The sequence below is a fragment of the Pseudomonas sp. NUPR-002 genome (assembly GCF_056322725.1).
Genome location: NZ_CM150476.1, coordinates 907501 through 963247 on the forward strand (window position 1 = coordinate 907501; position 55747 = coordinate 963247).

The window sequence follows — 55747 nt, forward strand, 5'->3', positions numbered from 1 at the left end:
GGGAACCCACTCAGCATAAGCTGAGTATCTTGTACTGAATACATAGGTGCAAGAGGCGAACCAGGGGAACTGAAACATCTAAGTACCCTGAGGAAAAGAAATCAACCGAGATTCCCTTAGTAGTGGCGAGCGAACGGGGACTAGCCCTTAAGTGGCTTTGAGATTAGCGGAACGCTCTGGAAAGTGCGGCCATAGTGGGTGATAGCCCTGTACGCGAAAATCTCTTAGTCATGAAATCGAGTAGGACGGAGCACGAGAAACTTTGTCTGAATATGGGGGGACCATCCTCCAAGGCTAAATACTACTGACTGACCGATAGTGAACCAGTACCGTGAGGGAAAGGCGAAAAGAACCCCGGAGAGGGGAGTGAAATAGAACCTGAAACCGTATGCGTACAAGCAGTGGGAGCCTACTTTGTTAGGTGACTGCGTACCTTTTGTATAATGGGTCAGCGACTTATATTCAGTGGCGAGCTTAACCGAATAGGGGAGGCGTAGCGAAAGCGAGTCTTAATAGGGCGTTTAGTCGCTGGGTATAGACCCGAAACCGGGCGATCTATCCATGGGCAGGTTGAAGGTTAGGTAACACTGACTGGAGGACCGAACCGACTACCGTTGAAAAGTTAGCGGATGACCTGTGGATCGGAGTGAAAGGCTAATCAAGCTCGGAGATAGCTGGTTCTCCTCGAAAGCTATTTAGGTAGCGCCTCATGTATCACTGTAGGGGGTAGAGCACTGTTTCGGCTAGGGGGTCATCCCGACTTACCAAACCGATGCAAACTCCGAATACCTACAAGTGCCGAGCATGGGAGACACACGGCGGGTGCTAACGTCCGTCGTGAAAAGGGAAACAACCCAGACCGTCAGCTAAGGTCCCAAAGTCATGGTTAAGTGGGAAACGATGTGGGAAGGCTTAGACAGCTAGGAGGTTGGCTTAGAAGCAGCCACCCTTTAAAGAAAGCGTAATAGCTCACTAGTCGAGTCGGCCTGCGCGGAAGATGTAACGGGGCTCAAACCATGCACCGAAGCTACGGGTGTCACTTAGGTGACGCGGTAGAGGAGCGTTCTGTAAGCCTGTGAAGGTGAGTTGAGAAGCTTGCTGGAGGTATCAGAAGTGCGAATGCTGACATGAGTAACGACAATGGGAGTGAAAAACTCCCACGCCGAAAGACCAAGGTTTCCTGCGCAACGTTAATCGACGCAGGGTTAGTCGGTCCCTAAGGCGAGGCTGAAAAGCGTAGTCGATGGAAAACAGGTTAATATTCCTGTACTTCTAGTTATTGCGATGGAGGGACGGAGAAGGCTAGGCCAGCTTGGCGTTGGTTGTCCAAGTTTAAGGTGGTAGGCTGAGATCTTAGGTAAATCCGGGATCTTAAGGCCGAGAGCTGATGACGAGTTGCCTTTAGGCGACGAAGTGGTTGATGCCATGCTTCCAAGAAAAGCTTCTAAGCTTCAGATAACTAGGAACCGTACCCCAAACCGACACAGGTGGTTGGGTAGAGAATACCAAGGCGCTTGAGAGAACTCGGGTGAAGGAACTAGGCAAAATGGCACCGTAACTTCGGGAGAAGGTGCGCCGGTGAGGGTGAAGGACTTGCTCCGTAAGCCCATGCCGGTCGAAGATACCAGGCCGCTGCGACTGTTTATTAAAAACACAGCACTCTGCAAACACGAAAGTGGACGTATAGGGTGTGACGCCTGCCCGGTGCCGGAAGGTTAATTGATGGGGTTAGCTAACGCGAAGCTCTTGATCGAAGCCCCGGTAAACGGCGGCCGTAACTATAACGGTCCTAAGGTAGCGAAATTCCTTGTCGGGTAAGTTCCGACCTGCACGAATGGCGTAACGATGGCGGCGCTGTCTCCACCCGAGACTCAGTGAAATTGAAATCGCTGTGAAGATGCAGTGTATCCGCGGCTAGACGGAAAGACCCCGTGAACCTTTACTATAGCTTTGCACTGGACTTTGAATTTGCTTGTGTAGGATAGGTGGGAGGCTTTGAAGCGTGGACGCCAGTTCGCGTGGAGCCATCCTTGAAATACCACCCTGGCAACTTTGAGGTTCTAACTCAGGTCCGTTATCCGGATCGAGGACAGTGTATGGTGGGTAGTTTGACTGGGGCGGTCTCCTCCTAAAGAGTAACGGAGGAGTACGAAGGTGCGCTCAGACCGGTCGGAAATCGGTCGTAGAGTATAAAGGCAAAAGCGCGCTTGACTGCGAGACAGACACGTCGAGCAGGTACGAAAGTAGGTCTTAGTGATCCGGTGGTTCTGTATGGAAGGGCCATCGCTCAACGGATAAAAGGTACTCCGGGGATAACAGGCTGATACCGCCCAAGAGTTCATATCGACGGCGGTGTTTGGCACCTCGATGTCGGCTCATCACATCCTGGGGCTGAAGCCGGTCCCAAGGGTATGGCTGTTCGCCATTTAAAGTGGTACGCGAGCTGGGTTTAGAACGTCGTGAGACAGTTCGGTCCCTATCTGCCGTGGACGTTTGAGATTTGAGAGGGGCTGCTCCTAGTACGAGAGGACCGGAGTGGACGAACCTCTGGTGTTCCGGTTGTCACGCCAGTGGCATTGCCGGGTAGCTATGTTCGGGAGAGATAACCGCTGAAAGCATCTAAGCGGGAAACTTGCCTCAAGATGAGATCTCACTGGAACCTTGAGTTCCCTGAAGGGCCGTCGAAGACTACGACGTTGATAGGTTGGGTGTGTAAGCGCTGTGAGGCGTTGAGCTAACCAATACTAATTGCCCGTGAGGCTTGACCATATAACACCCAAGCAATCTGCAACGCAGATTGTGGTGGTGAAGACGAAAGTCACCGAAAGTTTGCAAAACCACAAAGTCACATACCCAATTCGCTGGAGTGTCTAACAAGACCTTCTGGCAACAGAATTTCTTGACGACCATAGAGCATTGGAACCACCTGATCCCATCCCGAACTCAGCAGTGAAACGATGCATCGCCGATGGTAGTGTGGGGTTTCCCCATGTGAGAGTAGGTCATCGTCAAGATTAAATTCCGAAACCCCTATCTGCGTACGCAGGTAGGGGTTTTGTCTTTCCCGCGCTAGTAACGCTCTTGCTATGTTTCAGTCATGAAACACAGAGAAATAATCAATCAGTTAGAATAGCGCTCTTATGTAAACTCAGAAGTTCGCTATGTCCGACCCTGTCGATTCACATCAGCTTGCCGACTTACCCCTGGATCAGCTGGTGGGGTGTCACGAATGTGACCTGCTGATGCGCAAGCCAGTGCTCAAGCTGGATGAAAAAGCACACTGCCCACGCTGCGGCTATGAGCTCTATGCCCATCGGCATAACGTCGTCCAGCGCAGCCTGGCATTGGTGATAGCCGCCTTGCTGCTCTACGTCCCGGCAAACTTCCTTCCCATCATGCAACTGCATCTGCTTGGTCAAAGTTCAGACGACACTGTATGGACCGGCGTGGTTGGCTTGTACAACACCGGTATGACCGAAGTGGCGGTGGTGGTATTTCTCTGCAGTATGGCCATTCCTCTGCTCAAGCTGTTGTGTCAGTTGGCGGTACTACTGAGCATTCGCCTGAATATCGGGCGCAGTTACGGTTTGTTGCTTTATCGGATTTATCACCACTTGCGTGATTGGGGCATGCTCGAGGTTTATTTCATGGGCGTGCTGGTTGCCATGGTCAAGCTGGTTGACCTGGCGGAGCTAAGTCTCGGCCTGGGTCTGGTCTGTTTTATCAGCCTGTTACTGGTGCAGGTATGGCTGGAGGTGGTGATGTCGCCCCACCAGATCTGGAGTGCTTTATCGGGGGAAGACCTGCATGCGTGCGATTGATGCCGGGATTCTGATTTGTGGCGAATGTCATGAGCTGAATCGCCAGGAGCCAGAAACTGACTCGCAGACCTGCAGCCGTTGTGGCGCAAAGGTACATGCGCGGCGGCCAAACAGCCTGACGCGGACCTGGGCGCTGCTGCTCACGTCGGCCATTTTGTACATCCCCGCCAACGTGCTACCGATCATGACGGTCAGTGCGCTGGGGCAGGGCAGCCCAGACACCATCATGTCTGGCGTTATCACCTTGATGAAGCACGGCATGTTGCCCATTGCGGCGGTGGTGTTCATCGCCAGTATTCTGGTGCCTACCTTCAAATTGGTCGGTATCGGGCTGCTGCTCTACTCGGTGCAACGGCACCAGCCGTTGTCTGCCCGGCAACGGATTTTGATGTACCGCTTCATTGAATTCATCGGACGCTGGTCGATGCTGGACATCTTCGTGATCGCCATCCTGGTGGCGGTGGTGAATTTCGGCAGGATCGCCAGTGTCGAAGCCAATCTGGGCGCCGTCGCCTTCGCCAGTGTGGTGATTTTGACGATGCTCGCTGCAGTAACTTTCGATCCCCGACTGATTTGGGATAACACGGAGTCGGATGACGACCATGAGTGATTTGCCTACGGCTAGAACCCGCCCAGCGTCTAACTGGTCGGCTATATGGATTTTGCCCCTGATTGCCCTGGTCATAGGGGGCTGGCTCGGCTGGCAGGCCTACAGAGACTCAGGCGTGAACATCCAGGTTCGCTTTGAAAGCGGTGAAGGCATCGTTGCCAACAAGACCGAAGTAGTCTTCAAAGGCATGTCGGTGGGTAAGGTCAAGGAGTTGATACTTGATGCCAGTGGCAGCAAGACGGGTGTCATCGCGACCATCGAGATGAACAAGGAAGCAGAGCCTCACCTCAATACCGGCACACGCTTCTGGCTGGTGAAACCGAGTGTCAGTCTGGCCGGTATCACCGGGCTGGAGACGCTGGTGTCAGGTAACTACATTGCCGTGAGCCCTGGAACGGGGGAGCCGACCAAGCGTTTCAAAGCGTTGGATGAGGCGCCGCCGCTGTCTGATAGCGAGCCTGGTTTGCACCTGACCCTCAAAGCCGATCGGTTAGGTTCGCTCAACCGTGACAGTCCGGTGTTTTATAAACAGATTCAGGTAGGGCGGGTGAAGAGCTATCGCCTTGCAGAAGACCAGGGCACGGTAGAGATCAAAGTCTTTATCGAACCGGCCTACAGCAACCTGGTGCGCAAACACACGCGCTTCTGGAACGCCAGCGGCATCAGTATCGACGCCGGTCTGTCCGGGGTGAAAGTGCGCAGTGAGTCGCTGGCCAGCATCGTCGCCGGCGGTATTGCCTTTGCCACACCAGAGCACCGCAAGGACAGCCCGCCGACGGATCCTAGCCTGCCGTTCCGCTTGTTCGAGGACTTCGATGCAGCGCAGGCGGGTATTAAGGTCAAGGTCAAACTGAGCGATTTTGAAGGCCTGCAGGCCGGACGTACGCCGGTGATGTACAAAGGCATCCAGGTCGGCTCGCTGAAAACCCTGAAAGTCGACGCTGACCTGACCAGCGCCGTAGCTGAATTGACGCTGGACCCTCTGGCAGAAGATTACCTGGTGGATGGCACTCAGTTCTGGGTGGTTAAGCCGTCGATCTCCCTGGCCGGGATCACTGGCTTGGAAGCCTTGGTAAAGGGTAATTACATTGCTATCCGTCCGGGTGACAAGGGTGCCACTCCGCAGCGCGAGTTCGAAGCGCGAGAGAAGGCTCCGCCGCTCGATCTGAAAGCGCCGGGGCTGCACCTGGTGCTGTTCAGTGACAACCTCGGTTCGCTGGAGGTGGGTAGTCCAGTGCTCTACCGTCAGGTCAAGGTCGGTACCGTGCAGAGCTACCAGTTCTCGAAAAAGAGTAAGCGCCTGCTGATCGGTGTGCACATCGAGAAGGAGTATGCCAACCTGGTAAACGGTTCGACGCGCTTCTGGAATGCCAGCGGTATCACCCTTACCGGTGGATTGTCGGGTATCCAGATCAAGAGCGAATCGCTGCAGAGTCTGATGGCCGGTGGTATCGCGTTTGATACGCCAACCCCGAATGTACCGCTCAAGCGCCGTATTCCAAGTTTCCGCTTGCATGAAAACCAGGAGTCGGCAAACCGCAGTGGCACCACGGTAACCATTCGAGTGGAGCGTGCGGACGGTCTCAAGGTCGGCACCCCGGTGCGCTTCAAAGGCCTTGATGTCGGCAAGGTCGAGCAGGTCGATCTGACCGATGACCTGCAGGCAGTTGTGCTCAAGGCGCGTATTACTGAAGTGCCAGAGCGTATTGCGCGCGAAGGTACGCAGTTCTGGGTGGTCAAGCCGGCCTTGGGTATCGTTAAGACCGCGAACCTGGAAACCTTGGTGACCGGGCAGTATCTGGAAGTACAGCCTGCAGCGAAGAATCTGGGACCTCAACGGGTGTTCACCGCCTTGGCGCAGGCGCCAGACTTCTCGGCGCGTGAGCCGGGGTTGGCATTGGTACTAAGTGCGCCGCGGCGTGGGTCGATCAAGCCAGGTGTGCCGGTGACCTATCGCGAGATTCCGGTTGGCAAGGTCACTGGATTCGAGTTGGGGCAGACTGCAGACCGGGTGCTCATTCATATCCTGATCGAGCCGCGCTATGCCGCGCTGGTGCGTGGTGGCAGCCGCTTCTGGAACAGCAGTGGCTTCGGCTTTGACTTTGGCTTGTTCAAGGGCGCTACGGTGCGTACCGAGTCGTTGGAAACCCTGATCGAGGGTGGTATTGCCTTCGCGACGCCAGATGGCGAGAAGATGGGCAATCCGGCTCGGCCGCAGCAGACGTTCGCCTTGTTCGATAAGGCTGAAGATGAATGGCTGCAGTGGGCGCCGAAGATTCAGATTGGTAAGTAATCTATCGCGGGGCAAGCCCGCTCCTACAGGATTTCCTCCTGTAGGAGCGGGCTTGCCCCGCGAAGACAAATCGCAGGCAATAAAAAACCGACCCTAGGGTCGGTTTTTTAACAAGCGTGTCGCTTAGGCAGCTGCAGCTTCTTTCAGCGCCTTGATGTGGCCATTCAGACGGCCTTTATGGCGAGCAGCCTTGTTCTTGTGGATGATGCCTTTATCGGCCATACGGTCGATAACTGGCACAGCCAGGATGTAAGCAGCTTGCGCTTTTTCGGCGTCTTTTGCGTCGATGGCTTTAACTACATTCTTGATGTAGGTGCGAACCATGGAACGCAGGCTGGCGTTGTGGCTGCGACGCTTCTCAGCCTGTTTTGCACGTTTTTTGGCGGAAGGTGAGTTGGCCACCGTCGAGCTCCTCGAAAGACTTGGTAAATAGCAAACAAAATAGGCCGCGAATCATGCCGATGAGTTAATCGGTTGTCAAGGGCACTTGCATGGATCCGCTGAGTGGTTGTTCCTGAGAAGGGAGTGATTCCCTTCTGCGGTACGACCTGTAAACTCGGGAGTTTTTGCTCTGCTTGCGTTGCGGCGCGGAGTATCGCACAACTGAGCGCTTTCCGGCACAGCCCTTTATCTTAAGGCGTAAAAATCTTTCAATGAATCTTCTGAAATCCCTGGCCGCCGTCAGCTCCATCACCATGATTTCCCGGGTATTGGGCTTTGTCCGCGACACTATCCTGGCGCGGGTGTTCGGTGCCGGTGTGGCAACCGACGCCTTCTTCATTGCCTTCAAACTGCCCAACCTGCTGCGCCGGATATTCGCCGAAGGCGCGTTTTCCCAGGCTTTCGTACCCATTCTGGCCGAGTACAAAACTCAGCAGGGCGAGGAAGCGACGCGTACCTTCGTTGCCTACGTCAGTGGTCTGCTGACCCTGGTGCTGGCACTGGTCACCGCGCTCGGCATACTGGCGGCGCCCTGGGTGGTGTGGGTCACGGCGCCGGGCTTTGTCGACAACAGCGAAAAATTTCAGCTCACCACTGACCTGCTGCGGGTGACCTTTCCTTATATATTGCTGATCTCGCTGTCGTCGCTGGCCGGGGCGATCCTCAATACCTGGAACCGCTTTTCGGTACCCGCCTTTGTCCCGACCTTGCTCAACGTGGCGATGATCGCCTTCACCCTGTTCCTCACGCCGTACTTCGATCCGCCGATCATGGCGTTGGCCTGGGGTGTGCTGGCAGGTGGCCTGGCACAGCTGTTGTACCAACTGCCGCACCTGAAAAAAATCGGCATGCTGGTACTGCCGCGCCTGAATCTGCGCGATACCGGCGTCTGGCGGGTGCTCAAGCAGATGTTGCCGGCCATCCTCGGGGTGTCGGTGAGCCAGATCTCGTTGATCATCAACACTATCTTTGCCTCGTTCCTGGTCGCAGGTTCGGTGTCCTGGATGTACTACGCCGACCGCCTGATGGAGTTGCCTTCCGGGGTGCTTGGTGTAGCCCTTGGCACCATTTTGCTGCCGACCCTGGCCAAGACCTACGCCAACCGCGACCGTCAGGAGTACTCGCGGATTCTCGACTGGGGCCTGCGCCTGTGTTTCCTGCTGGTGCTACCGTGCACTCTGGCGATGGCGATCCTGGCTGAACCGTTGACCGTGGCGCTGTTTCAGTACGGCAAGTTCTCGGCATTCGATGCCGCCATGACCCAGCGTGCGTTGATCGCCTATTCGGTCGGCCTGCTGGCAATCATTCTGGTCAAGGTGCTGGCACCTGGCTTCTATGCGCAGCAGAACATTCGTACTCCGGTTAAAATCGCCATCTTTACCCTGGTCTGCACCCAGCTGTTCAACCTGATGTTCATTACCCACCTGCAACACGCGGGCTTGGCACTGGCCATCAGCCTCGGCGCCTGCTTGAATGCCGGCCTGTTGTACTGGAAGCTGCGTCAGCAGCAACTGTTCCAGCCGCAACCGGGCTGGGGCAAATTCCTGAGCAAGCTGGTGCTGGCCGTGGTGTTGATGTCGGCGGTATTGCTGGTAGGGATGCATTACATGCCGGCCTGGGTAGAAGGGCAGATGCTTGAGCGTTTCCTGCGCCTGGGCGTGCTGATTCTGGCCGGTGTACTGACTTATTTCGGCAGTCTGTTTGTGTTCGGTTTCCGCCCGCGCGACTTCGCGCGCAAGGCATTGCATTGAGCCGCGAACATGGCCAGACGTCGGTTTTATCTATTCCACACCTCGGGGTGACGCTGCTGCCTGTCGCCAGCGCCCGGGTGTGGTTATAATCGACCACTTTATGAGCAAGAAGCGCGTTATGCAGCTGGTTCGAGGCCTTCACAACCTACGCCCCCAGCACCGGGGCTGTGTCGCCACCATTGGCAACTTCGACGGTGTTCACCGTGGCCACCAGGCAATCCTGGCGCGCCTGCGTGAGCGTGCGGTAGCGCTGGGCGTGCCCAGCTGCGTGGTGATTTTCGAGCCGCAACCGCGCGAGTACTTTGCTCCGGACACCGCGCCGGCCCGCCTGGCCCGCCTGCGTGACAAAGTCGCGCTGCTGGCCGCCGAAGGCGTAGACCGGGTGTTGTGTCTGGCGTTCAATCAGCGCCTGAGCAAACTCAGCGCCGCCGAGTTCGTCGACACCATTCTGGTCGATGGTCTGGGTGTCAAACACCTGGAAGTCGGTGATGATTTCCGTTTTGGCTGTGATCGGGTCGGTGACTTCGAGTTTCTCCAGCAAGCCGGGCTGAGCCAGGGCTTCACCGTAGAAGCCGCGCAAACCGTCGAGCAGGAAGGCCTGCGCATCAGCAGCACACAGGTGCGTAATGCCCTGGCCAAGGCTGATTTCGCGCTGGCTGAACGCCTGCTCGGGCGCCCGTACCAGATCAGCGGCCGCGTGCTGCATGGGCAGAAGCTGGCTCGCCAGCTCGGGACGCCGACAGCCAACATACAACTCAAGCGCCATCGTGTGCCGCTGACCGGCGTCTATCTGGTCAGCGTCGAACTTGATGGCAAAGCCTGGCCAGGCGTCGCCAACATCGGCGTACGGCCAACCGTTTCCGGTGATGGCCGTGCCCACCTGGAAGTGCATATCCTGGATTTTGCCGGCGATCTTTATGGCCGGCGTCTGACGGTGGAGTTCCACCACAAGCTGCGCGACGAGCAGCGTTTCGCCTCCCTGGAGGCGCTGAAGTCGGCGATCGATGCGGATATCGCCGCCGCACGTGCCCATTGGCACGCTCAACCGCTAACGAAGAGCCTGAAATGACCGACTATAAAGCCACGCTAAACCTTCCGGACACCGCCTTCCCAATGAAGGCCGGCCTGCCACAGCGCGAACCGCAGATTCTGCAGCGCTGGGACAGCATTGGCCTGTACCAGAAGCTGCGTGAAATTGGCAAGGATCGTCCGAAGTTCGTGCTGCACGACGGCCCGCCTTATGCCAACGGCAAGATTCACATCGGTCATGCGCTGAACAAGATTCTCAAGGACATGATTGTCCGTTCCAAGACCCTCTCCGGTTTCGACGCCCCGTACGTCCCGGGCTGGGACTGCCACGGTCTGCCGATCGAGCACAAGGTGGAAGTCACCCACGGCAAGCACCTGACTGCCGACCAGACCCGCGAGCTGTGCCGCGCCTACGCCGCCGAGCAGATCGAAGGCCAGAAAACCGAGTTCATCCGCCTGGGTGTACTGGGTGATTGGGACAACCCATACAAGACCATGAACTTTGCCAACGAGGCCGGCGAAATCCGCGCCCTGGCCGAGATGGTCAAGCACGGATTCGTGTTCAAGGGCCTCAAGCCGGTCAACTGGTGTTTCGATTGCGGTTCGGCCCTGGCTGAAGCCGAGGTTGAATACGCCGACAAGAAATCGCAGACCATCGACGTCGCCTTCCCGGTTGTCGACCAGGACAAACTGGCCAACGCCTTCGGCCTGGCTGAGCTGGCCAAGCCGGCGGCGATCGTGATCTGGACCACCACCCCGTGGACCATCCCGGCTAACCAGGCGTTGAACGTTCATCCAGAGTTCAAATACGCGCTGGTCGATGTTGGCGACAAACTGCTGGTGCTGGCTGAAGAGCTGGTCGAGTCTTGCCTCAAGCGTTACGCGCTGGAAGGTTCGGTCGTTGCTACCGCTGCGGGTTCGGCCCTGGAGCTGATCAACTTCCGTCATCCGTTCTACGATCGCCTGTCGCCGGTGTACCTGGCTGACTACGTAGAGCTGGGTGCCGGTACCGGTGTGGTTCACTCCGCCCCGGCGTACGGTGAAGACGACTTCGTCACCTGCAAGCGCTATGGCATGGTCAATGACGAGATCCTGACCCCGGTACAAAGCAACGGCGTCTACGTTCCGTCGCTGGAATTCTTTGGCGGCCAGTTCATCTGGAAAGCCAACCCGGCGATCGTCGACAAGCTCTCGGAAGTCGGTGCGCTGATGCACACCGAAACCATCAGCCACAGCTACATGCACTGCTGGCGTCACAAAACCCCGTTGATCTACCGCGCTACCGCGCAGTGGTTTGTCGGTATGGACAAGCAGCCAGACAACGGCGACACCCTGCGCAAGCGTGCGGTCAAAGCCATCGAAGAAACCAAGTTCGTGCCGGCCTGGGGCCAGGCGCGCCTGCATTCGATGATCGCCAACCGCCCAGACTGGTGCATCTCGCGTCAGCGTAACTGGGGTGTGCCGATTCCGTTCTTCCTCAACAAGCAAACCGGCGAGCTGCACCCGCGCACCGTCGAGCTGATGGAAGAAGTGGCCAAGCGCGTCGAGAAAGAAGGTATCGAAGCCTGGTTCAAGCTCGACGCCGCCGAACTGATCGGTGAAGAAGCCGCTCAGTACGACAAGATCGCCGACACCCTCGACGTCTGGTTCGACTCCGGTACTACGCACTGGCACGTACTGCGTGGCTCGCACAGCATCGGCCACGAAACCGGCCCGCGTGCCGACCTGTACCTGGAAGGTTCCGACCAGCACCGCGGCTGGTTCCATTCCTCGCTGCTGACCGGCTGCGCCATCGACAACCATGCGCCGTACCGCGAACTGCTGACGCACGGTTTCACCGTTGACGAAAACGGCCGCAAAATGTCCAAGTCGCTGGGTAACACCATCGAGCCGCAGAAGGTCAACGACACCCTCGGCGCCGACATTCTGCGCCTGTGGGTTTCGGCCACCGACTACTCCGGTGAAATGGCGGTTTCCGAGCAGATCTTGCAGCGCAGCGCCGACGCCTACCGGCGTATCCGCAACACTGCGCGCTTCCTGCTCTCCAACCTGTCCGGCTTCGACCCGGCGCGCGATCTGCTGCCGGCCGAAGACATGCTGGCGCTGGACCGTTGGGCCGTCGACCGTACCCTGCTGCTGCAGCGTGAGCTGGAAGAGCACTACGGCGAATACCGCTTCTGGAACGTCTACTCGAAGATCCACAACTTCTGCGTGCAGGAGCTGGGTGGCTTCTATCTGGACATCATCAAGGACCGTCAGTACACCACTGGTGCCAACAGTGTTGCCCGCCGTTCCTGCCAGACCGCGCTGTACCACATCAGCGAAGCGCTGGTGCGCTGGATCGCGCCGATCCTGGCGTTCACCGCTGACGAGCTGTGGCAGTACCTGCCGGGCGAGCGCAACGAGTCGGTCATGCTCAACACCTGGTACCAGGGTCTGACCGAGCTGCCGGAAGGCTTCGAACTGGGTCGCGCCTACTGGGACCGCGTCATGGCTGCGAAAACCGCAGTCAACAAAGAACTGGAGAACCAGCGTTCGGCCAAGGCCATCGGTGGCAACCTGCAAGCCGAAGTCACGCTGTTTGCCGACGAAGGCCTGAGCGCCGATCTGGCCAAGCTTGGCGATGAGCTGCGCTTCGTGCTGATCACCTCGGCGGCAAGCGTTGCGCCGTTTGTTCAAGCACCGGCCGATACCGTTGAAACCGAAGTCCCGGGCTTGAAGCTCAAAGTGGTCAAGTCCGGTCATGCCAAGTGCGGCCGTTGCTGGCACTTCCGGGCTGACGTCGGGGCTAACCCAGAGCATCCGGAAATCTGCGCCCGTTGCGCTGACAACATCAGCGGTAAAGGCGAGGTGCGCCACTATGCCTAACCCTGCCGCAGGGCGCTTCGGGCGCCTTGGCTGGCTCTGGCTGAGCCTGCTGGTCCTGGTCCTTGACCAGGCCAGCAAGTTCTACTTCGAGAGCACACTGAGCCTGTACCAGCAGATCGTGGTCATTCCTGACTATTTCAGCTGGACCCTGGCCTATAACACCGGTGCAGCCTTCAGCTTCCTGGCCGACAGTTCCGGTTGGCAGCGCTGGTTGTTTGCCCTGATCGCCCTGGTGGTCAGCGCTGTACTGGTGGTCTGGCTCAAGCGCCTGGGGCGCAACGAGACCTGGCTGGCGGTGGCGCTGGCATTGGTGCTGGGCGGTGCGCTGGGTAACCTGTATGACCGCATTGTGCTTGGCCATGTGGTCGACTTTATCCTCGTCCATTGGCAGAACCGCTGGTATTTCCCGGCCTTCAACGTCGCCGACAGTGCCATTACCGTCGGTGCGGTGATGCTGGCGCTGGATATGTTCAAGAGTAAGAAGTCCGGAGAACCCGTCCATGACTGAGACCCGAATCGGCCAGAACACCGAAGTCAAATTGCACTTCGCGCTGCATCTGGAAAACGGCGATACCGTCGATAGCACCTTCGACAAGGCGCCAGCGGTGTTCAAAGTGGGCGACGGTAACCTGCTGCCTGGTTTTGAAGCGGCGATCTTCGGCTTCAAGGCCGGCGACAAGCGCACCGTCACCGTCGCACCGGAAAACGCCTTCGGTCAGCCCAATCCGCAAAACGTGCAGGTTATGCCACGCTCGCAGTTCAACGACATGGAGCTTTCCGAAGGTCTGCTGGTGATCTTCAACGACGCTGCCAATGCCGAGCTGCCCGGTGTGGTCAAGGCCTTTGACGATGCCCAGGTGACCATCGATTTCAATCATCCACTGGCCGGCAAGACCCTGAGCTTCGAGGTACAAATCCTCGAAGTCACGGCGCTTTGAGCCTGGAGCCGAGCATGCAAATCAAACTCGCCAACCCCCGTGGCTTCTGCGCGGGCGTGGATCGGGCGATCGAGATCGTCAACCGCGCCCTGGAAGTGTTCGGCCCGCCGATCTATGTGCGTCACGAAGTGGTGCACAACAAGTTCGTGGTCGAAGACCTGCGCGCCCGCGGTGCCATTTTTGTCGAAGAACTGGATCAGGTGCCGGATAACGTCATCGTTATCTTCAGCGCCCACGGCGTTTCCCAGGCGGTCCGCCAGGAAGCCGCCGGGCGTGGCTTGAAGGTCTTCGATGCCACCTGCCCGCTGGTGACCAAGGTGCATATCGAAGTCGCGCGCTACAGCCGCGACGGTCGCGAATGCATCCTGATCGGCCACGAAGGCCACCCGGAAGTCGAAGGCACCATGGGTCAGTACGACGCCAGCAATGGCGGCGCGATCTATCTGGTCGAAGACGAAGACGATGTCGCCACGCTGCAGGTCAATGACCCGGACAAACTGGCGTTCGTTACCCAGACCACCCTGTCGATGGATGACACCAGCCGCGTCATCGATGCTCTGCGTAAGCGCTTCCCGAATATCGGCGGGCCGCGCAAAGATGACATCTGCTATGCCACCCAGAACCGTCAGGATGCGGTCAAGCAATTGGCCAACGAGTGCGATGTGGTCCTGGTTGTCGGCAGCCCAAACAGCTCCAACTCCAACCGCCTGCGCGAACTGGCCGAGCGCATGTCGACCCCTGCCTACCTGATCGACGGTGCCGAAGACCTGCAGAAAAGCTGGTTCGACGGTGTCGAGCGCATCGGTATCACCGCAGGTGCTTCGGCACCGGAAGTGTTGGTGCGCGGGGTGATCGAGCAGCTCAGAGCCTGGGGTGCTACCGGCGCTGAAGAGCTCGATGGCCGTGAAGAGAACATCACCTTCTCAATGCCCAAGGAATTGCGCGTTCGTTCACTGACCTGACCCGGCAGCCGCGCACAGCGGCTGTTCGATCAAGTCGTCACGCAGGCTGACCCGTCCGCTGCGTGACAGCACCACCCGGTACTGACTCAGTGCTTCGGGACGTTGGCAAACATACAACGTCCCGGCCTGAAACCCACCCGATTCCAGCACCGCTACACCCAGGCCACTGAAGCGTACTTGGCGGGCCACCGGTCGATTGCCAACGATCACCGTTCTTCCGTTGTTGCGCCGTTCAAGCAATAGTTCCGCGCTGTCGTGCTCATCCAGCAGCATCCTCCAGCCTTTGCTCCAATCTGATTCCAGTGCCTCCAGGCGCACTGTGCTATTGCGCGCCAGTGCTTCGCTGCGCGCGCTACGCAGTGCCTGCGCCAGATCATTGGCCACAGCCTGCCGCTGTAGCCCGGCACTCATGTTGTTGTAGGCCGGAATACCCAGCTGTGTCAGCAGCCCCAGCAGGGCCAAAGCGAGCAATAGCTGGATCAGTGTTACGCCCTGTTGCTTCACCGTGCATTCCTCCCTGGAAGTGCTTCGCTATAGATTCGAAGCGCGTGACGCTGGCGTCCAGTCAGCCGGATTGGCAAAGGGTTGTTGAAAAGTCGCGGGAGGTTGGCCATGGATGGCGGGCAACAACAAGGTATGACGTTGATTGAAGTGTTGGTGGCAATGACGGTGCTGGGGTTGGGACTGTTTGCGGCCGCTGGCTTGCAAGTAAGGGCACTGCAGACGACTGAAAGCGCGTTGCACACCACTCAGTCGGCTTATGTTGAATACGGCACGCTTGAGCTGAACCGTGCTGGCGCAGCGCTGAACGATGAGGCGCAGCGGCCATGAGCAGACAAATGGGTTTCAGCCTGCTGGAGGTGCTGCTGGCCCTGAGCCTGGGGTTGCTGTTGTTACTGGGTGCCACCCGCCTGTTTGTTGCAGCGAGTCAGTCCTGGCAGGCACAAGCAGCCTCGGCACATATGCAGGAGGATGCCCGTCAGGCCTTGCAGCGCCTGGCCCAGAGCATTCGCATGAGCGCAATGTTCGGCTGCTTGCGCGACGATGCCATGGTTTTTCACGATCCCTCGGCTCGCGAGGCCTTTGCGCAGCCGCTGCGGCTAATGCGTGGTGTGGATGGGCGTTTACAGCGCTTAAGCCTGATCAGTGCCGATGTCGCCCACACCACTGGCGAACCTGACTGGACCCTGGTGACCGATTGCCAGACGCAGGCCAGCGTGCATGCTGGTGTGATGGCGCCTGGACCGGGACAGTTTGCCGTGCCCCTGCGCCGCCAGCACTATCGCCTGGTCGCCAATGAACTGCATCTGCGTAGCGCTGCGGCCAATGGTGTATTGGTCGAGGGCGTTGGTGATCTACAGATCGAGCTGCTCAGGGACAGCAATCTGGCCATCGCCGCTGTGCGCCTGGAATTGACCATGATCGACCCGCAGCAACGGGTCAGGCCACAGACTTACCGAATGAGCATCGCTCTGGGTAACCCGGTATTTGGCTCATGACGCTGTGCGCCAGGGGTTTGCAGCGCGGCCTGGTATTGCTGGTGAGCCTGACCTTGGTCCTGTTGCTGGGGCTGCTGGGGATGTCAGCGATGGGCAGTGCGACCCAGCAGGAACGCATGACGCGTAACCTGCTGAGCAGCCTGCAGGCGTTCGAGCAGGCGCAGCAGTTGCTACAGCAGGTAGAGGCGAAAGCGCCGGTTCAGGGTTTACCGCGCTGCGGGTTTTGCCTGCCGCCGCCGGAAGCCGGGTTCGTTATCCACAGCGGTGTCTATTCAGGCAAAGGGGCCAGTTCCGGTTTGCTTTGGCAGGCAACTGACAGCGGCTTTTATCTCATTCAGCCTTTGGGGCAGAGCAGCCAGGCCAGAAATATGCCGCAGGGGCAGGAGGTCAATCTCTATCGCGTCACTGTGGTCGGGCGAAGCGGCACCGGCCGTAGTGTCTTGGAGAGTGTGCTTGCCCAGCCGGTTGGGCCACAACCAGCACCGGCGCGGCGTATTCTCTGGCGACAGCGGTACTGAGGATTGAACTCATGAAGAAGCAGAAAGGATTGAGCCTGATCGAACTGTTGATTGTCATCGCTGTGGTCGGCATTCTGGCGAGCATTGCTTTCCCCAGTTACCGCGACCAGGTCCGAAAAGCGGCGCGCACAGAAGTCGTTGGTGTGCTGCTAACCACTGCCCAGCAACTTGAACGCCACTACACGCGTGCGGGCCAGTACAGCGACACGGACGAACTGGTGTTGCCTTTGACCGCTGGCACCGCTCATTACCGCTTGCAGGCGGTGCGCGACACGACGTCATTCACCCTGTTGGCACGACGCCTGCCCGGTGGCCTGATGATGGCCGACGTCTGTGGTGACTATGCGCTTGACCAGGCGGGCGTGCGCGGCAATCCCGGCAGTCCCGGGGATTTCACTGATGGTTGCTGGGGTGGCTGAAGCCTTTCGCGATTTACTTTAGAAGTTGGATCGATAGATGACCAAGCAAGTAGTAATAGTCGGCGGTGGCGTAATCGGCCTGCTGACGGCGTTTAACCTGGCCGCCGAGGTCGAGCAGGTGGTGCTGTGTGATCGCGGTGAGCTGGGGCAGGAGTCGTCCTGGGCTGGCGGCGGCATCGTTTCACCGCTCTATCCTTGGCGCTATAGCCCGGCGGTGACTGCGCTGGCGCACTGGTCGCAGGACTTTTATCCACAGCTGGGTGAGCGTCTTTTTGCCAGCACCGGCGTTGACCCCGAAGTGCATACCACCGGCCTGTACTGGCTGGATCTGGACGATGAGGCCGAGGCCCTGGCCTGGGCCGAGCGGGAAGGGCGCCCACTGAGCGCAGTGGATATCGCTGCCGCTTATGACGCCGTGCCGGTGATCGGCCCAGGCTTCCAGCGGGCCATCTACATGGCGGGCGTGGCCAATGTGCGTAACCCGCGCTTGGTCAAATCGCTCAAGGCAGCCTTGCAGGTAATGCCGAACGTCAGTATTCGCGAACACTGTGAGATTAGCGGCTTCAGCCGTCAGGGCGAGCGAATTACCGGTGTCGAAACCACTGATGGGGTCATTGAAGGTGACCACGTAGTGCTGACGGCTGGCGCCTGGAGTGGTGACCTGCTGCGTCCACTGGGCCTGGAGTTGCCGGTTGAGCCGGTGAAAGGGCAGATGATTCTGTATAAGTGCGCGGAAGATTTCCTGCCGAGCATGGTGCTGGCCAAAGGGCGTTACGCCATCCCGCGGCGTGACGGGCATATTTTGGTGGGCAGTACCCTGGAACATGCCGGCTACGACAAAACCCCGACTGCAGAGGCGCTGGAGAGCCTCAAGGCTTCGGCCATCGAACTGCTTCCGGCCCTGGCTAACGCCACGCCGGTTGGGCATTGGGCTGGTTTGCGCCCCGGCTCGCCTGAAGGTATTCCGTACATCGGCGAAGTGCCGGGCTGGCAAGGCTTGTGGCTGAACTGCGGGCACTATCGCAACGGCCTGGTGCTGGCGCCGGCCTCCTGCCAGTTGTTTGCCGACCTGTTGCTGGGCCGAGAGCCAATCATCGACCCGCAGCCCTACGCGCCAGCAGGCCGACTCGAGAAGGCATAGATACGCCTGTAGGAGCGGGCTTGCCCCGCGATTGCGATCTGTCTGTCACATCGCATCGCGGGGCAAGCCCGCTCCAACCAGCGCTCAGCGTTTGTCGCCAGGCCCTTGTTCCAGGTGCGCCTGGCTGCAATACCACTGGCTACCCCGGTGCAGGGCGCGGTCATTGGGCAGGTGCACGCCGCAATGGGCGCAACGCACCATCTTCAACGGGTCTTCCAGGCTGTTATCGGGGGAGGCTGCGTTGCTGGCCTTGAACTTGCGCCACAGCCAGAAAGCAGCGGCAATCAGGGCGATCCAGAAAAGTAGGCGAACCATGGTGTCCAGCTTTGTCAGTGTAGAGCTCCAATTCTAGGGCTCAGGCATAAAAAAAGGGAGGCCTGGGCCTCCCTTTATCTGTTGCAGTTGTAATCAGTCGAACACGCCAAAGGTCATGTAGCTGAACCAGGAGCGGTCGTCGTTGTTGCCTTCCGCTTCGTGTTCCTCTTCTTCGACGGCATCACCGTCTTTAGGCAGTAGTTCGGCCGGAATCGCTTCCTTGGCGTCTTCGTACTGCTTGATCACGTCCTGGTTGGCGCGGGTTTCGCCCGGCGGCAGCGGCGTTTCGGTTTCGATCAGGCCCAGGGTGGCCTTGGACAGCCACGAACGGTTGTCGGCTTCATCCTGCTTAGGCTGGAACTGACCATCGACCAGGCTCGGGTGATCCGGGTAGTTGAGTTTCAGGGTTTCCAGGCTGGTAGCCGCCAGTTCGTCCAGGTGCAGGCGCATGTAGGCCTCGGTCATCACCGCCAGGCCGTCGCCGACCGATGGGGTTTCCTGGAAGTTCTCTACCACATAACGGCCACGGTTAGCCGCAGCGACATAGGCCTGACGGCTCAGGTAATAGTCGGCAACGTGGATCTCGTAGGACGCCAACAGGTTGCGCAGGTAGATCATGCGCTGTTTGGCGTCTGGCGAGTAACGGCTGTTAGGGAAGCGGCTGGTCAGCTGGGCGAACTCGTTGTACGAGTCGCGGGCAGCGCCCGGGTCACGCTTGGTCATGTCCAGCGGCAGGAAACGCGCCAGCAGGCCACGGTCCTGGTCGAAAGAGGTCAAGCCCTTGAGGTAGTAGGCGTAGTCGACGTTCGGGTGCTGAGGGTGCAAACGAATGAAACGCTCGGCGGCCGACTTGGCGGCTTCAGGTTCGGCGTTCTTGTAGTTCGCGTAGATCAGCTCAAGCTGTGCCTGATCGGCATAGCGACCAAACGGATAGCGCGATTCCAGCGCTTTGAGCTTGCTGGTGGCGCTGGTATAGCTATGGTTGTCCAGATCGGCCTGCGCCTGCTGGTACAGCTCGGCTTCGCTCAGGTTTTCGTCGACGACTTCCTTCGAAGAACAAGCAGCGGTCAGTCCGAGGATGGCGATCAGCAGCAGGTGTTTCACTTGCATGGCGGCTTGCGTCCCTATGACGGCCGCTGTCTTGGGCGTGGCCGTCCTGTTATGATGAGCACCCCGATGAAACTTGCGGGGCAAAAGACGTCGTATTTAACCACAAGCGTGCAGCCGAAACCAAAGGCTGTGCCGCCCGCTGATTCGAGCATGTCCGAGATCATTCAACTTAGCGCAGAGGTGCCGTCCGAATTGGGCGGGCAACGCCTCGACCAAGTCGCCGCCCAATTGTTCGCTGAGCACTCGCGCTCGCGCCTTTCCACCTGGATCAAGGAGGGGCGCCTGACGGTCGATGGCGCGGTCCTGCGTCCACGCGATATCGTCCATGGCGGCTCGCTGCTGGCCCTTGAGGCCGAGCAGGAAGCCCAGGGCGAGTGGGTGGCCCAGGATATCGAACTGGATATCGTCTACGAAGACGACCACATCCTGGTGATCAACAAGCCGGCCGGGCTTGTCGTGCACCCGGCTGCCGGTCACGCCGACGGTACCCTGCTCAACGCCTTGCTGCACCACGTGCCGGACATCATCAACGTACCGCGTGCCGGTATCGTCCATCGGCTGGACAAAGACACCACTGGTCTGATGGTGGTGGCCAAGACCATCCAGGCGCAAACCCAGCTGGTTGCCCAGTTGCAGAGCCGCAGCGTCAGCCGCATCTATGAATGCATCGTGATCGGTGTGGTCACGGCAGGCGGCAAGATCAACGCGCCGATCGGTCGTCACGGTGGCCAGCGCCAGCGCATGGCGGTCACCGAGGGCGGTAAGCCAGCGGTCAGCCACTACCGCGTGCTGGAGCGTTTCCGTTCGCACACGCATGTGCGGGTCAAGCTGGAAACCGGGCGTACCCACCAGATTCGCGTGCACATGGCCCATGTGAACTTCCCGCTGGTCGGCGATCCGGTCTACGGTGGTCGCTTCCGTATTCCACCGGCAGCCAGCCAGACCATGGTCGAAGCGCTCAAGACCTTCCCGCGTCAGGCCCTGCATGCGCGTTTCCTGGAGCTGGATCACCCAGTGACCGGCGAGCGCATGGGCTGGGAGTCGTCGCTGCCGGACGATTTTGTCTGGCTGCTGTCGCTGCTCAAGCAAGACCGTGAGGCGTTCGTCGGATGAGTGAGCTGACGCATGCGCTGCTGACCCCGGACTGGCCTGCGCCAGCCTCGGTGCGCGCGTGCGTCACCACCCGAGAGGGCGGGGTCAGCCTGCCGCCCTATGAAAGCTTCAACCTTGGTGACCACGTGGGTGATGAGCCCGCTGCGGTCGCCGAGAACCGCCGCCGCCTGACAGCCGAGTTCAACATCCAGCCCGCCTGGCTCAAGCAGGTGCATGGTGTGGTAGTGGCCGATGCCAACCCGGCGGTTATCGCCGAAGCCGACGCCAGTTGGACCGCCACGCCCGGTATCGCCTGTACGGTGATGACCGCTGATTGCCTGCCATTGCTGTTTTGCGACCGTGCCGGCACTCGCGTTGCGGCGGCTCATGCTGGCTGGCGCGGCTTGGCCAACGGCGTAATCGAAGCCACCCTCGACCGTTTGGCTGTGCCGCCGGAAGAGGTATTGGTATGGCTGGGCCCGGCAATTGGCCCGCAAGCCTTCGAGGTTGGGCTGGAGGTGCGCGATGCGTTCACGACCGTTCATCCGGAAACTGCCCAAGCCTTCGTCCCCGGTGTACGTGCCGATAAGCTGATGGCCGACATCTATAAGCTGGCGCGCCTGCGCCTCGCTGCACGCGGCGTACAGGCCGTGTATGGCGGTGGTTTCTGCACCGTCAGCGACCCACGCTTCTATTCTTACCGGCGCACCCCGCAAGGCGGGCGCTTCGCCTCATTGATCTGGCTGGCGCCACGCTGACCTGAATCAACCCCGCTAAGCTTGAATCCTCCAGAATCACCCTTATCTAATGGGGTATCTCTGGCAGGTTTATCTTCATCAGGTGTGTCCATCGCTCCGGCCTGCCCATAAAGGAAGGTAACTTATGCGAATAGACCGTTTGACCAGCAAGCTACAGTTAGCTTTATCCGATTCCCAATCCCTGGCCGTTGGTATGGACCATCCCGCCATCGAGCCTGCGCACCTGTTGCAAGCCTTGATCGATCAGCAAGGTGGCTCGATCAAGCCGCTGCTGATGCAGGTCGGCTTTGACGTCAACAGCCTGCGCAAAGCGCTGAGCAAAGAGCTCGACCAACTGCCGAAAATCCAGAACCCGACCGGTGACGTGAACATGTCGCAGGATCTGGCGCGTCTGCTCAACCAGGCAGACCGTCTGGCCCAGCAGAAGGGCGACCAGTTTATCTCCAGCGAACTGGTGTTGCTCGCCGCCATGGACGAGAACAGCAAACTGGGCAAATTGTTGCTCAGCCAGGGTGTCACCAAAAAAGCCCTGGAAAACGCCATCAGCAACCTGCGCGGTGGCGAAGCTGTCAACGACCCGAACGCCGAGGAGTCGCGTCAGGCCCTGGACAAGTACACCGTCGACCTGACCAAGCGTGCCGAAGACGGCAAGCTTGACCCAGTCATCGGCCGTGACGACGAAATCCGCCGCACCATTCAGGTGTTGCAACGCCGGACCAAAAACAACCCGGTGCTGATCGGTGAGCCAGGTGTGGGTAAAACCGCCATCGCCGAAGGCCTGGCCCAGCGCATCATCAATGGTGAAGTGCCCGATGGCCTGAAAGGCAAGCGTCTGCTGTCGCTGGACATGGGGGCGCTGATTGCCGGTGCCAAGTTCCGCGGTGAGTTCGAAGAGCGCCTTAAAGCACTGCTCAATGAACTGTCCAAGCAGGAAGGGCAGATCATTCTGTTCATCGACGAACTGCACACCATGGTCGGCGCCGGTAAGGGCGAAGGCTCCATGGATGCCGGCAACATGCTCAAACCCGCCCTGGCGCGTGGTGAGCTGCATTGTGTCGGTGCAACGACGCTGAACGAGTACCGTCAGTACATCGAGAAAGATGCCGCCCTTGAGCGACGCTTCCAGAAAGTACTGGTAGAAGAGCCGAGCGAAGAAGACACCATTGCCATCCTGCGTGGCCTCAAAGAGCGTTATGAGGTGCACCACAAGGTGGCGATCACCGACGGCGCGATCATCGCCGCGGCCAAGCTCAGCCATCGTTACATCACTGATCGGCAGTTGCCGGACAAGGCGATCGACCTGATCGACGAAGCGGCCAGCCGCATTCGTATGGAGATCGACTCCAAGCCTGAAGTGCTCGACCGTCTGGAGCGCCGCCTGATTCAACTGAAGGTTGAATCCCAGGCGCTGAAGAAAGAAGACGACGAAGCGGCGCTCAAGCGTCTGGAGAAGCTCACCGAAGAAATTGCCCGGCTGGAGCGTGAGTACGCTGATCTGGAAGAAGTCTGGACCTCGGAAAAAGCCGAAGTACAGGGTTCGGCACAGATCCAGCAGAAAATCGAACAGGCCCGCCAGGAGCTGGAAACCGCACGACGTAAAGGCGACCTCAGCCGCATGGCCGAGCTGCAGTACGGGGTGATCCCGGATCTGGAGCGCAGCCTGCAGATGGTTGACCAGCACGGCAAGGCCGAGAACCAGTTGCTGCGCAACAAGGTGACGGAAGAAGAGATTGCCGAAGTCGTGTCCAAATGGACCGGTATTCCTGTGGCCAAGATGCTGGAAGGCGAGCGGGAAAAACTGCTGAAAATGGAAAGCCTGCTGCACGAGCGCGTGATTGGTCAGGAAGAAGCCGTTGTCGCGGTCTCCAACGCCGTACGCCGTTCGCGCGCTGGGTTGTCGGACCCGAACCGGCCTAGCGGCTCGTTCCTGTTCCTCGGCCCGACCGGGGTGGGTAAAACCGAGCTGTGCAAAGCCCTGGCCGAGTTCCTGTTCGACACCGAAGAGGCGATGGTGCGTATCGACATGTCCGAGTTCATGGAGAAACATTCCGTGGCACGGCTGATCGGTGCTCCACCAGGCTATGTCGGCTATGAAGAGGGCGGTTACCTGACTGAAGCGGTACGCCGTAAGCCTTATGCTGTAGTGCTGCTCGATGAAGTCGAGAAGGCGCACCCGGATGTCTTCAACGTGCTGCTGCAGGTACTGGAAGACGGTCGCCTGACCGACAGCCACGGACGCACGGTGGACTTCCGCAATACCGTGATCGTGATGACCTCCAACCTGGGGTCGGCACAGATCCAGGACCTGGTGGGTGATCGTGAAGCGCAACGGGCGGCAGTGATGGACGCAGTGGGCTCGCATTTCCGCCCCGAGTTCATCAACCGTATCGATGAAGTCGTGGTGTTCGAGCCGCTGGGACGCGATCAGATTGCCGGCATCACCAAGATCCAGTTGGGCCGTCTGCGTAGCCGTCTGGCTGAGCGCGACCTGAGCCTGGAGCTGAGCGACGAGGCGCTGGATAAACTGATTGCGGTTGGCTACGACCCGGTCTACGGCGCACGGCCACTGAAACGGGCAATTCAGCGCTGGATCGAAAACCCGTTGGCGCAGCTGATTCTGGCGGGCAAGTTCTTGCCGGGCACAGTAATTACTGCCAAGGTCGAGGGCGAGGAAATCGTCTTCGCCTGACCTTTCATAGGGTTAAATCAAGGCCTCGATATTCGAGGCCTTTTTTTTCTTTGCATTTTTTCTCCAGTGCTTGTAAAGTGCGCCCCGCTGTATGTCACCCCGCAGCTTCCCAGCAAAATCGGGAATCTGAAAAAAAGTTGCAAATCAGTAAGTTGAATGCAAATTAGGGGTTGACAAGGGTTTTGAAGGTTGTAGAATAGCGCGCCTCAGAGACATGAACGCAGCGATGCACAAGGTCGAAGAGTTCGAAGCGGTAGAGATACAGTTTTCGAAATTGCTGTAACGAAGTTTGTAGTTCCGCGATAGCTCAGTCGGTAGAGCAAATGACTGTTAATCATTGGGTCCCTGGTTCGAGTCCAGGTCGCGGAGCCAATTTCGGGGTGTAGCGCAGTCCGGTAGCGCGCCTGCTTTGGGAGCAGGATGTCAGGAGTTCGAATCCCCTCACCCCGACCATATTTGGGTCGTTAGCTCAGTTGGTAGAGCAGTTGGCTTTTAACCAATTGGTCGTAGGTTCGAATCCTACACGACCCACCATTTTCGAGTCCGGTTCGCTGGATTTGGATCTTAAAAGATCAGTTCGCCATTAGCGGCTGGTCAACGAAAAAAAGGCGCCGTAACGGGTGCTTTTTTTTTACCGGGGTGTAGCGCAGTCCGGTAGCGCGCCTGCTTTGGGAGCAGGATGTCAGGAGTTCGAATCCCCTCACCCCGACCATATTCAGAAAAAAGGGCACCTTGCAAAAGGTGCCCTTTTTTCGTTTCTGCATTACCTCCGCTGTAGGAGCGGGCTTGCCCCGCGAACGCGGTGTGTCAGGCAAACCGCGATCGCGGGGCAAGCCCGCTCCTACCGGTGTGTAGGCGTTAGTGCAGCTTCAGGCGTGGTTCGGTACCGCGACCAATCCGGCTACCCAGCATCAACATCAACGTACGGAACGTGCCATATAGCGCCATCTGGTGCATGCGGTACAGCGACACGTAGAACATCCGCGCCAACCAGCCTTCAAGCATCACGCTACCGGTCAGGTTGCCCATCAGGTTACCCACCGCCGAGAACCGCGACAGCGATACCAGCGAGCCGTAGTCGCGGTAGGCGTAGGTTGGCAACGGCTTGCCCTCCAGGCGCGCCTTCAACGACTTGGCCAGCATCGAGGCCTGCTGGTGAGCCGCCTGGGCCCGTGGCGGCACGTTGCGGTCGCTACCCGGCTGCGGGCAAGCGGCGCAGTCGCCAAAGGCAAAGATATCGTCATCCAGGGTGGTCTGCAGGGTAGGGCGCACCACCAACTGATTGATCCGGTTGGTTTCCAGGCCATCGATGTCCTTGAGGAAGCCTGGTGCACGAATACCCGCCGCCCAGACTTTGAGGCTCGCCGGGATCACATCGCCATTGCTGGTTTTCAGCTCGGTTGCCGTCACTTCACTGACCGAGGCATTGGTCATCACCGTAACGCCGAGTTTTTCCAGGGTCTGGTGCACCGGCACGCTGATGCGCTCAGGCAGCGCCGGCAGCACCCGCGGGCCTGCTTCGATCAGGGTAATGTGCATGTCCTTGGGCTGGATGCGATCCAGGCCATAGGCGGCCAGTTCGTGCGCGGCGTGGTGCAGTTCGGCAGCCAGTTCCACGCCCGTGGCACCGGCACCGACAATCGCCACGCTGATGGTTTCGTTGGCCTGATCTCCGGCATGGGCGCGCAGGTAGTGGTTGAGCAGTTGCTGATGGAAGCGCTCTGCCTGCTTGCGGGTATCGAGGAACAGGCAGTGCTGGGCCGCGCCGAGGGTGCCGAAATCGTTGGTGTTACTGCCTACAGCAATCACCAGCGTGTCGTAGCCCAGCGTGCGCGCAGGCAGCAGCTCGCGGCCCTCTTCATCGAGGGTAGCGGCCAGCTGGATCTGTTTGCCCTCGCGGTCCAGGCCACTCATGCGGCCGAGTTGGAACTGGAAGTGATTCCACTTGGCCTGAGCCACGTAGTTCAGTTCGTCTTCCGAGGAGTTCAGCGAGCCTGCGGCCACTTCGTGCAGCAGGGGTTTCCAGATGTGAGTCAGGTTGGCATCGACCAGGGTGATGCTGGCGCTGCCTTTTTTGCCCAGGGTTTTACCCAGGCGGGTCGCCAGTTCCAGGCCGCCAGCGCCGCCGCCGACAATCACGATACGGTGAGTCATGGAGATATCTCATAAGGTTTACGGAATTCTGGTCGTGAGTCATCGGCCGCTCAGGGCGGGCGGTTTGGGCGAGCGCTAGGCAGCTCATAGCACCAGGTTACTCAGGAGGCGGCTCAACAGGCCCAGGCCAACGGTCACGAGCACCACCATCCAAAGGAGCAGCCACGGCCGAAAAGGCTTGCGCTCGACTTGATGTTGGGGTGCTTGCAGGTATTGATCGACACGACGTTGGTCTTCGGGATTCAGGCGGCTGGTCATGAGGGCCTCGTCAGGTAGACGCTTGTGACTGAAGGGACGCTACAGGGTTCACTGTAGTTGTTTACGCAAGCCCCATCGTGCAGTCACGCACGGTCGTGATGACGAATGATTGCGCTTTGTATCACCGCCGGGCAATTTATGCCATTACGCGTTGGCAGGGGGCCAGCTCAGAGGCTGATTCCAACATCGAAAACAATGCTGCGCCCCAGGTTGCTGCGCAGAAAGTCGGGTGCATCGGGGTGGGCGAACAGCACCCTGGCGAAGGTTGGCCCCACTAGCGAAAGCGAACGCCAGCCCTGGCGCAGGTATTCGGTGGGCGGTGGAAAGTGGCTGTTCAGATCGAGCACTTCGCGCTTGAGGCTGGCGAAGGCGATGATATCCAACTCGCTCAGGTCAAGGCCGCGTTCCTGATAGTTATGGGACTTCTTGCGCAAGGTCGGCGCCAAACGCTGTAACAATTCCTGAGCGCTGATCCGCCGTGGCCGGGCCTCGCGGCGCACCAACTGGCTCAACGAAAAGGCACTGCGTCGCCGCTGCAACTCTTCGCGCCATTCGTCGTTAAGGCGGCGGCCTTCGTCGAGGACGAAAAACACCTCAAAGGCCGCATCGCGAAACAATACGTCAGGCGGCTCTTGCCCGGCGGGGGTGAAGTCCTCGCTACGGTAAGGAATGTTCAAGCCTTGCAACAGGCGCTGGCAAACCCAACGCTCGCGTTCCCACTTGCGGGCATTGGAGAGAAACGCATTGGCTTGTTCGGCCTGAATGGTAAGCAGGCGCAGGTAATCTGAGTCGTCCATGGGGACAAGCTTAGCGTTCAATTGTGTCTGCATGAACAAAGTCGCTTACATGCCTTCTGCTGGGCCAGTTGGCGCGCGGTAGATTTGCTGTGTTCGTTGACGATCAAACTGCGTACCAGTTGGTTTCTGAATTTCCAGGCTTTCTTGTCTTTGCACTTTGGACGCTACTTTTCCCAGGTTGTACTCATTGGTGATGGCGTTAAAGTTGATCGCTTGAGCGCTTTGTTTTCTTTCGATCAGGATCTGCAGATTGCTGCGCACCCCGGTCGGTAAGTTCTGGATTTTGTCGACGTCCTTGCCGTTGTTATCAACGATGTTTTTGGTGCACTCCATATAGCAGGGCGGGGCTGGTTCGAAGGGGTAGGACAAGCAGTAACAGTCGGCTTGGGCATGTGAGTTCAAAAGGCCGAGGCCCAGAAGTGTCCAGGGCAGTATTTTCATTGCTTGTCTCCTGCACGCAGCTTTGTGAGAAATATCCAGGCCAGGGTGTACCCGGTGAGCCAGATGGCAAAAAAAGCCAGTGACCACAGCAAGTAGGAACGTTGATCGGCATACAAATTGTTGATCAGCTCGGAAATAACATCGATGGAGCTGGGGTTGAAGCGTGTTGCCAGGTAACTACCGACTAGCTGATTTCCCAGATAAATGGAGTAGGCAAGACCAGCCCAGCCGGGTAAGAACAACAGGTAAAGCAATCGGAGGGGCCAGCTGTCAGGCCGGTTGTGCGACGTACCAATGATGACGGCCACTGTGGCTCCGCCGATTGCCACCGCCCAGCCGGAAAGCACGGTGGAGCTGTCGAGAACTTCTTTGAGAATGCTGGGTAAGTCAGTCATGGTGTATCCCTCCTGGCATTATTTGTTTACCGTCGGCAGGGCGATTTCACTAAACGGCATGGGCATCACAATCTCTGAATCCTTTGGCAGGGTGGTGCGCACAATCCGGTACATCGCCGGTTCGTCTTTCTCGCCGCGTAACACTTTGGGATCGTCCAGTTCGCCGCCAAAGAAATCTTCCCAGTGACACAGCACCACCAGCCGCGGTTGAGTCAGTGCGATCAGCGCCTGTGGATATTTTTTCACGTTGACCCACGATGCCACTGGCAAGATGGCGACATCGATGCGTCGCTTATCACCCAAATCGGGAGGGAAACCGTAAGGTGCATCGCTTGAGCTGTCCTGAAAGTGGATGCGATATGCGGTTTTACCGCTTTCATCCAGCAGGTCCACCAGCCAGGCCAGGGTCTGGCCTTCCTTCCAGTTCCAAAAGGCCTTGGGCAATGCCTTCAGGTCTTGGCTGTAGCTGCCGCCCATCAAGTCCACACCGGTGACATTCGGGGCATGACTGCTCTGGATCGGCATGGCGCGGATGGCGCCTTTGCTTGAGGTGAACCAGCCGTTGTCACGGGCAACCGGGCGCGGGCCGTTGGGGCCGGGTAGCCAGGCCATTTTCGCCTCGGCGTCTTCGAACTTGCGCGTAGCCGGCACTTCGGCTCGTAGGATGTGCCCGGCGGTACGGGAACCATAGAAGGTGGCGTTGGGCGTTTTATGGTTCATCACCCAGGCCACATCGAGCAGGTGATCGTAGTGGGCGTGGCCGACCAGCAGCATGGTTGCTTCCGGGATGTTCGGCATCCTTTCGTCGATCTGCTGGATATCGGGCCTTAGCCAGAACAGTTGCAGCAGTGAAGGGCGGCTGAAGAACGGATCAAACACCACCGCTTCATCACGCCAGCGCAGCACAAACCCGGCCACGCCAAAGAACTCCAGCTTAGGCTTGGCCAGATTTTGCTGATCCGCTGGTTTAATCGAGCCAAGTTCGCTCAGGTCCTGGGCGCACCCGGTCGTGATCAGTACCAGCACCATGAACATCCAGCGCATTGCAGTTCCTCCGACGCCTATTCAACGCGATTCGCTCACCGTGACGCGTGCGCAGCCCTGGTTGTTGCCGTACAGGTAGGTGGTAAAAAACGGCCAGTTCACCGATTCATTGACGTAAAAGAACAGCGGGCCATCCGCCTGTGCGGTAAAGCTGCTGCTGAACACCCGGCCACCTTCGACGGGTACTGCGTCAGGCGGGCAGCGCCAAGCCTTGGGCCATTTTGTGATGGTTGGCCCGCCATTTTCGCAAAGCTCCGGCGGCAGAGCGGGGGGCGGCCTGATTGCAAGTGCATAGCTGTTGCTGTCGTTGGCGCCGACTTGCACCATGGTCAGGAACCACGGCTGGTCAGTGTGCCGGCGTGTCGGGCCTGAGATTGCGATGGCCCACGAGGTGGGGAACTTGAGCGGGCATTCGTAGCCGCCCGGATTGGCTGGCGTGTTTTTATCGCTCCAGCGCCATTGCTCGGGTACTTGCAGGGTGACCTGATAGGTGTGGCCCTTGTGCACCTGCAGGCCGGAATAGGCGCAAGGGTCACGGGTGTCGAACCAGAAGGTGGTCTGCCCGTTGTCGCTACCACCTTGCGCCTGGCACAGGTCGCTTGACGAAGCGCCCCAGGCGAACAGCGGCTGGCCCAGCAGCATCATGCCACCGGCCAGAATGGCCAGTACAAACACAAAGGGCAGCAGCTGATAGCCAAGGAAATACATGAACGCCTTGTAGGCCGCATGCGTGCGTAACTGATGGATGGCCCGGTCGCGCAGCGTAGGTTTTTTCAGCGCTGGCATCGCGGCTACTGAGCTGGGTTTGAGTGGTGCAATGCCGTACCAGACCCGGCGCATCTTGTCCCGGATCATCGTGTCCAGGCGCTTACCCCAGGCCATGCAGATCAACAGCGCCAACAGCAGCGGCAAAAACACATTCGGGTTGCTGGCAAAAGAGGCCGTCCAGGTACTGGCGAATGCAGGCAGCACATAATCGAGCAGGCGCACAGGTTTGCTCAGCATGCACAGGGTTTCCTGACAACTGCCCCGTGCAGGCGCAAACAGCGGCATGGCCACCAGCGCCAACGACACGAACAGTGTCAGAAAGTACGCAACACGGCGCCGCCACACGGTGTTGTAAACATCTTCGCGGGCCGCCCTGAAGCCCTTCATCCAGCGCCTGGGTACGCCATCTGGATGGACATTGCCTTGCCTGGCATCCATCTGCGTCAGGTATTGCTCGACATTGCAGATGCTGCCGTCGATGCGTACCACGGAAAAATTCGGCGGCAGGCTAATCGGCGCGTAGCCGTCGGGATCGACCCTGATGCGCCGCAACACGCTTTCATGCACCTTGGTCCTGGGTACCCTGACCATATCGGTGCGATTGAGCCGGTCGATGCGCCGCGGGTTGTAGCAGTAGTAACTGGCGATACCGTGGCGCGAGTCATAGAGCTTGCCGTTCTCGTCCGACAGGGCGATCAGTTCGTTCCAGATCGAGGGTTCCAGGCGCAAACCGTGTTTGTCGGCCTCGCTCATGATCCACTGCAACGGCACATAAGACAGGCTGTCGTCGGCGTAGCCGCCACCAACGTTGGCGTGCATACCGCAAAACCACACCTGGCTGATGCGTTCACCGTCAATGTGGCGGCTGCGCCGGTTGGCATTCGGCACGCCCTGCTCGGGGTATTGCGGGTCGGGCGCTTCGTTCCACAAGCGTGGGTAAAAGGCATTGCGCTCGTCATCCAGCGCCAGTGCATGGCGCGCGTGGCGAACCCTGGGGCTGAGGTTGTAATCGCGCATGGTCAGCGGCCAGATGAACTTATCGATGGCGCGCGTGAGTTGATCCACCGGCAAGCCGTAAGCATCAACGGTGTCCCACAAGCCAAGGAATTCGACTTCTATCGGCGCGTCAGAGTCTGGCAGGCCAATACGTTCGGCCTCACGGTAAGGGGTATTGCCACGGACTAGATCCTTGACTGCAAGGAAGCGGTCGCGCAAGTCCCTGAGTAGTTTTATCCCCCAGTGGCTGGGGAAGCGCTCACGGCGAAAGGCGCGATAGGCGTCCCAGGCCAGACGCTCAAGGTCGCTCTCGCTGCCGCGATAGCGCAGCAGGCCTTGGGTCATGATCAGGCCGATCAACACCCTGACGGTAAACGCACCGCGGCTGAAGCCGAACACGTAGATCTTGTCGCCCGGCGTATACATTCGGCAGAGGAACAGGTACAGGTCGATGACATTGCGCGCCAGCCCGACACCAAAACCACCGCCCGCCAGCGCCAGCGGCTTGAACGCCGAGGTGCCGACACCGTCATCGTAGAAGGCGAACTGCCTGGGTTGTTGCGGATTGGCTGGGTCGCTGAGATCGACTGCCTGGTACAGCCGCCAGACATTGGTCTTGAACAGTTTCCCGGCGCTGTTGCCGGTACCGTCTGAAAACAGCACAAGATGCTTGGGCATGACCAACTCCTTGCAAAGGAGCGTCAGGACTGCCCACGACTGCTTATCCAGTGGCCTGCGCCAGTGTCGATAGTCTGAGCATAGTCGAAGGCCAACGCCGTGAGCGCGTGGCTTGAGGTGTAGACTGCCGATAAAGTCTTGGAAGAAGGGCTGCGCGACCGTGATTGATGCTCAAGTGCTGTCTGACCTTAGCCTGACCGTCGGGTGGGTCGGCTATGTCGTTGTGCTGGTGTGGGCAATGGCGCGTACGCGCTGGGTCGAGCTGTTCACCGACAGCCGCCGTCAGCACTTGCTGTTCGGCACGGTGTTCGCGCTGTTTGCCTTGTGGCTGGTACGTCGCGACTTCGACAACGGTGTGTCGTACCACTTCATCGGCATGACCGCCGTGACCTTGCTACTGGACTGGCCGCTGGCAATTGTTGGCGGCTTGCTGGCGCAGATCGGGTTGATCTTGCTTGGCCGTCAGGACCTCGCCGCCATGGGCGTCAACGGCCTGTTGTTCATCGGCCTGCCGGTGCTGGTCACCGAGGTCTGCGCAATCCTTGTGGAGCGCGCGCAGCCACGCAACCTGTTCGTGTACATCTTCTGCTCGGGATTTTTTGCCGCTGCCCTGGCGGCACTGCTGTGCCTGCTGCTTGGCCTGGGGCTGCTGTGGTTCGACGGGCGCTTCGTGATGCCGGAGTGGATCGAAGACTTTATCGGCTACCTGTGGCTGATCATCTTTCCCGAGGCCTTTATCAACGGCATGGTGGTCAGCGCACTGGTGGTGTTTTGCCCGGAGTGGCTGGAAACCTTCAACCGCACCCGCTATTTGCAGGCGCCGTGGAAGGATGACGACTCCGGGCGCTGAGGATCAGTGGTGAGCGCGCGGATCGAGCTCGCCGGAAAACAGCTCGTCTTCAGCGTCCGGGGCTACCGGGATCTTGTGTTCTTCAGCGGCCCAGGCGCCCAGGTCGATTAACTTGCAGCGATCGGAACAGAACGGCCGGAACGGGCTGGCTGCGTTCCATTCAACGGGGGCGCCACAGGTTGGGCATTCAACGGTCAGGGGTTGGCTCATGCTTGGCCTCCTCGCAAAGTCAGGTAAAAGTGGTGCAGGCGGTCGACCTCCGAGTGCAGCCAGTTCAGGTCGCGGTCATTGACCAGCACATCGTGGGCATGGCGCAGGCGCTCTTCACGGCTGGCCTGGGCCTTGAGAATGGCCTCGACCTGCTCGGGGCTGGTCTGATCGCGTAGCAGGGTGCGCTGTACCTGCAATTCTTGCGGGGCATCAATAACCAACAGACGCTGGGTGCGCTGGTACTGCCCCGACTCGACCATCAGCGGCGAGACGAACACCGCATAAGGCGACTCGGCCTTGGCCAGGTAACTGAAAATCTCCTGACCGATCAACGGATGCAGCAGCGCTTCCAGCCAGCGCCGTTGCTCCGGGTTGCTGAAAATCAGCTGGCGCAGTGCCGCGCGGTCCAGTTGCCCGTCTTCCTGTAGCACGCCGGGGCCGAAGTGCTCGACGATCCGCGCCAGCGCCGGACGCCCGGGCTCGACCACCCAGCGTGCTGCCTGATCGGCATCGACCAGATGCACACCCAGTTCGACAAAACGTTGGGCAGCGGCGCTTTTGCCACTGCCGATGCCGCCGGTAAGGCCGAGAATCCAGGGAGTGAAAGCAGCGGTGGTCATCACAATCCAGAGAATTTCAGATAAGAAGCGGTTATTTGACCACCCCAGAGCAGCGCGATCCAGCCCGCGATGGCCAGATAAGGACCAAAGGGAATCGGCGTGCTGGTCTTCAATCCTTTCGCGCGCAACAGAATCAGGCCAATCAGCGCGCCCAACAGCGACGACATCAGCAATGTCTGCGGCAGAATCTGCCAGCCGCCCCAAGCCCCAATCAGCGCCAGCAACTTGAAGTCGCCGTAGCCCATGCCTTCTTTACCGGTGATGAACTTGAACAGCCAGAACACCGACCACAGGCTCAAATAGCCCGCAACCGCACCCCACAGCGCATCTTCCAGTGGCACGAACAGCTCAAAGGCATTGACGATAAGCCCCAGCCACAACAGCGGGAATACCAGAGCATCGGGCAGTAACCGGTGCTCGATATCGATCAGGCTCATCGCCAGTAGCCCCCAGCTGAGGAGCATCAGCGCCAGTGCTGCAGCGCTGGCGCCCAGCCTCCAGGCAACAAATACCGTCAGCACCGCACAGCCCAGTTCCACCAGCGGATAGCGCGGACTGATGGCGCTGCGGCAACTGCTGCAGCGCCCGCGCAGTAACACATAACTGAGCAGCGGAATATTTTCCCAGGCGCGAATACGGTGGCCACAGTGCGGGCAATGTGAGGCGGGGAGGAACAGATCGTAGCGCTCGGCGGCCTGCACTTCGGGCAAATCCAGCACCTCCCGAGCCTCTGCCTGCCACTGGCGTTGCAGCATCAGCGGCAAGCGATGCACCAGCACATTGAGAAAGCTGCCGACGATCAGCCCCAGCAGCAGGGCAACGCTCAAGTACAACAGCGGCTGGCTGGCCAGCGTATCCATCAAGTCCATGTTCAGATCACACTACCCAACTGAAAGATTGGCAGGTACATGGCGATCACCAGGCTGCCCACCAGCAGCCCGAGAATCAACACGATCAGAGGTTCGAGCAAACTGGCCAGGTTATCGAGTGAGCGTTCGATGGCGCTTTCATAATGGCTGGCGACTCTGGCGAGCATATCGTCCAGCGTACCGCCTGTCTCGCCAATGGCGCACATCTGTTGCATCAGCCGCGGAAACAGCCCGCTGTAAGCCATCGTCTGACTCAACGACTGACCACTGGCCAGATCCTTGCGCAAGCGCAGTACCGCTTGTTCATATAACGGATTACCACAGGCACCGGCCACCGGCCCCAGCGCCTCCAGCAGCGGTACACCGGCCGCGTACGAGGTGGCCAGGGTACGAGCGAAACGGGCCAGCGCAGCATGGCTGAGCAAAGCGCCGAACACCGGCAGCTTCAACGCCTGATGCAGGCACCACAAACGAAACCCGGGCTGGCGCTGATAGGTGCGGTGCAAACCCCAGGCACCCGCGAGCACACACAGCAATAACCCGCCAGCGTACTGCCCCAACCAGTCGGAAAGGCCAATCACCCGCCGGGTGAATGCTGGCAGCTCAGCGCCGAAGCCGTTGAACATCGCCTGAAACTGCGGCACCACCTCAAGCAGCAACAGCGCGGAAACGCCAAGCCCGGTCAGCAGCACAATCAGTGGATAACGCATCGCCTTGTTCAACCGTGCCCGCAGTGCCTGGCGTTGCTCCTGTAGGTTGGCGACCTGTTCAAGCACCGTGTCCAGGCTGCCGGATTGCTCACCGGCGGCAATCAGATTGCAGTAGAGCGCATCGAAATACTGAGGGTGTTTGCGCAAGGTATCCGCCAGATTACATCCCGCACTGATATCGGCCTTCAGCGTACCCAGCAGCGCAACCAGTGCCGGATTGCTGCTGCTCTGGGCAATCACCTCGAACGCCTGCAGCAGCGCGATCCCCGAGCCGATCAAACTGGCCAGCTGGCGGCTGAACTGGCTGAGCTCGCGAGCACCCAGCTTGCCCTGCCTGCGCCACAGTTGCGTCCGCACCCGCTCGATGTTGCCGGGGCGAATGCCGCGCTTGCGCAGTTCCACACGCAGCAGGGCAGGACTGTGCCCGCGGCTTTCGCCTCGCACCAATGCGCCCTGCGCCGTCGTGCCTTGCCAGGTGTAGCTGTAGGTTTTCTTGGTCATCGCGACATCCTTGTGGCGTGGCCCGCACAAACCCGGAAACAGCTTCGCGGCTCGTGCGGCGGGCAGGAGTGCCCGCTGCTCACTAGAGTAGTCGAGCCGGTATGAATGAATGACAGGCGCAGGGTGACAAAAAGTGTCTATTCGGGCCTACTGGCGCGCTTGTTGGCAGCCTGCGCCGAAGTGCGGCTGAGCAGAACCAATTTTGTGAGGGAGACCGTCCATGAAAGGGCAACGTGGCATTACCTTGATCGAACTGATGATCGTCGTAGCGATCATCGGCATCCTGGCGACCATCGCCTTACCGATGTACACCAACCACCAGATCCGCAGCAAAGCGACCTCCGCCCTGGTGGAAATCAGCGCGCTGAAAACCCCGTTCGACCTGCGCATGAACGAAGGCAAAGACGTCACCGATGTCACCGCCCTGGGCGGCCAGGCCACCACCAGCAACTGCAGCATCACCGCCACCGGTACAGCCGCCACAGGCGTTGGCAGCATCGTCTGCACCCTGGTAGACGCCCCAGCCATCGCCGTCGGCAAAACCCTCACCTGGGCCCGCACCAGCACAGGCTGGACCTGCACCAGCACCCTCGAAGAAGACCTCGCCCCCGCCGGCTGCAAGCCCGCAAAAAGCGCCCCGGCACAGTGAGCAATAGCTGTTATTAAACAGTGATTTGCGTAAGTGATTCGGCAGTGGTAGCGTTGGTGCCACGCCGGTGTAGCTCAGTCGGTAGAGCAGCGCACTCGTAACGCGAAGGTCGCAGGTTCGATTCCTGTCTCCGGCACCACATCCAGCTCCGATGCAGCTTTTGTTGCAGTCGAGCCCCCCAAAAGCCCGCCTCACGCGGGCTTTTTTGTCTCTTCTAGGCTCCGCCCCGCGAATTGTCTTGGCTGGCAGTTAGCACCCGGTGGGCAACTGTCTTGCACTACCTGTGGGAGCGGGCTTGCCCCGCGAACACGGGCGAAGCCCGTGCCTTTCACCGCAGTGCCTGCTTCGCGGGTCAAGCCCGCTCCCACTGACCCGTGCTGCCCACTGCTATGGCGGGACGATGTAGGGAGGGGGGAGAAGAAGTAGATATGGCAGCGTTGATCTAAATTGTTTAATGAAACCAACTTATGTAAGTCGCTTCGCACTACATAAGTCGCTGTTGCCTGACTTTCTATTCTCAAGAATGTAGCTAGAATGTTGATGTGGCAGGAATCAATAACACATTTATTAATTTTTGCATGGCTTCTAATCGCTGGTTATAAATACGCACATAAGTAGCGAGCAGCTGTAGCGAACCGTAGACAACAAGTTACGGTCTTCTTTCGAGGGCCCGAGAGTCTGTTGGGTTCGCTCAATAGAACCAATAACTCGTGTCCTTAGGGGCTGTTTTTCATCGATTGTGTGGGTCGACGCATGGCAGTGAGGCTGAAGTTTCTAACCGAGGATGAGCAAGAGATCGCGCTTGCGCTGAGGTATTGGGCCATGGACGAGGAGGGGGCCTATCTTGAGCGTGTGAGCGATCTAGTGCCCTTTCGAGAGATCACTCAACCTGGTGCAGTCGCTAAGTTTGTTCGTCAGATTTGTTGGGCCTATGACGAGAATCAAGTTTGCCGGGTGTGTAATAAGGCAATGCGAGTTAATGGCCGAACCGATGCCAAAAAAACACCTCAGCGATCCTATCACCCTTGTCACGACTGTCAGGAGCGCGAACGGGAAGAACAAGATAAAAGAGCGGCTGCGCAAAGGGCCGAGCTGGAAAAACAGCTTGCACCTTATATCGCACGCGCTCGGACTATAGCGATTTCCTACATTGATTTGACTGATGACGCGGCACTTATCCTTCAGGCAATTCACGCGTTGGTCGGGCAACGACTTACTCAGGGGACATTCAATCGGGTCGACTGCGATGAGTTAACCCCAATGGGGGCGGATGACTTCATTGATCGCTTGTATGCGCAAGATATTCTTGAAGACGATCCCACTGCTGCCTGCGCTGAGGCCTATTTTATTAAAGATGGGACGGTCTGGCACAAAAAATCTCTGGCGCACTATTTTCTTCCGCCAGATACCAGGCTAGGAGGAGCAGAGGATGCTTTCAGCTTATTGCTTGAACGAGAATTTTCTGATGCAGAGGCACTGACTAATCTCTGGCTAGACTACGCTGTTACCGACGTGATGAGGTACCTACACTATCAATGTTCGATGCATAACCAAATCCTTGAATTTGAGGCTATTAAAAAGATCGAGGGTACGGCACGGCACGGGCTGCGAAAATATAGCGTCGCGCAATTGTGGTTCATTATGTGGAAGGTTGTCCGGGATGCCGCTGCACTAGCGAGTCGTAGTTATTACAGTCGAGAGAAAGCGGTAGCAACGATACCGACTAAGGTTCGAAAGCAATTGGAAATTGCAGACCAAGGCAGCGAGCTGCGTAATGACTGGTCTCGTCCTGAATCTCACATCACCGGTTCGTTAGGAATGATATTCAACTCTAAATTTGATTTAGATGAGTTTTCCACGGGGGCAAAGGTTATTGAAATGTTCACCCGCCTTGGGAATAAAAAAAGAGGTGGTGTTGAACTCAATGAATTGGCTGTAGCGTTTATGAAGGGAACGTTGGAAAACCAGAGCTCACTCCCAGCGTTGGAAGCGTTCACTGAAATGGTTCGGGCTGGGTTGTCGACCGGGGATGCGCTGATGGAAACTATTACTCGCAATCCAGAGTTGTTTCGGTAAGTTAATTTATCGCTTTGACCTGGAAGTTGTACGAGTCCCAATGCTTATTGAGTGACGTGTTTTGGATTTTCAGTCACCGAAAGTGTTTGATATATGGTGTGCTGATTTGCTCTCATATTCTCCTCGGTACTGTGAATTGGAACATAAATAAAGTCAGGGAGACGTTACATGTTTTTAGGTCGAGTGCCGTCATGGCAGCAGATTGAAGACCGTATAACCAGCCAGATGGGTTACCAAGGGGGGGCGAGTTTTCGAACCCACTTCAACGAATACGTGGCCTCCGTGTCGCTGAACATTCGTCGCGTCAACAGTGTCAGAACTGCATTCATCCACGCGGAATGGAAAGCCGCCGAGCTGTTACGGAAACGTTTTTCCGAGCTTGATATTTCCAGCATCCTTCACGAGCTGCTAAGTGTCGTTACTCAAATGGCGATGATTGTCGCGGGCAGCGTTCTTACCGGGGGAGCAATCGGCGCAGGCGTAGGGGCTTTTGCTGGTGGTGCAGGTGCCATCCCAATGGGAGCTGCAGGTGCCGCAATGGGCCTTCAAGTCAGCACCTGGATCTTGGGAGTATTGGGCTTAACGTCCATTGCTGAATTTTTCGTAGAGGGTTTGCCTGCCATTGGCAAATACTACGTGGACGGCATCAATATCGCATGGGAGGGCACACAGGGGGATGATGGATTAAGTCCATACAGCCGCGATGACCCCTTCGCGCAGCACAGAGCGACTCATCAGATTGCATTAGGGCATGTAGAGGTGGTTGCCCTGCTGCTGGGTGCCATCGTCGATTACCTTACCCGTGGTCGGGGAAATGCACATGTTCTTGCCCAGGAAATGCGCGCCAGTGGTAAAGGGGCACGGTTAGGCGAATGGATGCTCAAGCATGAAGACGCGCTGAAAAAGCGCCCCGACCTGCAATCCTCATCATCTCGCAAAGCTACGATTGGTCGGCAGGAGCCGCCGCCGAGCCGTCCAGTTGAAAAAGACAATGGCCCGACCAAAGGCAAGCCATACACTATGCCGCACCATGACGTCGAGTGCTTCAAGGCTGACAAGATGCCGGCCTCTAAAGTTGGAGAATTCGAGCGACAGTTAAAGGGTCAAGAGGACGGGCTGAATCGGCTGACGGTTGATGAGTATTTAGAGAATATCGCCAATCCGGTTAAGCGTAGCCAAACGGCTGCCAGACGGGCTCGAAAAGATTTACAAGCCAGCTTGCAAACACGACTTCAAAGGGAATATTCGAAAACGATGGGCCCCGTAGCTGCGAAAGCAGAGAGTGTAAAAAAAGCCAAGGAAACGATGTCAAACCTTGCAGGACTTCACAACCCTGATCTGAGCGCTGGCGGGAACGATATCATCGCTGATTTCGGTGATCGACAAGTAAATTCCAGTATAGGCCCTCAGTGGGGACCAAAAATAAAAAATTTGAAGAGGGCAGTGGAGGCCGTGCCAGAAACTTTGCGCGGTGACACCTATCTAAATGTCAAGCTTCATAAATGTTAAGGGGAAAAGCAATGGATGAAGTGTTTTCAATTTTTTTAAAAAACTTTGGCGGACGTATTGACCGGCAGGAAGTACCACTGTCAAGCATTGAGTTCTATAGAGGCAAGCTGCCCAATAAGTTGTTGGAATATTGGGCCGAACACGGTTGGTGCGGTTACGGTGAGGGAATTTTCTGGATAGTGAACCCGCAAGAGTACGATGGGGTGGTAGCGTCCTGGATTGAAGGGACGAGTTTTGAAGAGCGAGATACCTACCACCTGATTGCCCGCAGTGCCTTTGGCGACTTGTACCTATGGGGAGAAAAAACAGGATTTTCGCTTAAAATTACCAGCTGTATTTCTCGGTGTGTTATTCACGACTTTGAAATTACAAGTGAGGAAATGGATAGAGAGCTACAAAATTTTCTTCTATCTACAGAAGTTGAGTACAACGATTTCGATGATTTGTTCAAGCCGACGAAGAAAAAGCTCGGCACGTTGCGCCATGATGAAATGTATGGTTTTGTTCCAGCGTTAATGCTTGGTGGATCGGCATCCCTTGATCATGTTGAGAAACTAAAAGCAGTCGAGCATTTAATCCTGCTGTCCCAGCTTGCAGAGCTTGAGCCATATAGCTTTTAAGGCATACATTCGGGCACGCAGCCTGAAGTATTAAATCCAGTTGCCACTTATGCAGCAGCAACTGATCGATTTCACTCGCCCGCTGCGTCGGCAGGCGTGTGTGGATCGCTCAACGTCAGCTTACATAAATGCTAGCCGGAAAAGGTGATGCCAATGGATAGAGTGTTTGCCAGGATCATAGAAAAATTTGGTGCTCCGATTGACCGACAGGAGGTGCCATCGTCGAGTATTGAGCGTTATCGAGGAAAGTTGCCAGACCAGCTATTGGTGTATTGGGCCGAGCATGGATGGTGTGGTTATGGTGATGGTGCTTTCTGGCTGGTCAACCCACAAGAGTATGAGGGGGTTGTGGCATCTTGGCTTGAAGGGACGCCGCTTGAAAAACTTGACTCGTATCACTTGATTGCCCGAAGCGCCTTTGGTGACCTTTATTTTTGGGGAGAAAAAACAGGCGCCTCCTTAAATATAACAAGCATTCTTTCTAGGTATTTGACTTTTAGCTCCGCTCTTGGCGATGAGCAAATGGACAAGCAGTTGAGAAACTTCTTGCTCACAAGGGATTTAGAGAGCAATGATTATGGCCGGCTATTGAAGCCGGCGAAGAAAAAGCTTGGAGTATTAAGTCACGATGAAATGTATGGTTTTGTTCCTGCATTGATGCTTGGTGGGGCGGATACTCTCGAACATCTTGGGAAGGTAAAAGCGGTAGAGCATCTTACGCTACTTTCACAGATCGCCGAGCTTCAGCCTTATGGTTTTTCAGATATTTAAGTCGGCGGACTGGAGTAGAATTTAAAATCCTTTAGAGCATACGCCGCTAAGTTACAAGAAAAGCCAAGCAGAAATGGACACGCCGCCCCACTGCTTGAGGATGTGCTATCAACGACAAGGAGTCCGTTTATGAAGATGAATACGTTGGTTCCAGAGATGATTGTCTCTGACTTAAAACGAAGCCTGGATTTTTACTGCCAGATCCTGGGCTTCCAAGTTGAATACGAACGCCCAGAAGACAACTTCACCTTCCTGTCCTTTCAAGGGAGCCAATTGATGCTGGAGCAGGATGACATGGAGGAGTCTCCATGGCGTGTTGGTCCTCTTTTAGCTCCCTATGGTCGAGGGATGAATCTTTCAATTCGGTGCTCTGATGCCAACGCGTTGGCCAAGACCATCGAAGATGCTGGTATTGAATTGCGCAGACCCATTCAAGAGTGTTGGTACCGAGATAACGAGCGTCTGCACGGCGAGCTGAATTTCTTGGTACTCGATCCAGATGGCTATCTTTTGCGTTTCGCTCAAAGCTTAGGCTTCAGAGCCGTCGAGCATCAATCGAGCACGCCATAGCGGATCTATGAAACGCGGAGTTGACGCGAGCCGTTTCGCGGCAGGATCAGCGCCTGGCATGAAACCAAACGCTCAGCGTGGGGCGGTGCACTTCCGTCTCCGCCCTGGTGGCGTTATCCCGGGCGATGCTTCAAGCCTGAACCGCCTCCACCCTATTGCGCCCAGCCGATTTGCCCTTGTAAAGCGCAAGATCAGCCCGCGCAATGGCAGTACTGAGTGCCTCTTCAGCTCTGTACTGAGTGATGCCGATGGACAGTGTCACACCAACTTTGGTGTCGGCACTGTCCAACCGCATCGCTTGTATCGTGTTGCGTATACGTTCAGCAGTTTCCGCAGCCTGCTCAAGATTGGTATCCGGCAATACCGCAAGAAACTCCTCACCACCCCAGCGGCCAATAAAATCCTGTTCGCGCATCAAGCTCTGGAATAAACGGCTTACTGCAGTCAGCACCCGGTCACCCACATCATGTCCGTGCCGATCGTTGATCTGTTTGAAGTGATCTATGTCCATCAACATCAAAGTGAGGTTAGTGGGGCGTCTGTTGTGGCGCGCCAGTAGTTTTTCGGTGAGTGCAATCATCTGGCGGCGGTTGAGCAGGCCGGTCAGTGAGTCTGTGGTTGCCATCTGCGACAGGCTGTTATGCGCGCGGGTAACGGTGATCACGTAGAACAATGCGAGGTAGCTGAACATGAAGAACACAACGGTCAAGTTGAAGATGTTCACACCCAACAGAGCGTTTGAAGGGATCGGTTGTAGGGGTTCGATGTACCACATGAGCACATGCAACCCGGCATAGTAGGACCACAGGCAGGCCGCGAGGATCCAGGCGCTGCGGGCCTGCATGGTGACGAACAGGGCGGGCACGAACATAAGCAGATAGTAGTGAAAGCCACTGTCCCAGCCGATCAGTACCGTTCCCAACCCTACATGCACCAGCACTTCTGTTTGTATCAGGCGGAATGCAAGCAGGTTACGTCGGCGCTTGAAGGCGCGATAGGCGCACACGTACATAGTGACGCTGATCACGTTGATCCAGGCCAGGATCGGTGAGTCCAGAAACAGGAAGATGAAGAAAAAGGCGACATCCACGCTGCCGGCTAACTGGCAGCAACGCATGGACAGTTGCCAGAATTCGGGGCGTGCGTTGCGCTTGTAGGGCGTGTTGGGCGGCAATCCTTGCATGGCATTCGCTTCCTCGAGTCCGGTGATGAGTCCCGGTTTCAAGAGGTGACTGCATGCCCGGTGGCCAAAGTGTAAAAATCGCGTTACACCAGGAATGTAGGCCAACAATACGAGGCGCGGCCGGTAATATCCAGCGCTACAAAAACGGGAACGATTCAGTAATGAGTCGGTGCGTGGGGCGTGCCAGCTCAGGCGTGACCGCTAAGTCATGGCGTAGAGCCTTGCAGCAATCAAAAGGACTGAATGTGAGTGAGTTACCGGCGGCCAATGCTGGCCATGATGATGTGACGCGCAAGAAGATCCGGGCGGCCGTCTTATCGTTACAAGTTGGTGATGGGCCATATTTCGGGCTGGGATACGGAGTGGTTTTACCATTTGCCGTTTCCGTTTGCGTCGGTTGAATGGTTTGACATTGGTTTGACGGAGTTGGCGCCTTCGCAGGGGCGGTTGCTTGCACGGGCAGTCATTGACCATAGCGATGATATTGCGCAGGTGGTTACGCGGATTGGTTTCGAGTCTGAAGTGCGTGCGGATGTGCTGAGGATCTGGGGATATCTGCCCAAGTCGTTTGAAGATTTTCCGCCGGTATGATCCAGGCTTGGGGTAGGAGCGGGCTTGCCCCGCGATTGCGCTATGACTGACAAATCTTAATCGCGGGGCAAGCCCGCTCCTACCGATCCGCGAAGCTCGCATCGAGCGGGCTTCGCTGGGCTCCGGTCTTCATCACCACGGCGAGTACCACCGCCTGAGTTCCCACCCCACTGGGTTAGCGAAGCAATGCAGGATCAAACACCCAAAAATCAGCCACTGCAGTGATGGGGACCCAATGTAAAGATCAGGAACGTACCCAATAAACAAAAGATATTCTCTTTTAAACCACCTCAGATGATAGGTTAAGAAGAATAGATTGAAGGCCAGGCAAGCGAAAGACTTCAGATAGCCTAACTTCGGCCCAGAAAGCCGGAATCTCAAGTAGTAAGCCACTGCTACAGCTATAAGCGAAACACTTATGTACAGCGACAGAATCATTTTTTTGTCTCTACGTAAACCTGCTCACCGGTCAACATATCGATACCTACTTCAAACACAATTGCCCCTTTGCTCATGTTTGTGTAAGAGCGAACGTAGTCAGATGGCATATATTTGAACAGTCTCCATGCATCTAGTTTTAATACCATCCGGGTCATCCCATAAACGGACAGCCCAATATCTAACACCCCATAAGCGATATTTCCGTCTCGCGTGGTACCGCCCATAGACTTCGAAACGGCCTGATACCCTTTTCGAACCAAACCCTCACTGTCCGAACGCCCTGTTAATAAGTTTTCACCATTCTCGTAAACGTTGTTCGCACCATGCGCAATCATCGGGAGGCCCGCCACACCGCAAAGCACAATCGCTGGGCTGGCGCAGATTGTCGCTCCAGCAGCTAACTGGAATAACCCCGCAATCAGCCCGGCGCCTTTCCTGCCAATTTCCACTGATTGGTCGATCAGGCTCCTCTGTTCGTTCTGGATCTCCAGCAGAGCCTCATCCGGTGTTTTCTTCCCGTTGGCTACATCATCGATGATGCTTTTGGCGTAATAGGCTATTTCTCGGTTGAACTGCGTGCGAACTACACCATCCTTGATATGCATTGCGGCGAGTGTGCAGGCCTGTTTGGTCAGCACGCTTGCGGCTTCGCAGGCCTCCCAGTAGTCATTGGGTTCAACTTGTAATGGGGAAGGGCGTGGAGTCATTGATCCGCGCCCCAGTAGGCATAAGCACTGGTACCGGCGATGTGATGGGTCCAGCGGATGGTCTGATAACGTAGCGAGAGTACTTCCTGGCCTTCCGTTTCGTTCTGCAGAATCGCGTGAGGGACATCCGATACCAGTTCGGCTACCTGGCCGCCTTTAATCTCGACGCTGTAGTAGTTCTCCTGTCCGCCGTTTGCACCGACCCGATAGAAGTGGATCTTGCATTCGACCTCTTCTCGGGAGGCCAAGGCCTGAGCAAGCAAGGGCGATGACTTGTCGATAGCCTTGGTAATGACTATGGGGAGATGAGTGGGATGAGTGGAATTATCGACATTGATCATGCTGTGGCTGAACGACAACACCATGATTTCATCGGTATGCCCGCTCTGGCATTTGTTACCGATGGAGTCGGGGGTTGAACAACCAGCGGAAATCAAACCTTGTTGCTTACCGGTTATAGTCATGTAGCCGTGACTGGCCATAGGCGCCACTCCTTGTAATCGAAGTAGGCAGGCTAGCCATGTAGGCGGATCTCTGTATGTAGGCATCATCCTTGTGGCCGGTAGGACGATGCCTTAATGATAAGTACCCCCATTCCGGCGCAATATGAATTGCGAGCACTCCGGGCCTCTTAAGAGTGGTGGCCTGCGAAATGTTCTTTTGCTTTGGGATTATGGTTGTGTGGGAGTGTTGGTGCTGGGCGTGACAGATTCTGGTAGGAGCGGGCTTGCCCCGCGATTGCGATGTGCCTGACAAAACGCTATCGCGGGGCAAGCCCGCTCCTACCAACAGTGGTGGGCTGCATGTAACATCTGCGCTTTTCACCGCAAGCTGCTTCGAGTCAGGCTATGCGGGGTATTCGAAGGGCATTATAAGCCCTCATTTTTTTGCTGGGGCGATGGATGAAACAAGGGCCAGTTTGGGCACTGATAGTGATGGTCGTGATGTTGGCGGGCTGCGCTACTGCACCACCTCGAGATCAGAACAATCTCTGCAATATTTTCCGCGAGTACCCCGATTGGTATGAAGACTCGCTGGAGATGCAACAGAGGTTCGGTACGCCACAAAATGTGGCAATGGCAATCATGAAGCAGGAAAGCAGTTTCGTGCACGACGCGCTGCCACCCCGTGATTATCTGCTGTGGGTCATTCCGTGGGGGCGGGTAAGTTCGGCTTACGGTTATGCACAGGCCCAAGATCCGGTCTGGGGCGAGTACAAAGATGACGGCAATGGCGGCTCGCGTGACAACTTTGACGACGCGATCATGTTTATTGGCTGGTACACCGCAGGCACCCAGAAGCAACTGGGAATTTCCAAGTGGGACACCTATAACCAGTACCTGGCGTACCACGAGGGGCGCGGTGGTTTTAGCCGCGGCAGTTATCGCAGCAAACCCTGGCTGATGCAGGTTGCGCGTAAAGTCGAGCAACAGTCGAAGATTTACGGCGCGCAACTCAAGCAGTGCAGAGCAGAGCTTGAGGACAACAGCGGCTGGTTCTGAAGCAATGCATTGGGCCTCTGCTATTATCGCGCCATCATGGATTGGAGGTAGCGATGCTCATTGGTGATCATCTGGTATCAGCGCGGTGCGGTTACACCCACCATGGCTTGTATCTGGGCGGTGGCATGGTCATTCATTACTCGGGGTTGGCAGATGGCCTGTCCAGTGGCCCGATTGAAATCACCACTATGAACGCGTTCAGTGGAGGAGGCAGTGTCTCCATTTTCCCGCACCCACGCGCTTTGCATAACCTTGCGCAACGGCTGGCACGGGCGATGAGTAGGCTCGGGGAAAACCGCTACAACCTGGTCACCAATAACTGCGAGCATTTCGTTAATTGGTGTATCGACGGGATATCTGTCAGTGAACAGGTAAATCGCGGATGGCGGATCGTGGCCATGACTGCGGCGACGGCAAGTCCAATCGCTGGCGTGTTGGTAGGTGGGGTGGGCGCTCTGATCACCGCTAAGAAAGCGGCTCTGTCATCGGATCAATCCGTTTAAGTTGATGTGCTTGATTCGGTCTTTGAACCTTCAAGTACCGGCACTTCCATCATTGCATGCGCGACATCTTCAACTAACGCTTTGGCCATGCCGCTCAGATAATGAGCGGCCAAAACCATGGCCTCGTCCTGCTCGAACAACACATGCTGGGTGAGTTTGCTTACACAGCCCATCAGTAAAGCCGCTTGTTCCATCACAAACTGCGCATCGTGCCCTGGCTCCACGCGGAACAAGCGTTCAGTTCGGCTTTCGTGCTCGCCTTCACCAAACATTCCGACGCCGGTTGTTTTAAAACCTTCTTCGCTCATTTGTTGCGCTCCTGGCATGCGCCAAGCGGCCAGCCTTGCCGCAGCAAGGCTGGCGCTCAAACTCAGTGCTGTGACTGAACCTTGCTCAACGCCAGTTCCACCAGGCGGTGGGCGTTGTCGATTTCGTGCAGGGCGGCCAAGCTCAATGCCTGGCAAGAGGCGCAGGAGTGAAGCAGGACTGTTTGATGCGACACCGTCAGTGCGCACACGAGGTATTCGGAGATCTGGACGAGTATGTCTTCGAGGGTGTGGTGAGTATGGATGGGTGGGTCAGGAACGATTTTTAGCATGGCAAACTCCGACATCGGTGGAGCTGCCACGTCTCTGCTGTCAAACAAATGGGTGGCAGCTGTACGCGGGTTGACAGACCGAGGATATCGGAACTCGGCGCACACGAATGTGCCCCACGCACAGCCGCCATAAAGCGATGAGCATGTGATCCGAACTCAGAAATCGGCCTGTCAAAACCGGTCGTTGAAATTGACAACGACAGGCCGAGACTAGAACCCAAGCGGGATCACTGCAATGCCTTGAAGGCGGCAAAAGTATGCTTGGGAAATGGACTACATGGAATCAGGAAAATACGACAACTTCACAGGTTTCTTCGGTCTGCGTGGTAGGAGCGGGCTTGCCCCGCGATAGCGATTTGTCGGTCAGATCGCATCGCGGGGCAAGCCCGCTCCTACCGAGTGTTACCAGCCGAATAGCTCAGAGGAATTGCGGGTACTTACTTCGGCCAACTGTTCCACCTCAATCCCGATAATCGCTGCCAGCGCCGCCGCAATCTGCGGCAGGTGTTCGGGGCTGTTGCGCTGCCCGGCAAACATCGCCGGGGCCATGTCGGGGGCGTCGGTTTCCAGCACCAGGCTGTCCAGTGGCAACTGCGGCAGCACTTTGTGCAAACGCAGGGCCTGAGGCCAGGTGGCAGCGCCGCCGAGGCCGAGTTTGAACCCCAGTTTGTGGTATTCGCGGGCTTCTTCAACGCTGCCGGCAAAGGCGTGGATGATGCCGCCCCGTGGCAGTTTGAAGCGTTTGAGGGTGGCAATCACCGCAGCATGGCTGCGGCGCACGTGGAGCAGGGCAGGCAGGTTGAAGTCGACGGCCAGTTGCAGCTGGGCTTCGAAGCACTGCTGCTGGCGTTCGCGGTCCAGCTCCGGCAGGTAGTAGTCCAGGCCGAATTCGCCGACGGCACATAGCTGGCGCTCACCACGCAGACGGCTCAGCCAGTCGCCGAGTTGTTGAACGTGTTCGGGGCGGTGCTGATCGATGTACACCGGGTGCAGGCCGAACGCGGCGTACAGCTGCGGGTCGCTTTGTACCAGCTCCCACACCCGCTGCCAGTTGCTCTGGTACACCCCCAGCACCACCATGCGCTCGACACCCGCAGCCCTGGCGTTGGCCAGCAGGGCCGTGCGGTCAGGGTCGAAATCCGGAAAATCCAGATGGGTGTGGGTGTCGATCAGGCGCATGTTCAGGCCTTGATGATTCGCTGTTTGAAGGTTCGACTTACGGCATGTACGCCGGGTTCGTAGTGCTTGTCTTCAACGGCGGCCAGGGCCAGCTTGAGGGCGATCTCGGCCATGACGCCATGTTGCTGGGCCATGGCGTTGACCGGCAGCGGCAGGAAGTCGAGCAACTGGTTGTCACCGAAGGTACCCAACTGCAGGCTGCGCGAGTCTTCCGGGCGCGCTTGCAGTACGTCGAACACGCCTTGCAGCAGCACGTAGGAGGTGGTCACCAGAGCGTCCGGCAGGCCGCCCAGTTCGCTGATCAGTTGGGTCATCAAGCGCTGGCCGCACTCGCGGCTGAAGGCTTCACCCTGGTAGCGGCTGACGTTGCCGTTGAAACCCTGCAGGGCATCGTCGAAACCACCGGCACGTGCCTGGCTGACACTCAGCTCTGGGCGGGCGCCGATCAGGGCGATGTGCGCAGGCTCGGTAGCGAGCAGGCTGCGGGTCAGTTGCTGACTGGCGTTACGGTCGTCGCTGACTACCGAGCAGAAATGCGCCGGGTCCAGGCTACGGTCGATGGCGATAACCGGCAGGCCTTTGGCTTGCAGTTGGCGATAGCTGTCGTCATCGGCCGGCAGGCAGCTGGCCACAAACAGCGCATCGCAACGCCGGGCACGGAACAGCTGCTGCAACTGGCGCTCGCTGTCGGGCTGGTCGTCGCTGCTGGCAATCAGCAGTTGATAGCCTTTGGCCCGGGCACCTTGTTCCAGTTGCTTGGCAATGCGTGCGTAGCTGGGGTTTTCCAGGTCCGGGAGAATGAACCCCAGGGTCTTGGTGTGTCGGCTACGCAGGCCGGCAGCCTGTGGGTTGGGGGTGAAGCCATGGGCTTCCACCACCGCACGCACACGTTCCACCGTGCTGCTGCTGATGCGTTGCTGTTCGGCCTTGCCATTGATGACATAGCTGGCAGTGGTCACGGACACACCGGCCAGACGCGCGATATCGCTGAGTTTCACCGCAAATTCCTTGTTATACCGGGGCTGTTTGCACAGCCTGACCGGGGATTGTCGCCGATTCTGCGATCACGGCGCAGACGACCATTGTCGCAATTGTCCGACAAGATGGGGCTTCATTGATCGAAGATTATCGAGTAACGTGCTCACAATTCTAGATTAAACGTTTCAGCAGGCGACTTTTCTGCCCAACCATCGCCTGCCAAGGGCTCAGTGCAACTGGCCCTGTGCTGAATAATTCACAACAATACCTCAGTACCCACCTGGTGCTGTAAAGGAGAAGGACATGCTCGAGCTCACTGTAGAGCAGATATCCATGGGCCAGTCGGCTGTGGATAAGGCCGCGGCGCTGCAGCTTTTAGCCGAGCATCTGGTCCGTGACGGCCTGGTGGCCGACGGTTATCTGGCCGGCCTGCAGGCCCGTGAGGCGCAGGGTTCGACTTTTCTTGGCCAGGGCATTGCTATCCCGCATGGCACCCCGCAAACCCGTGACCAAGTGTTTACCACCGGCGTGCGTTTGCTGCAGTTTCCCGAGGGTGTGGACTGGGGCGATGGCCAGCGGGTGTACCTGGCCATTGGTATCGCTGCGCGCTCCGATGAACACCTGCGGTTGTTGCAACTGCTGACCCGCGCCCTGGGTGAAACCGATCTGGCCGAGGCGTTGCGCCGGGCCAGCAGCGCTGAGGCGCTGCTCAAACTGCTGCAAGGCGCGCCGCAGGAGCTGGCGCTGGATGCGCAGATGATCGGCCTGGGGGTTGCTGCCGAAGACTTCGACGAGCTGGTCTGGCGCGCCGCCCGTTTGTTACAGCGTGCCGATTGCGTCAGCGGCGGCTTTGCCGGGGTGCTGCAACAGGTTGAACCGTTGCCGCTGGGTGAAGGCCTGTGGTGGCTGCACAGCGAGCAGGCCGTGCGTCAGCCGGGGCTGGCTTTTGTCACACCGCAGCAGCCGCTGCGTTTCCGTGATCAACCGCTGCTTGGCGTGTTCTGCCTGGCCAGCCTGGGCGCGGCCCATCAGGCGCTGCTTGAGCGCCTGTGCACCCTGCTGATCGAAGGCCGTGGCCAGGAGCTGTGCCGCGCAACCAGCAGCCGAACGGTATTGGAGGTGCTGGGCGGTGAAGTGCCGGCCGACTGGCCCAGCGTGCGCATCGGCCTGGCCAATGCTCACGGCTTGCACGCGCGCCCGGCCAAGGTGCTGGCGCAATTGGCCAAAGCTTTTGACGGTGAAATCCGTCTGCGGTTGGTCGACAGTGGCCAAGCCGCAGTATCGGCAAAAAGCCTGAGTAAGCTGCTGAGCCTCGGTGCGCGGCGCGGTCAGGTGCTGGAGATCATAGCCGAACCGCATGTGGCCGCCGATGCGCTGCCGGCCTTGCGCGCGGCCATTGAAGAGGGCCTGGGCGAAGAAATCGAGGCGCTGGCGGCAGCTCCTGAAGCAGTGCCTGAGCCGTTACCGGAGCCTGAGCTGCAGGCACCTGCAGAAGGTGCCGTGATTCAGGGTGTGGCTGCCGCACCGGGTATCGCCTGCGGTCCGGCGTACATTCAGGTGCAACGTGAGTTCGACTATGCGCTGCGCGGTGAATCGCTGCCGGTTGAGCGCACGCGTTTGCAGCAGGCGCTGGCGGCGGTGAATGCCGAGATCGCCGCGCTGATCCAGCGCAGTCAGGCCAAGGCGATTGGCGAGATCTTTATCACCCATCAGGAAATGCTCGCCGATCCCGAGCTGGCCGACGAAGTCGACCTGCGCCTGCGCCAGGGCGAAAGTGCGCCAGCGGCATGGATGGCAGTGATCGATGCCGCAGCACGCCAGCAAGAAGCCTTGCACGACGCCTTGCTCGCCGAGCGTGCCGCCGACCTGCGTGACATTGGTCGCCGCGTGCTCGCCCAGCTGTGTGGTGAGGCGGATCAGCCTGCGCCCGAACAACCTTATGTGCTGGTGATGGAGGAGGTTGGCCCCTCGGATGTCGCCCGCCTGGACCCAACGCGGGTGGCCGGCATCCTCACCGCGCGTGGCGGTGCCACCGCGCATAGCGCCATCGTTGCCCGTGCACTGGGCATACCGGCGGTGGTCGGTGCCGGTGATGCGGTGCTGTTGATTGCATCGGGTACCGAGCTGTTGCTCGATGGTCAGCGCGGGCGCTTGCAGGTAGCGCCGCCAGCCGATGAACTGCAGCGCGCCCTGGCCGAACGCGAACGCCGCGAACAGCGTCTGCAACAGGCCCGCGCCCATCGCCTGGAACCGGCAGTTACCCGTGACGGCCACGCCATCGAGGTGTGCGCCAACATCGGTGAAAGCAAAGGCATCGAGGCGGTGGTCGATCACGGTGCCGAAGGCGTCGGCCTGTTACGCACCGAGCTGATTTTCATGGCGCACCAACAGGCGCCGGACGAAGCCGTGCAAGAGGCCGAGTACCGCCGCGTGCTCGATGGTTTGGACGGTCGGCCGCTGGTGGTGCGTACCCTGGACGTCGGCGGTGACAAGCCGCTGCCGTATTGGCCGATTGCCCAGGAAGAAAACCCGTTTCTCGGCGTGCGCGGTATTCGCCTGACCCTGCAGCGTCCACAGGTGATGGAAAGCCAGTTGCGCGCCTTGCTGCGTGCAGCCGGTGATCGGCCGCTGCGGATCATGTTCCCGATGGTCGGCCAGCTTGAAGAATGGCGGCAGGCGCGGGCCATGGTCGAGCGCCTGCGTGAAGAAATCAGCGTCACGGATTTGCAACTGGGCATCATGGTCGAGGTACCGTCAGCGGCGTTGCTGGCCCCGGTGCTGGCGCAGGAAGTGGATTTCTTCAGCATCGGCACCAACGACCTGACGCAATACACCCTGGCCATCGACCGCGGGCATCCGAGCCTCTCGGCACAGGCCGACGGTCTGCACCCGGCGGTGCTGCAACTGATCGACATCACCGTACGCGCCGCCCATGCCCACGGCAAATGGGTGGGCGTGTGCGGCGAGCTGGCGGCTGATCCGCAAGCAGTCGCGGTATTGCTGGGCCTGGGCGTCGATGAGTTGAGCGTGGCGGCGCGCAGCATTGCCGAGGTCAAGGCCCAGGTACGAGAACTGAATTTTGAACACGCCCGGCAGCTTGCTCAGCAAGCCTTGCTGCAGGGCAGTGCCAGCGCCGTACGGGCGCTGGTGGAGAGCAATTGAATGGCCAGGATACTCACCCTCACTCTCAACCCGGCACTGGATCTGACGGTCAGCCTTGATGCGCTGCACAGCGGTCAGGTCAATCGCAGTCAGGCTCAGCACAGCCATGCGGCGGGCAAGGGCCTGAATGTTGCGCAGGTGCTGGCTGACCTTGGCCACCAGGTGACCGTCGGCGGTTTTCTCGGCGCCGATAACCTGCAGCCGTTCGAGGCGCTGATCACCCGCCGAGGCTTTGCCGACTGCTTTGTACGCGTGCCCGGTGAAACCCGTTGCAACATCAAACTGGTCGAAGCCGATGGCCGTGTCACCGACATCAACGGGCCCGGCCCACAGGTGGATGAGCAAGCCTGTGAGCAATTGCTGGCCAAGCTTGCGTACCTGGCGCCGGGGCACGATGCGGTGGTGGTGGCAGGCAGTTTGCCGCGTGGTATCAGCCCGCAATGGTTGCAGCAGTTGCTTGCGCAGCTCAAGGCCATGGGCATGAAGGTCGCCCTCGACAGCAGCGGTGAAGCCCTGCGTGCCGGGCTGCGCAGTGCGCCTTGGCTGGTCAAACCCAATACCGATGAGTTGGGCGAAATGCTTGGCCGAGGCGTGCACAGTTTTGCCGAGCAGCAGGCCGCGGCCCGTGAGCTGATCGCCCAAGGCGTGGAGCATGTGGTGGTGTCCCAGGGTGAGCAGGGGGTCAATTGGTTCCAGCCAGGGCGAGCGCTCAGCGCGGTGCCGCCACGGGTAAAGGTCGCCAGCACGGTTGGTGCGGGTGATTCGTTGTTGGCGGGCATGGTCCACGGCCTGCTCAGTGCCGCTAGCTCGGAAGCCACGTTGCGCCTGGCCACCGCGATTGCCGCGCAGGCGGTTACCCAGATCGGATTTGGCATCAACGACCGGGCGCAGCTGGCGCAACTGCAACACGACGTGCGCCTGAGCGAAGAACAACAAGAGGGTTGCAGATGAACATCGCCATCGTCACCGCCTGCCCCAATGGCCAGGTTTCCAGCGTGCTCAGTGCGCGTTTGCTGGAGGCCGCCGCGCAACGTCTGGGCTGGAGCACCAGTGTTGAAGTGCATGATCCGCAACAACCGCAACGCCAATTGTCGGCAGCGGTGATTGCTGCGGCTGATTGGGTGCTGGTGGTCAGCACAGGTCCTCTGGACTTGCAGCGCTTTGCCGGCAAACGCTTGTTCCAGAGCACCCCAGCCCAGGCGTTGAGCGATACGCAACATTACCTCACTCAGGCGGCATCGCAGGCTGAGGTGTATCAGCCCACCACCCAGACGCAACCGAGCGCTCAGCCGCGCAGCGCCAAAATCGTCGCCATCACCGCCTGCCCGACCGGTGTCGCGCACACCTTCATGGCTGCCGAGGCGTTGCAGCAGGCGGCACAGCAACTGGGTTATCAACTCACGGTCGAGACCCAGGGCTCGGTCGGTGCGCGTAACCCATTGCCGCCTGCGGCCATCGCTGAGGCGGATGTGGTGCTGCTTGCCGCCGATATCGAGGTGCCAACCGAACGCTTTGCCGGTAAGCGCATTTATCGCTGCGGTACCGGCGTTGCCTTGAAACAGGCCCAGGCCACCTTGAACAAGGCCCTGGCGGAAGGCCGTGAAGAGTCCGCCGCGCAAAGCACCGCTGCCAGCACCACTGGAAGCGAGAAAACCGGGGTGTACAAGCATCTGCTGACCGGTGTGTCGTTCATGCTGCCGATGGTGGTAGCGGGCGGTTTGCTGATCGCCTTGTCGTTCGTATTCGGCATTGAAGCGTTCAAAGAGCCCGGTACCTTGCCTGCGGCACTGATGCAGATTGGCGGTGAGGCGGCGTTCAAACTCATGGTGCCGCTGCTGGCCGGGTACATCGCCTACTCGATTGCCGACCGCCCAGGGCTTGCGCCCGGGATGATCGGCGGCTTGCTGGCGAGCACCTTGGGTGCCGGGTTTATTGGCGGTATCGTCGCCGGTTTTCTAGCCGGTTACAGCGCCAAGGCCATCAGCCGTTGGGTGCGTTTGCCCAGCAGCCTGGAGGCGCTCAAACCGATCCTGATCATTCCGCTGCTGGCCAGCCTGTTCACCGGCCTGGTGATGATTTATGTGGTGGGCCAGCCGGTGGCGGGCATGCTGGCCGGGCTTACACATTTTCTCGACAGCATGGGCACCACCAATGCGATTCTGCTCGGTGTGCTGCTGGGCGGGATGATGTGTGTAGACCTGGGCGGGCCGATCAACAAGGCCGCGTATGCGTTCTCGGTGGGCCTGCTGGCGTCGCAGAGCTATGCACCGATGGCGGCGACCATGGCGGCCGGGATGGTGCCGCCGATTGGCCTGGGCATTGCCAGTTTTATCGCTCGGCGCAAATTTGCGCAGAGTGAGCGCGAGGCGGGTAAAGCGGCGTTTGTACTGGGCTTGTGCTTTATCTCCGAAGGCGCGATTCCGTTTGCCGCCAAAGACCCGCTGCGGGTGATTCCGGCGAGTATTGCCGGTGGTGCGCTGACCGGGGCGCTGTCGATGTATTTTGGCTGCAAGCTGATGGCACCGCATGGTGGGCTGTTCGTCATGCTGATACCTAATGCCATCAACCATGCCTTGCTGTACCTGCTGGCGATCGTTGCGGGCAGCCTGCTGACGGCCTTGCTGTATGCCGTACTCAAACGCAGCGAAGTACAGGAGCTGGCGGTACAACCAGGGTAGGTGGGAGCGGGCTTGCCCCGCGAGGCGATGTGGCTGACAGACCGCTATCGCGGGGCAAGCCCGCTCCTACCGTGTCTTATCGTTTTGCGTTTCTTAGTGGCACCAGCAGATCACCGAGGCCGTTGTGGTCGATCTCGTGCATCAAGGCCAACAAACCACCCAGTTCACCCTGGGGAAAACCCTGGCGGGCAAACCAGGCCAGGTAATGGCCGGGCAGGTCGGCGATCAGCCGGCCTTTGTATTTGCCAAACGGCATTTCACGGGTAACCAACAGTTGCAGCTTCTCGGGGTTCATGCACGCGGATTCTCAAGAGGATGCCGCGAACATACATGCAATCTGCATGAAGGCCAAAGGACAGTTCATGCAGATCGCTTGCACCTTGAGAGTTCAATTAATCGTAAGTCGTTGAAAATTATAGAGATAATTCGAAGCAACAGGCTGGCATGAACACTGCTCCGTATTCCTGCATCTTTTCTCGTGCAAA

General features: G+C 58.3%; 53 protein-coding genes, 5 tRNA genes and 2 rRNA genes (1 of these 60 cut by a window edge). 37 read left to right on the forward strand and 23 right to left on the reverse strand.

Annotated features, from left to right (window positions below; genetic code table 11):
• The 5 genes from ACVWSC_RS04240 to ACVWSC_RS04260 all read left to right on the forward strand — a co-directional run.
• Nucleotides 1–2769, forward strand: a 23S ribosomal RNA gene (locus tag ACVWSC_RS04240); it begins 122 nt to the left of the window's first position.
• A gap of 129 nt (nucleotides 2770–2898) precedes the next feature.
• A 5S ribosomal RNA gene (rrf, locus tag ACVWSC_RS04245) occupies nucleotides 2899–3014 on the forward strand.
• Between the two features lie 147 nt (nucleotides 3015–3161).
• Nucleotides 3162–3821: a paraquat-inducible protein A gene (locus tag ACVWSC_RS04250; RefSeq protein ID WP_442112188.1), complete on the forward strand. Its 660-nt coding sequence runs from the start codon at nucleotides 3162–3164 to the stop codon at nucleotides 3819–3821.
• Nucleotides 3808–4431, forward strand: a complete 624-nt coding sequence (locus ACVWSC_RS04255) for a paraquat-inducible protein A (RefSeq protein ID WP_442112189.1) — start codon at nucleotides 3808–3810, stop codon at nucleotides 4429–4431. The genes ACVWSC_RS04250 and ACVWSC_RS04255 overlap by 14 nt, the downstream gene beginning before the upstream one ends.
• Entirely contained in the window at nucleotides 4424–6724 is a 2301-nt protein-coding gene (locus tag ACVWSC_RS04260) for a PqiB family protein (RefSeq protein ID WP_442112190.1), read from the forward strand. The genes ACVWSC_RS04255 and ACVWSC_RS04260 overlap by 8 nt, the downstream gene beginning before the upstream one ends.
• A gap of 123 nt (nucleotides 6725–6847) precedes the next feature.
• Here the strand turns inward: ACVWSC_RS04260 and rpsT are convergent, their stop codons facing one another.
• The gene (gene rpsT, locus ACVWSC_RS04265; protein ID WP_133216804.1) at nucleotides 6848–7126 is read right to left on the reverse strand and encodes a 30S ribosomal protein S20; all 279 of its coding nucleotides are present in this window, start codon (nucleotides 7124–7126) and stop codon (nucleotides 6848–6850) included.
• A 251-nt stretch (nucleotides 7127–7377) separates the two neighbouring features.
• Here rpsT and murJ point away from each other — a divergent pair, with 251 nt between their 5' ends.
• The 6 genes from murJ to ispH all read left to right on the forward strand — a co-directional run bounded on the left by murJ (nucleotide 7378) and on the right by ispH (nucleotide 14713).
• Nucleotides 7378–8916 (forward strand): murein biosynthesis integral membrane protein MurJ, encoded by a 1539-nt coding sequence (murJ, locus tag ACVWSC_RS04270; RefSeq protein ID WP_442112191.1) that lies wholly within the window; start codon nucleotides 7378–7380, stop codon nucleotides 8914–8916.
• A 118-nt stretch (nucleotides 8917–9034) separates the two neighbouring features.
• The gene (ribF, locus tag ACVWSC_RS04275) at nucleotides 9035–9985 is read left to right on the forward strand and encodes a bifunctional riboflavin kinase/FAD synthetase (RefSeq protein WP_442112192.1); all 951 of its coding nucleotides are present in this window, start codon (nucleotides 9035–9037) and stop codon (nucleotides 9983–9985) included.
• On the forward strand, nucleotides 9982–12813 hold the full coding sequence (ileS, locus tag ACVWSC_RS04280; protein ID WP_442112193.1) for an isoleucine--tRNA ligase: 2832 nt from the start codon (nucleotides 9982–9984) through the stop codon (nucleotides 12811–12813). Before ribF ends, ileS begins: the two co-directional genes overlap by 4 nt.
• Nucleotides 12806–13321, forward strand: a complete 516-nt coding sequence (gene lspA, locus ACVWSC_RS04285; protein ID WP_442112194.1) for a signal peptidase II — start codon at nucleotides 12806–12808, stop codon at nucleotides 13319–13321. The genes ileS and lspA overlap by 8 nt, the downstream gene beginning before the upstream one ends.
• Nucleotides 13314–13751, forward strand: a complete 438-nt coding sequence (gene fkpB, locus ACVWSC_RS04290; RefSeq protein WP_442112195.1) for an FKBP-type peptidyl-prolyl cis-trans isomerase — start codon at nucleotides 13314–13316, stop codon at nucleotides 13749–13751. The genes lspA and fkpB overlap by 8 nt, the downstream gene beginning before the upstream one ends.
• Nucleotides 13752–13765: 14 nt before the next feature.
• Nucleotides 13766–14713, forward strand: a complete 948-nt coding sequence (gene ispH / locus ACVWSC_RS04295; RefSeq protein WP_442112196.1) for a 4-hydroxy-3-methylbut-2-enyl diphosphate reductase — start codon at nucleotides 13766–13768, stop codon at nucleotides 14711–14713.
• Here the strand turns inward: ispH and ACVWSC_RS04300 are convergent.
• A complete protein-coding gene (locus tag ACVWSC_RS04300) occupies nucleotides 14702–15217 on the reverse strand; it encodes a GspH/FimT family protein (protein ID WP_442112197.1) in 516 nt (171 codons plus the stop codon). The genes ispH and ACVWSC_RS04300 overlap by 12 nt on opposite strands.
• 108 nt (nucleotides 15218–15325) lie before the next feature.
• Between ACVWSC_RS04300 and ACVWSC_RS04305 the strand changes: the two genes are divergently transcribed.
• Genes ACVWSC_RS04305 through thiO form a run of 5 tightly spaced genes read left to right on the forward strand, consistent with a single transcriptional unit; the run spans nucleotide 15326 to nucleotide 18290 of the window.
• Nucleotides 15326–15544: a type IV pilus modification PilV family protein gene (locus tag ACVWSC_RS04305; RefSeq protein WP_442112198.1), complete on the forward strand. Its 219-nt coding sequence runs from the start codon at nucleotides 15326–15328 to the stop codon at nucleotides 15542–15544.
• Nucleotides 15541–16212, forward strand: coding sequence for a hypothetical protein (locus ACVWSC_RS04310; protein WP_442112199.1), 672 nt, complete (start codon nucleotides 15541–15543; stop codon nucleotides 16210–16212). Before ACVWSC_RS04305 ends, ACVWSC_RS04310 begins: the two co-directional genes overlap by 4 nt.
• A complete protein-coding gene (locus ACVWSC_RS04315; protein WP_442112200.1) occupies nucleotides 16209–16730 on the forward strand; it encodes a pilus assembly PilX family protein in 522 nt (173 codons plus the stop codon). Before ACVWSC_RS04310 ends, ACVWSC_RS04315 begins: the two co-directional genes overlap by 4 nt.
• An 11-nt stretch (nucleotides 16731–16741) precedes the next feature.
• A complete protein-coding gene (locus tag ACVWSC_RS04320) occupies nucleotides 16742–17149 on the forward strand; it encodes a type IV pilin protein (protein ID WP_442112201.1) in 408 nt (135 codons plus the stop codon).
• A gap of 37 nt (nucleotides 17150–17186) precedes the next feature.
• On the forward strand, nucleotides 17187–18290 hold the full coding sequence (gene thiO / locus ACVWSC_RS04325; RefSeq protein WP_442112202.1) for a glycine oxidase ThiO: 1104 nt from the start codon (nucleotides 17187–17189) through the stop codon (nucleotides 18288–18290).
• An 84-nt stretch (nucleotides 18291–18374) separates the two neighbouring features.
• Here the strand turns inward: thiO and ACVWSC_RS04330 are convergent, their stop codons facing one another.
• Both ACVWSC_RS04330 and ACVWSC_RS04335 read right to left on the reverse strand, forming a co-directional pair.
• On the reverse strand, nucleotides 18375–18605 hold the full coding sequence (locus ACVWSC_RS04330) for a PP0621 family protein (protein WP_442112203.1): 231 nt from the start codon (nucleotides 18603–18605) through the stop codon (nucleotides 18375–18377).
• Nucleotides 18606–18698: 93 nt separating this feature from the next.
• Nucleotides 18699–19715 carry an outer membrane protein assembly factor BamD gene (locus ACVWSC_RS04335; RefSeq protein ID WP_442112204.1) on the reverse strand — a complete coding sequence of 339 codons (1017 nt, stop codon included), beginning with the start codon at nucleotides 19713–19715 and terminating at the stop codon, nucleotides 18699–18701.
• Nucleotides 19716–19865: 150 nt separating this feature from the next.
• Between ACVWSC_RS04335 and rluD the strand changes: the two genes are divergently transcribed.
• The 7 genes from rluD (at nucleotide 19866) to ACVWSC_RS04370 (ending at nucleotide 24966) form a co-directional block, all read left to right on the forward strand.
• A complete protein-coding gene (rluD, locus tag ACVWSC_RS04340) occupies nucleotides 19866–20828 on the forward strand; it encodes a 23S rRNA pseudouridine(1911/1915/1917) synthase RluD (protein ID WP_038606900.1) in 963 nt (320 codons plus the stop codon).
• On the forward strand, nucleotides 20825–21565 hold the full coding sequence (gene pgeF, locus ACVWSC_RS04345; RefSeq protein WP_442112205.1) for a peptidoglycan editing factor PgeF: 741 nt from the start codon (nucleotides 20825–20827) through the stop codon (nucleotides 21563–21565). Before rluD ends, pgeF begins: the two co-directional genes overlap by 4 nt.
• A gap of 124 nt (nucleotides 21566–21689) precedes the next feature.
• Nucleotides 21690–24254 (forward strand): ATP-dependent chaperone ClpB, encoded by a 2565-nt coding sequence (gene clpB, locus ACVWSC_RS04350; protein ID WP_442112206.1) that lies wholly within the window; start codon nucleotides 21690–21692, stop codon nucleotides 24252–24254.
• Between the two features lie 296 nt (nucleotides 24255–24550).
• Nucleotides 24551–24626, forward strand: a tRNA-Asn gene (locus ACVWSC_RS04355).
• Between the two features lie 4 nt (nucleotides 24627–24630).
• Nucleotides 24631–24707, forward strand: a tRNA-Pro gene (locus ACVWSC_RS04360).
• Nucleotides 24708–24712: 5 nt separating this feature from the next.
• A tRNA-Lys gene (locus ACVWSC_RS04365) sits at nucleotides 24713–24788 on the forward strand.
• A gap of 101 nt (nucleotides 24789–24889) precedes the next feature.
• Nucleotides 24890–24966, forward strand: a tRNA-Pro gene (locus tag ACVWSC_RS04370).
• 146 nt (nucleotides 24967–25112) lie between these two features.
• On the opposite strand, the gene ACVWSC_RS04375 is transcribed toward ACVWSC_RS04370, so the two are convergent.
• The 7 genes from ACVWSC_RS04375 to ACVWSC_RS04405 all read right to left on the reverse strand — a co-directional run bounded on the left by ACVWSC_RS04375 (nucleotide 25113) and on the right by ACVWSC_RS04405 (nucleotide 31785).
• Complete coding sequence (locus tag ACVWSC_RS04375; protein ID WP_442112207.1) at nucleotides 25113–26408, reverse strand: NAD(P)/FAD-dependent oxidoreductase; 1296 nt, start codon at nucleotides 26406–26408, stop codon at nucleotides 25113–25115.
• Nucleotides 26409–26492: 84 nt separating this feature from the next.
• Nucleotides 26493–26666, reverse strand: coding sequence for a DUF3094 family protein (locus tag ACVWSC_RS04380; protein ID WP_133216309.1), 174 nt, complete (start codon nucleotides 26664–26666; stop codon nucleotides 26493–26495).
• A gap of 167 nt (nucleotides 26667–26833) precedes the next feature.
• Entirely contained in the window at nucleotides 26834–27463 is a 630-nt protein-coding gene (locus ACVWSC_RS04385) for a DUF1780 domain-containing protein (RefSeq protein WP_442112208.1), read from the reverse strand.
• Between the two features lie 45 nt (nucleotides 27464–27508).
• A complete protein-coding gene (locus tag ACVWSC_RS04390; protein ID WP_442112209.1) occupies nucleotides 27509–27904 on the reverse strand; it encodes a hypothetical protein in 396 nt (131 codons plus the stop codon).
• On the reverse strand, nucleotides 27901–28299 hold the full coding sequence (locus ACVWSC_RS04395; protein WP_442112210.1) for a hypothetical protein: 399 nt from the start codon (nucleotides 28297–28299) through the stop codon (nucleotides 27901–27903). Before ACVWSC_RS04395 ends, ACVWSC_RS04390 begins: the two co-directional genes overlap by 4 nt.
• Nucleotides 28300–28317: 18 nt before the next feature.
• On the reverse strand, nucleotides 28318–29343 hold the full coding sequence (locus tag ACVWSC_RS04400; protein WP_442112211.1) for an MBL fold metallo-hydrolase: 1026 nt from the start codon (nucleotides 29341–29343) through the stop codon (nucleotides 28318–28320).
• A 21-nt stretch (nucleotides 29344–29364) separates the two neighbouring features.
• Nucleotides 29365–31785, reverse strand: a complete 2421-nt coding sequence (locus ACVWSC_RS04405; protein WP_442112212.1) for a DUF2235 domain-containing protein — start codon at nucleotides 31783–31785, stop codon at nucleotides 29365–29367.
• 160 nt (nucleotides 31786–31945) lie between these two features.
• On the opposite strand from ACVWSC_RS04405, the gene ACVWSC_RS04410 reads away from it, so the two are divergent.
• A complete protein-coding gene (locus ACVWSC_RS04410) occupies nucleotides 31946–32635 on the forward strand; it encodes an energy-coupling factor ABC transporter permease (protein WP_442112213.1) in 690 nt (229 codons plus the stop codon).
• A gap of 3 nt (nucleotides 32636–32638) precedes the next feature.
• Here the strand turns inward: ACVWSC_RS04410 and yacG are convergent, their stop codons facing one another.
• Genes yacG through ACVWSC_RS04430 form a run of 4 tightly spaced genes read right to left on the reverse strand, consistent with a single transcriptional unit; the run spans nucleotide 32639 to nucleotide 35545 of the window.
• Nucleotides 32639–32845, reverse strand: a complete 207-nt coding sequence (gene yacG, locus ACVWSC_RS04415) for a DNA gyrase inhibitor YacG (RefSeq protein WP_442112214.1) — start codon at nucleotides 32843–32845, stop codon at nucleotides 32639–32641.
• Entirely contained in the window at nucleotides 32842–33465 is a 624-nt protein-coding gene (gene coaE / locus ACVWSC_RS04420; RefSeq protein WP_442112215.1) for a dephospho-CoA kinase, read from the reverse strand. Before coaE ends, yacG begins: the two co-directional genes overlap by 4 nt.
• On the reverse strand, nucleotides 33465–34334 hold the full coding sequence (locus ACVWSC_RS04425; protein WP_442112216.1) for a prepilin peptidase: 870 nt from the start codon (nucleotides 34332–34334) through the stop codon (nucleotides 33465–33467). The genes coaE and ACVWSC_RS04425 overlap by 1 nt, the downstream gene beginning before the upstream one ends.
• Nucleotides 34335–34336: 2 nt before the next feature.
• Nucleotides 34337–35545 (reverse strand): type II secretion system F family protein, encoded by a 1209-nt coding sequence (locus ACVWSC_RS04430; protein WP_442112217.1) that lies wholly within the window; start codon nucleotides 35543–35545, stop codon nucleotides 34337–34339.
• A 220-nt stretch (nucleotides 35546–35765) separates the two neighbouring features.
• Between ACVWSC_RS04430 and ACVWSC_RS04435 the strand changes: the two genes are divergently transcribed.
• The 7 genes from ACVWSC_RS04435 to ACVWSC_RS04465 all read left to right on the forward strand — a co-directional run bounded on the left by ACVWSC_RS04435 (nucleotide 35766) and on the right by ACVWSC_RS04465 (nucleotide 41740).
• Nucleotides 35766–36194: a pilin gene (locus ACVWSC_RS04435; RefSeq protein ID WP_442112218.1), complete on the forward strand. Its 429-nt coding sequence runs from the start codon at nucleotides 35766–35768 to the stop codon at nucleotides 36192–36194.
• A gap of 63 nt (nucleotides 36195–36257) precedes the next feature.
• Nucleotides 36258–36333, forward strand: a tRNA-Thr gene (locus tag ACVWSC_RS04440).
• 614 nt (nucleotides 36334–36947) lie between these two features.
• Complete coding sequence (locus tag ACVWSC_RS04445; RefSeq protein WP_442112219.1) at nucleotides 36948–38270, forward strand: hypothetical protein; 1323 nt, start codon at nucleotides 36948–36950, stop codon at nucleotides 38268–38270.
• Nucleotides 38271–38438: 168 nt separating this feature from the next.
• Nucleotides 38439–39779 (forward strand): DUF6861 domain-containing protein, encoded by a 1341-nt coding sequence (locus tag ACVWSC_RS04450; RefSeq protein WP_442112220.1) that lies wholly within the window; start codon nucleotides 38439–38441, stop codon nucleotides 39777–39779.
• Nucleotides 39780–39790: 11 nt separating this feature from the next.
• Nucleotides 39791–40399, forward strand: a complete 609-nt coding sequence (locus ACVWSC_RS04455) for a GAD-like domain-containing protein (protein ID WP_442112221.1) — start codon at nucleotides 39791–39793, stop codon at nucleotides 40397–40399.
• A gap of 153 nt (nucleotides 40400–40552) precedes the next feature.
• Nucleotides 40553–41170: a GAD-like domain-containing protein gene (locus tag ACVWSC_RS04460; protein WP_442112222.1), complete on the forward strand. Its 618-nt coding sequence runs from the start codon at nucleotides 40553–40555 to the stop codon at nucleotides 41168–41170.
• A 129-nt stretch (nucleotides 41171–41299) separates the two neighbouring features.
• Entirely contained in the window at nucleotides 41300–41740 is a 441-nt protein-coding gene (locus tag ACVWSC_RS04465) for a bleomycin resistance protein (protein WP_442112223.1), read from the forward strand.
• A 130-nt stretch (nucleotides 41741–41870) separates the two neighbouring features.
• On the opposite strand, the gene ACVWSC_RS04470 is transcribed toward ACVWSC_RS04465, so the two are convergent.
• A complete protein-coding gene (locus ACVWSC_RS04470; RefSeq protein ID WP_442112224.1) occupies nucleotides 41871–42923 on the reverse strand; it encodes a GGDEF domain-containing protein in 1053 nt (350 codons plus the stop codon).
• A 333-nt stretch (nucleotides 42924–43256) separates the two neighbouring features.
• Here ACVWSC_RS04470 and ACVWSC_RS04475 point away from each other — a divergent pair, with 333 nt between their 5' ends.
• Nucleotides 43257–43514, forward strand: a complete 258-nt coding sequence (locus ACVWSC_RS04475; protein ID WP_442112225.1) for a DUF6678 family protein — start codon at nucleotides 43257–43259, stop codon at nucleotides 43512–43514.
• Between the two features lie 434 nt (nucleotides 43515–43948).
• On the opposite strand, the gene ACVWSC_RS04480 is transcribed toward ACVWSC_RS04475, so the two are convergent.
• On the reverse strand, nucleotides 43949–44662 hold the full coding sequence (locus ACVWSC_RS04480; protein WP_442112226.1) for a DUF4225 domain-containing protein: 714 nt from the start codon (nucleotides 44660–44662) through the stop codon (nucleotides 43949–43951).
• A complete protein-coding gene (locus ACVWSC_RS04485) occupies nucleotides 44659–45144 on the reverse strand; it encodes an Hcp family type VI secretion system effector (protein ID WP_442112227.1) in 486 nt (161 codons plus the stop codon). Before ACVWSC_RS04485 ends, ACVWSC_RS04480 begins: the two co-directional genes overlap by 4 nt.
• Before the next feature lie 420 nt (nucleotides 45145–45564).
• On the opposite strand from ACVWSC_RS04485, the gene ACVWSC_RS04490 reads away from it, so the two are divergent.
• Both ACVWSC_RS04490 and ACVWSC_RS04495 read left to right on the forward strand, forming a co-directional pair.
• Nucleotides 45565–46164 (forward strand): transglycosylase SLT domain-containing protein, encoded by a 600-nt coding sequence (locus ACVWSC_RS04490; RefSeq protein WP_442112228.1) that lies wholly within the window; start codon nucleotides 45565–45567, stop codon nucleotides 46162–46164.
• A 53-nt stretch (nucleotides 46165–46217) separates the two neighbouring features.
• A complete protein-coding gene (locus tag ACVWSC_RS04495; RefSeq protein ID WP_442112229.1) occupies nucleotides 46218–46667 on the forward strand; it encodes a lecithin retinol acyltransferase family protein in 450 nt (149 codons plus the stop codon).
• Here ACVWSC_RS04495 and ACVWSC_RS04500 read toward each other — a convergent pair.
• From ACVWSC_RS04500 to cra, 4 genes are all read right to left on the reverse strand, one after another.
• Entirely contained in the window at nucleotides 46664–46975 is a 312-nt protein-coding gene (locus tag ACVWSC_RS04500; protein ID WP_442112230.1) for a DUF3077 domain-containing protein, read from the reverse strand. The two genes, ACVWSC_RS04495 and ACVWSC_RS04500, sit on opposite strands and share 4 nt — an antisense overlap.
• A gap of 62 nt (nucleotides 46976–47037) precedes the next feature.
• Nucleotides 47038–47265 carry a hypothetical protein gene (locus tag ACVWSC_RS04505; RefSeq protein ID WP_442112231.1) on the reverse strand — a complete coding sequence of 76 codons (228 nt, stop codon included), beginning with the start codon at nucleotides 47263–47265 and terminating at the stop codon, nucleotides 47038–47040.
• Nucleotides 47266–47667: 402 nt separating this feature from the next.
• Complete coding sequence (locus tag ACVWSC_RS04510; RefSeq protein WP_442112232.1) at nucleotides 47668–48444, reverse strand: TatD family hydrolase; 777 nt, start codon at nucleotides 48442–48444, stop codon at nucleotides 47668–47670.
• A gap of 2 nt (nucleotides 48445–48446) precedes the next feature.
• Nucleotides 48447–49442: a catabolite repressor/activator gene (gene cra, locus ACVWSC_RS04515; RefSeq protein WP_442112233.1), complete on the reverse strand. Its 996-nt coding sequence runs from the start codon at nucleotides 49440–49442 to the stop codon at nucleotides 48447–48449.
• A gap of 283 nt (nucleotides 49443–49725) precedes the next feature.
• On the opposite strand from cra, the gene ptsP reads away from it, so the two are divergent.
• From ptsP to ACVWSC_RS04530, 3 genes are read left to right on the forward strand one after another with little or no spacing between them, the layout of a single operon-like run.
• On the forward strand, nucleotides 49726–52584 hold the full coding sequence (gene ptsP / locus ACVWSC_RS04520; RefSeq protein WP_442112234.1) for a phosphoenolpyruvate--protein phosphotransferase: 2859 nt from the start codon (nucleotides 49726–49728) through the stop codon (nucleotides 52582–52584).
• On the forward strand, nucleotides 52585–53535 hold the full coding sequence (pfkB, locus tag ACVWSC_RS04525) for a 1-phosphofructokinase (protein WP_442112235.1): 951 nt from the start codon (nucleotides 52585–52587) through the stop codon (nucleotides 53533–53535).
• A complete protein-coding gene (locus ACVWSC_RS04530) occupies nucleotides 53532–55262 on the forward strand; it encodes a PTS fructose-like transporter subunit IIB (protein WP_442112236.1) in 1731 nt (576 codons plus the stop codon). The genes pfkB and ACVWSC_RS04530 overlap by 4 nt, the downstream gene beginning before the upstream one ends.
• Before the next feature lie 76 nt (nucleotides 55263–55338).
• Here the strand turns inward: ACVWSC_RS04530 and ACVWSC_RS04535 are convergent, their stop codons facing one another.
• On the reverse strand, nucleotides 55339–55557 hold the full coding sequence (locus ACVWSC_RS04535) for a DUF3820 family protein (RefSeq protein WP_442112237.1): 219 nt from the start codon (nucleotides 55555–55557) through the stop codon (nucleotides 55339–55341).
• Nucleotides 55558–55747: the final 190 nt, after the last annotated feature.

Bases quoted from the DNA above. Each gene is read 5' to 3' on its own strand.
- ACVWSC_RS04250 (WP_442112188.1), top strand. From the start codon at position 3,162: ATGTCCGACCCTGTCGATTCACATCAGCTTGCCGACTTACCCCTGGAT.
- ACVWSC_RS04255 (WP_442112189.1), top strand. From the start codon at position 3,808: ATGCGTGCGATTGATGCCGGGATTCTGATTTGTGGCGAATGTCATGAG.
- ACVWSC_RS04260 (WP_442112190.1), top strand. From the start codon at position 4,424: ATGAGTGATTTGCCTACGGCTAGAACCCGCCCAGCGTCTAACTGGTCG.
- murJ (WP_442112191.1), top strand. From the start codon at position 7,378: ATGAATCTTCTGAAATCCCTGGCCGCCGTCAGCTCCATCACCATGATT.
- ribF (WP_442112192.1), top strand. From the start codon at position 9,035: ATGCAGCTGGTTCGAGGCCTTCACAACCTACGCCCCCAGCACCGGGGC.
- ileS (WP_442112193.1), top strand. From the start codon at position 9,982: ATGACCGACTATAAAGCCACGCTAAACCTTCCGGACACCGCCTTCCCA.
- lspA (WP_442112194.1), top strand. From the start codon at position 12,806: ATGCCTAACCCTGCCGCAGGGCGCTTCGGGCGCCTTGGCTGGCTCTGG.
- fkpB (WP_442112195.1), top strand. From the start codon at position 13,314: ATGACTGAGACCCGAATCGGCCAGAACACCGAAGTCAAATTGCACTTC.
- ispH (WP_442112196.1), top strand. From the start codon at position 13,766: ATGCAAATCAAACTCGCCAACCCCCGTGGCTTCTGCGCGGGCGTGGAT.
- ACVWSC_RS04305 (WP_442112198.1), top strand. From the start codon at position 15,326: ATGGATGGCGGGCAACAACAAGGTATGACGTTGATTGAAGTGTTGGTG.
- ACVWSC_RS04310 (WP_442112199.1), top strand. From the start codon at position 15,541: ATGAGCAGACAAATGGGTTTCAGCCTGCTGGAGGTGCTGCTGGCCCTG.
- ACVWSC_RS04315 (WP_442112200.1), top strand. From the start codon at position 16,209: ATGACGCTGTGCGCCAGGGGTTTGCAGCGCGGCCTGGTATTGCTGGTG.
- ACVWSC_RS04320 (WP_442112201.1), top strand. From the start codon at position 16,742: ATGAAGAAGCAGAAAGGATTGAGCCTGATCGAACTGTTGATTGTCATC.
- thiO (WP_442112202.1), top strand. From the start codon at position 17,187: ATGACCAAGCAAGTAGTAATAGTCGGCGGTGGCGTAATCGGCCTGCTG.
- ACVWSC_RS04330 (WP_442112203.1), bottom strand. From the start codon at position 18,605: ATGGTTCGCCTACTTTTCTGGATCGCCCTGATTGCCGCTGCTTTCTGG.
- ACVWSC_RS04335 (WP_442112204.1), bottom strand. From the start codon at position 19,715: ATGCAAGTGAAACACCTGCTGCTGATCGCCATCCTCGGACTGACCGCT.
- rluD (WP_038606900.1), top strand. From the start codon at position 19,866: ATGTCCGAGATCATTCAACTTAGCGCAGAGGTGCCGTCCGAATTGGGC.
- pgeF (WP_442112205.1), top strand. From the start codon at position 20,825: ATGAGTGAGCTGACGCATGCGCTGCTGACCCCGGACTGGCCTGCGCCA.
- clpB (WP_442112206.1), top strand. From the start codon at position 21,690: ATGCGAATAGACCGTTTGACCAGCAAGCTACAGTTAGCTTTATCCGAT.
- ACVWSC_RS04375 (WP_442112207.1), bottom strand. From the start codon at position 26,408: ATGACTCACCGTATCGTGATTGTCGGCGGCGGCGCTGGCGGCCTGGAA.
- ACVWSC_RS04380 (WP_133216309.1), bottom strand. From the start codon at position 26,666: ATGACCAGCCGCCTGAATCCCGAAGACCAACGTCGTGTCGATCAATAC.
- ACVWSC_RS04385 (WP_442112208.1), bottom strand. From the start codon at position 27,463: ATGGACGACTCAGATTACCTGCGCCTGCTTACCATTCAGGCCGAACAA.
- ACVWSC_RS04390 (WP_442112209.1), bottom strand. From the start codon at position 27,904: ATGAAAATACTGCCCTGGACACTTCTGGGCCTCGGCCTTTTGAACTCA.
- ACVWSC_RS04395 (WP_442112210.1), bottom strand. From the start codon at position 28,299: ATGACTGACTTACCCAGCATTCTCAAAGAAGTTCTCGACAGCTCCACC.
- ACVWSC_RS04400 (WP_442112211.1), bottom strand. From the start codon at position 29,343: ATGCGCTGGATGTTCATGGTGCTGGTACTGATCACGACCGGGTGCGCC.
- ACVWSC_RS04405 (WP_442112212.1), bottom strand. From the start codon at position 31,785: ATGCCCAAGCATCTTGTGCTGTTTTCAGACGGTACCGGCAACAGCGCC.
- yacG (WP_442112214.1), bottom strand. From the start codon at position 32,845: ATGAGCCAACCCCTGACCGTTGAATGCCCAACCTGTGGCGCCCCCGTT.
- coaE (WP_442112215.1), bottom strand. From the start codon at position 33,465: ATGACCACCGCTGCTTTCACTCCCTGGATTCTCGGCCTTACCGGCGGC.
- ACVWSC_RS04425 (WP_442112216.1), bottom strand. From the start codon at position 34,334: ATGGACTTGATGGATACGCTGGCCAGCCAGCCGCTGTTGTACTTGAGC.
- ACVWSC_RS04430 (WP_442112217.1), bottom strand. From the start codon at position 35,545: ATGACCAAGAAAACCTACAGCTACACCTGGCAAGGCACGACGGCGCAG.
- ACVWSC_RS04435 (WP_442112218.1), top strand. From the start codon at position 35,766: ATGAAAGGGCAACGTGGCATTACCTTGATCGAACTGATGATCGTCGTA.
- ACVWSC_RS04445 (WP_442112219.1), top strand. From the start codon at position 36,948: ATGGCAGTGAGGCTGAAGTTTCTAACCGAGGATGAGCAAGAGATCGCG.
- ACVWSC_RS04450 (WP_442112220.1), top strand. From the start codon at position 38,439: ATGTTTTTAGGTCGAGTGCCGTCATGGCAGCAGATTGAAGACCGTATA.
- ACVWSC_RS04455 (WP_442112221.1), top strand. From the start codon at position 39,791: ATGGATGAAGTGTTTTCAATTTTTTTAAAAAACTTTGGCGGACGTATT.
- ACVWSC_RS04460 (WP_442112222.1), top strand. From the start codon at position 40,553: ATGGATAGAGTGTTTGCCAGGATCATAGAAAAATTTGGTGCTCCGATT.
- ACVWSC_RS04465 (WP_442112223.1), top strand. From the start codon at position 41,300: ATGAAGATGAATACGTTGGTTCCAGAGATGATTGTCTCTGACTTAAAA.
- ACVWSC_RS04470 (WP_442112224.1), bottom strand. From the start codon at position 42,923: ATGCAAGGATTGCCGCCCAACACGCCCTACAAGCGCAACGCACGCCCC.
- ACVWSC_RS04475 (WP_442112225.1), top strand. From the start codon at position 43,257: ATGGGCCATATTTCGGGCTGGGATACGGAGTGGTTTTACCATTTGCCG.
- ACVWSC_RS04480 (WP_442112226.1), bottom strand. From the start codon at position 44,662: ATGACTCCACGCCCTTCCCCATTACAAGTTGAACCCAATGACTACTGG.
- ACVWSC_RS04485 (WP_442112227.1), bottom strand. From the start codon at position 45,144: ATGGCCAGTCACGGCTACATGACTATAACCGGTAAGCAACAAGGTTTG.
- ACVWSC_RS04490 (WP_442112228.1), top strand. From the start codon at position 45,565: ATGAAACAAGGGCCAGTTTGGGCACTGATAGTGATGGTCGTGATGTTG.
- ACVWSC_RS04495 (WP_442112229.1), top strand. From the start codon at position 46,218: ATGCTCATTGGTGATCATCTGGTATCAGCGCGGTGCGGTTACACCCAC.
- ACVWSC_RS04500 (WP_442112230.1), bottom strand. From the start codon at position 46,975: ATGAGCGAAGAAGGTTTTAAAACAACCGGCGTCGGAATGTTTGGTGAA.
- ACVWSC_RS04505 (WP_442112231.1), bottom strand. From the start codon at position 47,265: ATGCTAAAAATCGTTCCTGACCCACCCATCCATACTCACCACACCCTC.
- ACVWSC_RS04510 (WP_442112232.1), bottom strand. From the start codon at position 48,444: ATGCGCCTGATCGACACCCACACCCATCTGGATTTTCCGGATTTCGAC.
- ptsP (WP_442112234.1), top strand. From the start codon at position 49,726: ATGCTCGAGCTCACTGTAGAGCAGATATCCATGGGCCAGTCGGCTGTG.
- pfkB (WP_442112235.1), top strand. From the start codon at position 52,585: ATGGCCAGGATACTCACCCTCACTCTCAACCCGGCACTGGATCTGACG.
- ACVWSC_RS04530 (WP_442112236.1), top strand. From the start codon at position 53,532: ATGAACATCGCCATCGTCACCGCCTGCCCCAATGGCCAGGTTTCCAGC.
- ACVWSC_RS04535 (WP_442112237.1), bottom strand. From the start codon at position 55,557: ATGAACCCCGAGAAGCTGCAACTGTTGGTTACCCGTGAAATGCCGTTT.